Here is a 54,103-nt window from a genome sequence, read left to right on the forward strand (position 1 = left end):
GACGAAGACATCGTCGAAGAGCTGCGCGCTCGTGCCCGCGATGCGCTGCTCAATGAGGCCCTGGCAGTCGAGGAAGGCCTTGAAGACGGCCAGCCGGCGCAGGACCTGCTGTCCCTGAAGGGCATGGACGAAGCCACCGCGTATGCGCTGGCCGGCCACGGCGTGCGTACCAGCGAGGACCTGTCCGACCTGGCCGCCGACGAGGTCATGGACTTCGGCATCGAAGGACTGGATCAGGCGCGCGCCGCTGCGCTGATCCTGGCCGCCCGTGCCGAAGAGATCGCCCGACTGGAACGCGGCGAATGAGCCGGCAATGAACAGGGCCCTGAGCCGCTCAGGGCGTAGAATCCGCGCCACCTCCAGATGCGGGGGGGCGCCCACAAGATCATAGGATCCGAATGTCGCAGCAAACCACCATCCGCAAGCTTGCCGAACTGGTCAACACGCCGGTCGAAAAACTGCTGGAACAGCTGGCCGGTGCCGGCATGAAGTTCAGCGGTCCCGACCAGGTCGTGACCAGCTCCGAGAAGGTAAAGCTCCTGGGCTTCCTTCGTCGTTCGCACGGCAAGCCCGAGCAGGCCCCGGAAGAGACCGATCAGTCTGCAAAGAAGATCACGCTCAACCGCCGGAAGCAGCAGGAAGTGACGGTCAATTCCGGTCGCAGCAAGACGACCGTGAATGTCGAGGTGCGCCAGAAGCGTACCTACGTCAAGGATGGTGCTCGCGCCATGACGCCGGACGAAGAGCGCGCCGACATCCTGCGCAAGCTGGAAGAGTCGCGTGCCCGCAACCTTGCCGAACAGCAGGCCCTGGCCGAGAAGGATCGTCTGCGCGACGAAGCCATCGTCCGTGCCCGTGAAGAAGAGGTTGCGGCCAAGGAACGCGCAGAGGCCGAGAAGAAGGCCGCCGAGGAAGCTGCGGCTGCCGCCAAGGCTGCCGAGGCGCTGGCTGCCAGCAAGCCCAAGCGCGCTCCGATCGATGAAACCGCGCCGCGCCCGCCGCGTGCTCCGGCCGCCGCTCCGGCTGCGCCGCGCAGTGCACCGCCGCCGCCGCGCAACGACGACCGCAACAACCGCAGCGCACCGCGCAACGAGCGTGGCCCGGGCGACCGTTTCGCCGGCCAGATGCACCTGTCGGCTGCCGACCGCGCGCGTCGTGGCAACAGCAACAACAGCAACACCCGTGGTCGTCCGGGCGGGCGTAACCAAGCCGGTGGCCGTCGCGACATGTCGCGCGGTGGCAACAATGCCGGTCCGCACGCCTTCGAGCGGCCGACCGCGCCGGTGGTGCGTGAAGTGGCGATCGGCGACACGATCACCGTGGCCGACCTGGCGCAGAAGCTCGCGCTGAAGGGTGGCGAGGTGGTCAAGGCGCTGTTCAAGATGGGCGTGATGGCCACCATCACCCAGTCCATCGACCATGACACCGCCGCGCTGGTGACCGAAGAACTCGGCCACAAGGCGATCCGTGCCAACGACAACGACGCCGAAGACGCACTGCTGGCCTCGACCGGTGAAAACCAGGGCGAAGCCACCCAGCGCCCGCCGGTGGTCACCATCATGGGCCACGTCGACCACGGCAAGACCTCGCTGCTGGATTACATCCGCCGCACCAAGGTCGCCACCGGCGAAGCCGGCGGCATCACCCAGCACATCGGTGCCTACCACGTGGATACGCCGAAGGGCGTGATCAGCTTCCTGGATACCCCGGGCCATGCTGCCTTCACCTCGATGCGTGCCCGCGGTGCCAAGCTGACCGATATCGTGGTGCTGGTCGTGGCCGCCGATGACGGCGTCATGCCGCAGACCAAGGAAGCGATCCAGCACGCCCGTTCGGCGGGTGTGCCGCTGATCGTGGCGATCAACAAGATCGACAAGTCCGACGCCGACCCGATGCGGGTCAAGAACGAACTGCTGTCCGAGCAGGTCGTGGCCGAAGATTTCGGTGGTGATACCCAGATGGTGGAGATCTCGGCCAAGACCGGCCTGGGCATCGACGACCTGCTGGACGCCATCTCGATCCAGGCCGAACTGCTGGAACTGAAGGCCGTCGACGAAGGCCGCGCCTCGGGCGTGGTGATCGAATCGTCGCTGGACAAGGGCCGCGGCCCGGTCGCCACCGTGCTGGTGCAGCAGGGCCGCCTGAAGAAGGGAGACTACCTGGTGTGCGGCATCCAGTACGGCCGCGTGCGTGCGCTGTTCGACGAAACCGGCAAGCAGCCGGAGTTCGCCGGCCCGTCCATCCCGGTGCAGGTCCTGGGCCTGTCCGGCGTGCCGGAAGCCGGTGACGACTTCGTGGTCGTCGAGGACGAGCGCCTGGCCAAGGACGTTGCCCAGCAGCGTGAGACCAAGCGCCGTGAATCGCGCCTGGTCGCCACCGCCGGCAGCCGCATGGAAGACATCATGGCGACCCTGGGCAAGGGCGAGGGCCAGCAGGTCCTCAACCTGGTCATCAAGGCCGACGTGCAGGGTTCGGTGCAGGCCCTCAGCCAGGCACTGGTCGCGCTGTCCAACGAAGACATCCGCATCAACGTTATCCACTCCGGCGTGGGCGGCATCACTGAATCGGACGCCAACTCGGCGGCCGCTTCGAAGGCCACCGTCATCGGCTTCAACGTGCGTGCGGATGCTTCGGCCCGTCGCATCATCGAATCCAATGGCGTGGACCTGCGTTACTTCTCGATCATCTATGACGTGATCGATCAGGTGAAGCAGGTGGCTTCCGGTCTGCTGGGCGTGGAGATCCGTGAAGAGATCATCGGTATCGCCGAGGTCCGCGACGTCTTCCGCAGTTCCAAGCTGGGCGCCGTCGCCGGTTCGATGGTCATCGAGGGCGTGGTCAAGCGCAACAAGCCGATCCGCGTACTGCGCGACAGCGTGGTGATCTTCGAAGGCGAGCTGGAATCGCTGCGCCGCTTCAAGGAAAACGTCGAGGAAGTCCGCAACGGTACCGAATGCGGTATCGCGGTGAAGGCCTACAACGACGTCAAGCCGGGTGACCAGATCGAGTGCTTCGAGCGTATCGAAGTGCCGCGCACCCTGTAATGCTGCAAGGGGCCGGTCCTCGCGGACCGGTCCGCCACCCTGGTGGGGCCCGACCTCGGTCGGGCCGCCTTCCCTGGTAGGGCCCGACCTTGGTCGGGTCACATTCAAATCAAGAGCCTGACCGCGTGCCCAAGACTTTCCATCGAACCGACCGTGTCTCCGCCCAGCTGCGCCGTGAACTCGGCACCCTGGTGCACAACGCCGTGCGCGAGCACGGGTTGCCCTCGGTGAGCGTGTCCGACGTGGAAATCACCCGCGACATGGCCCATGCCAAGGTGTTCGTCACCGCGCTGATGCCGGAGCGTTCGGCTGAAGCCGTGGCCGGCCTGAAGGAGCTGGGCTACCGCCTGCGCATGGACCTGGCCCGTGCGATGAAGCTGCGCCACGTGCCGGAGCTGCATTTCCACTACGACGACTCGGTCGACCGTGGTGAGCACATCGACAACATCCTGCGCGACCTGCCCGATACGCTGGCCGCGGAGAAGCGTCGCGAGAGCGACGAAGAATAAGCCAGCGCCGGGCCCATGCCCGGCGTCTTTCCATTCCGGCAACGCGATGCCTGTGCCGGCCGCGCTGCGGCAGCCGGGTATGGCTCGGCTCTACAACATCCTGTCATGACCCGAATTCAGTTCCGCCGCCTGGATGGCATCCTGCTGCTCGACAAGTCGACCGGCATGAGCTCCAATGCCGCCCTGCAGGTGGCCCGCCGCCTGTTCCGCGCCGAGAAGGGTGGCCACACCGGCAGCCTCGACCCGCTGGCCACCGGCCTGCTGCCACTGTGCTTCGGCGAGGCGACCAAGATCGCCGGCCTGCTGCTCGGCTCGGCCAAGGCCTACGACGCCGAGATCGTGCTCGGCCAGACCACCGATACCGATGACGCCGAAGGCCAGGTGCTGCTGCAGCGCCCGGTGCCGGTGATCAGTGCCGAAGCGCTGCAGGCCGCACTGGCGCCGCTGCGCGGCAGCATCCGCCAGCGTGCCCCGATCTATTCGGCGTTGAAGCAGGGCGGTGAGCCGCTGTATGTGAAGGCCCGCCGTGGCGATGTCATCGAAGCGCCAGAGCGCGAGGTCCAGGTGCATGCCATCGAGGTGCTGGAGCAGCAGCCGGAACGGCTGCGCCTGCGCGTGACCTGCGGATCGGGCACCTATATCCGCAGCCTGGCCCGCGACCTGGGCGAGGCGCTGGGTTGTGGCGCCCATATCAGCGCGTTGCGCCGGCTCTGGGTGGAGCCGTTCCGCGAACCGGCCATGGTCACCCTGGACCAGCTGCGGGCGATGGTCGAGGCCGGCGACGAGGCGGGCATGGACGCGCTGCTGCTGCCTCTGGCGGCGGGGCTGGCGGAATACCCGCGGGTCGACCTCGATGCCGGACAGGCCCACCGCTTCTGCGTCGGCCAGCGCCAGCGCGACCCGTCCTGGCCGCATGGCCTGGTCGCCGTGTTCGGTCCGGACGATGCTGTCCAGGGGCTCGGGCAGGTCGACGACAGCGGGCTGCTGGCCCCGCAGCGCCGCTTCAACCTCTGAACGGGGCAGGGTGGTTCAGCCCCGGACCTTGTTCCCGGCCCCCCCGACCGTTACAATTTCGCGGCCGTTTTCCGGCAGCCTGCCTCGCGCAGGTTTCATCCTCGTAGTCCACGGCGAGCCTGGCGGTGCGCGAAGCGCGTTCCTGCCGGCCACGCATCACAGAGAAAAAAGAAATGTCGATCGACACCCAGAAGGTCATTGAAGACAACAAGCGCAGCTCGGCTGACACCGGCTCCCCGGAAGTCCAGGTGGCCCTGCTGACCGCCCGCATCGAGCTGCTGACCGGCCACTTCAAGACCCACAAGAAGGACCACCACAGCCGCCGCGGCCTGCTGCAGATGGTCAACCGCCGTCGCAGCCTGCTCGACTACCTGAAGAAGAAGGACGTCGAGCGTTACAAGGCCCTGATTGAAAAGCTTGGCCTGCGTCGCTAAGCAACGAATCCCCCGCGGCGCAGCGATGCGCCGCGGTTTTGTTTTGTAGCACCGCAATCCCCGATTCAGGCCGGAACGATCCGGCCACCCGCTGGCGGCAAGGGTCGCCGACGGTCCAAATTCGCAGACAGCATCCCCAAGGACACCCTCCGTGGCAAAAATCACCAAAACCTTCCAGTACGGCAAGCACACCGTCACGCTCGAGACCGGCGAAGTCGCCCGTCAGGCCAGCGGTGCCGTCATCGTCAAGATGGACGACACCGTACTGCTGGTCACCGCCGTCGCCGCCAAGAGCGCGCGCGAAGGCCAGGACTTCTTCCCGCTGACCGTCGATTATCAGGAAAAGTTCTACGCCGGCGGCCGTATCCCGGGTGGTTTCTTCAAGCGTGAAGGCCGTGCGACCGAGAAGGAAACCCTGATCTCGCGTCTGATCGACCGTCCGATCCGCCCGCTGTTCCCGGAAGACTACAAGAACGAAGTGCAGATCATCGCCACGGTCATGTCGCTGAACCCGGACGTGGACGGCGACATCCCGGCCCTGATCGGCGCCTCGGCTGCCCTGGCCCTGGCCGGCACCCCGTTCATGGGTCCGATCGGCGCTGCCAAGGTCGGTTACAAGAACGGCGAGTACATCCTGAACCCGACCGTCAGCGAACTGGCTGACTCGCAGCTGGAACTGGTCGTTGCCGGTACCTCCAACGCCGTGCTGATGGTTGAATCCGAAGCCGCGCTGCTGTCCGAAGAAGTGATGCTGGGCGCCGTGACCTTCGGTCACCGCGAAATGCAGAAGGTCATCAACGCGATCAACGAGCTGACCGTCGAAGCCGGCACCAAGCCGTCGACCTGGGAAGCCCCGGCCAAGAACGACGCGCTGATTTCCGCCCTGAAGGAAGCCATCGGCCCGCGCCTGGGCGAAGCCTTCCAGGTGCGCGACAAGCTGCAGCGCCGCGACGCCATCTCGGCGATCAAGAAGGACGTGTTCGAAGCCCTGGCTGGCCGCGTGGCTGCCGAGGGCTGGAACCCGGCCGAGCTGTCGAAGGAATTCGGCGAGCTGGAATACCGCACCATGCGTGACTCGGTGCTGGACACCAAGGTCCGCATCGACGGTCGTGCGCTGGACACCGTCCGCCCGATCGCCGTGAAGACCGGCGTGCTGCCGCGTACCCACGGTTCCTCGCTGTTCACCCGCGGCGAAACCCAGGCCATCGTGACCATCACCCTGGGCACCGCCCGTGACGGCCAGGTCATCGACGCCGTTGCCGGTGAGTACAAGGAAAACTTCCTGTTCCACTACAACTTCCCTCCGTTCTCGGTGGGCGAGTGCGGCCGCATGATGGGCCCGAAGCGCCGCGAAATCGGCCACGGTCGCCTGGCCAAGCGCGGCGTGCTGGCTGTCATGCCGTCGCTGGAAGCCTTCCCGTACACCATCCGCGTCGTCTCGGAAATCACCGAGTCGAACGGTTCCTCGTCGATGGCCTCGGTCTGCGGCTCGTCGCTGGCCCTGATGGACGCGGGCGTGCCGGTGAAGGCGCCGGTTGCCGGTATCGCCATGGGCCTGGTCAAGGAAGGCGAGCGCTTCGTCGTCCTGTCCGACATCCTGGGTGACGAAGATCACCTGGGCGACATGGACTTCAAGGTGGCCGGTACCGCTGAGGGCATTTCCGCCCTGCAGATGGACATCAAGATCGAAGGCATCACCGAAGAGATCATGAAGCAGGCCCTGCAGCAGGCCAAGGCTGGCCGTCTGCACATCCTGGGCGAAATGGCCCACGGCCTGACCGCTCCGCGCGAAGAGCTGTCGGACTACGCGCCGCGCCTGCTGACCATCAAGATCCACCCGGACAAGATCCGCGAAGTGATCGGCAAGGGTGGTTCGACCATCCAGGCCATCACCAAGGAAACCGGCACCCAGATCGACATCCAGGACGACGGCACCATCGTCATCGCGTCGGTCAATGCCATCGCTGCCCAGGCCGCCAAGGCCCGCATCGAGCAGATCACCTCGGACGTCGAGCCGGGCCGCATCTACGAAGGCAAGGTCGCCAAGATCATGGACTTCGGTGCGTTCGTCACGATCCTGCCGGGCAAGGACGGCCTGGTCCACGTGTCGCAGATCTCCAGCGATCGCGTCGAGAAGGTCGGCGACGTGCTGAAGGAAGGCGATGTGGTCAAGGTCAAGGTGCTGGAAGTCGACAAGCAGGGCCGTATCCGCCTGTCGATGAAGGCCGTGGAAGAAGGCGACGCCGTCAGCGCCGAGTAATCGACCGAGCTGGTTCCCGGTAGGTGTCAACCTTGGTTGACACACTTCTGGAATCGCCAAAATGAAAAAGCGGGCTTCGGCCCGCTTTTTCTTCGCCTGTCTCCCAGCGCAGCCGCAACGCTATGCTTCGCCCATGGACACCCTGCGCCTGCTCGACCTGGATATCGATCGCTCGGCGCAACGCGTCAGTCGCAACGGCGAGATCCTGCCCGTCAGCGGCCTCAGCTGGACCCTGCTCGACGTACTCCTCCAGCACGGCAACGACGTCGTGGATTTCGACACCCTGGCCGCCCAGGTCTGGGCACCGGCGGTGGTCGGCGAGGATGCGGTCAGCCAGCGGGTGAAGCTGCTGCGGCAGGCCTTGGGCGATGACAGCCGGCGCCCGCGCTACATCCGTTCGGTACGTGGTCGTGGCTACCAGCTGTGTGCGTCGCCGTTGCCGGCCAGCGTGCCGCCTGCGCCATCCTCGCGCGCCCGCAGGCTCGGCTGGGGCGTGGCGGCTGTCGCGGTGCTGGGCGTGGTGGCCACGCTGCTGCTGTGGCCCCGGTCGACGCCACAGGGGGCAGGGCAGTCGCTGCTGCAGCGCGCCGAGTACTACGCGGGGATCGGCCAGGCCAGCAACAACCGCGTGGCCATCACCCTGTACCGGCAGGCGCTGCAGGCAGATCCCGAATCCACGCCGGCACGGCGCGGCCTGTCCCGTGCGCTGGCGGCGCAGGGCTGCCTGTTCAACGGCACGCCCGAGCAGCTGCGCGAGGCGCTGGCATTGGCCGAGCAGGAGCTCCAGCGCACACCCGGCGATGCCGCCGCGCACGCTCTGTGGGGGTATGCGCAGGACTGCATTGGCGACATGCGCCAGGCGATCACCGGCTACAGCCGCGCGATCGAACTCGAGCCGGGCGACGAGCGTAGCCGCGCATCGCTGGCCTACCTGCAGCAGGAACGCGGCCAGCTCGCCACGGCGCTGCAGGCCAACCTGTCCCTGAAGGCGCCCGAGCGCATCCGCTTCCGTGACGTGCAGGTCGCGCGCGAGCTCGAACTGCTCGGCTTCACCCAGGCGGCCGCGGATCGCCACGCGCGCAATTTCCAGCTGTATCCCGACAACGTGTTCTCCAACATCGCCTGGCCGCAGCCTGTACCTGGCCGGCGCGCCACAGCGGGCCCGGCAGGCGCTGGATGAAGCGCTCGCGCGTGGCACGCCGCATCCGCAGCTGCTGCGCCTGCAGGGCGAACTGGCGTTGCTGGCCGGCGACGCTGCAGGCGCCGCCGACGCGTTCGAGCGTGGCCGCCAGCTGCGGCCGCAGCAATCGCTGGGCCAGACCCTGGCGGCGTTGCATGGCGCGCAGGCTGCGGACGCCACCTGGATCGACCAGCGCCTGCAGCAGCTCGCTACCAGCGCGGGAGCGGGCGACGGCTGGCCCGATGCGGCGCTGGAGCGGGCGCTGCTGCTGCAGGCCCAGGGCCATGCAGGCGACGCGGTGACGGCACTGCAGCAGGCGGTCGATGACGGCTTCCGCGACGTGGCGTGGCTGCGTGCCACGCCGCTGTTCGTCCGCCTGCGCAGCGCGCCCGGCTGGCCGGCCCTGCTGCAGCGCCTGGACGCCGACATTGCCCGGCAACGTGCGCAGGTGCTGGCCGCCAGCTGGCGACCCGACGACCTGGCCGCGCTCAGCGCAGCGCCGGCAGCAGAAACTCGGTGAGGATGCGCCGCGACTGCGGATGGGCGAAGTTGCGGTTGAACGCCTGGCTGGTGACCACCGCCACCACGCGCTGCTCGGGCAGCACGAACACGTAGTTGCCGCCATTGCCGGACATCGCCCACACCGTGCGCGGTGAACCCTGCACGTCCAGCTTCAGGCCCCACCACTGGTAGCCGTAGTCGCTGCCGTCGGAGGTGCTCGTCTGCGGTCGCACCATCGCCTCGATGTAATCCTTCGGTACCAGTTGGCGGCCCTGCCAGCGGCCGCCATCGAGCACCAGCTGGCCGAAGCGGGCGAGGTCCTGCGTGCGGTAGCGGGTGCCGCCGCCGCCCATGCCGATGCCCTCCGGCGAGCGGTTCCACTGGCTGCGGGTGATGCCCATCGGTCGCTCCAGGACGCGCGCGGCGTAGTCGGCCAGCGGTTGGCCGCTGGCTTTCTCCAGTACCGCGCCCAGAACGAACGGATTGGCGGTGCAGTAGGCGAACGCGCGCCCATGCGGGCTGTCCTCCGGCCGCTGCATCCACGGCGCGAAGCCCTTCACCGGCAGGCCCAGGGTGAAGTCCAGCCACTTCTCGGACACGTACATGCGTTCCTCGTGGCCGGCCGAGAACGGGTTTTCGTCATCGCACTCCCAGAGGCTGCTCATGGTCAGCAGGTCCTGCACGGTGGTGGCACGCAGGCGCGGGTCGACCGCGTGCTGGGCAGTGAACGTCGGGAAGTAGTCATACACCCGGGCCTGCACGCCGGGCAGGGTGCCTTCGCCAATGGCTGCACCGACCAGCAGCGCGGTCACGCCTTTGCTGGCCGATCGCACGTCGTGCAGGGTCTGCGCGTCGGCACCGTTGAAGTAGCCCTCGTAGACGACCTTGCCATCGACCTGCAGCAGCACGCTGCGGATCTGTTTCAGTTCATCGCTGGCGATGGCCTGCTGCAGGGCCTGCAGACGGGGCTGGTCCGGTGGGGTGGCGCGGGCAGCGAAGGGCTGGCTGCAGATGGCGCAGAGCAGGGTGAGGGCAGGCAGGATCGAACGCATCGTCGGACTCCATCAAAGGGAGCCCGATTGAGCCTGCGCTGCGTCTGAAGTGCTGGAAACCGGCCTGAAGAATTCTGAAGGCCCTGTGCCACAAGGCTCGCAGGTGTCAACCCGGGTTGACGCGCTCTTCCTCTTCTTCCTCGCCCAGCCACCACACCTGGCCCGGCTCGGGGTCACTCAGCGCATGCTCTCGCTGTTCGATGGCCTCCAGCACGCGTCCTGGGGCCGCGGCGGTCCACGTCGCCAGCAGCTTCTCCACCGCAGCCCGGCCCTGCGCGGCAATGCCCAGATCGCGCTCGCGCGCCCAGGTACCTTCTTCGACGGCCTCTGCATCGTCGTCATGTTGATGCGGGGTGCCATAGCTGCAGCGGCGGCACAGCCGGCGCACGGTCGCGGTCCAGTCCTCGACCATGCCGATGCCGGGCAGGTCCATGGCCCCCAGGGCAGCGATGTCATCGGCAGAATCGCACTGCACGAACACGGTGAAGGTCGCCATGTCCGATCGCTGCAGGCGCTGCATTGCGTTGAACACCGGTACCTCGTGTTCGCCGTACGTACGTCGGCCGGTCGACGCACCGTCATGCAGCACGATGTCGCCGAAGCGGAAGCCGCTTTCGGGTAGCGGTACGTTGTCGATGCGTGCACGCACCGGATCAATGCGGCTCATGTACACCACCTCGGCATCGGACCACGGCGCCAGGCGCATGCAGGCCACGCCGAAGCTGCCCTCGATCGGGCCTTCGCCCTCGGGCAGGGTGATGCCACAGCGGATCCACTGGCGTCGTGCTTCGGCCCAGTCCGCCATGCCGGTGGCCGCGATCCCGGCATTCCAGGCGGTGGCGACATCGAATTCCCCGCGCAGCTGCTCCGATCGCAGGTTGTCCTGCAGCGAGGCCGCCCAGTCGCGCAGGTACTTGTGCGCCAGCCCGCGCATGTAGTGCAGGTAGGGCACCTCGGGAGCGATGGCGATCAGTTCGCCGAACAGCGCCACCGCCTGCGGCAGGTCGCCTTCGTGGAACGCGTCGTAGGCGCGCGCTTCCAGTATCTGGTGTTCGTCGAGGGATGCGCCGTCCAGCAGGTCGCCGTCGGGAGTGGTGTCGTGATCGGTGCTCATGTCCATGTGCGGTTGAAGATCCGCGGCCACCTTAGCCGATGCAGGGGGCCGGGTGCGCTGCGTCGGTGCGTGTCCTGCTGCAATGCATGATGGCAGTGGCATGACTGCCACGTTGTCGCCCTCTGGCTGATCGTTGCTGTCCACTGGACGACATGCCACGACATCGGTCCCATGGCCTCATCGGTTTGCTAACGTGGCGGCGCCTTCGAACCGGGAGATTCCATGTTCCGCCAGACCGTGGCCGTCCTTGCCGTGCTGATTGCCGGCGCCCTGCCCATTGCCGCGCACGCCGCGCCCGCACAGCCGCCGATCTTCGGTGCCTACTACCCCGGCGGTTCCGCCGAGCGCTATCCGGTGTCGAGCATTCCGGCCGAGCGCCTGACCCACCTGTTCTACGCGTTCTCGACCATCGAGGATGGGCGCTGCACGATCGGTGCGGAAGCACCGAAGAACTTCGCCGCGCTGGCCGAGCTGAAGAAGGCACACCCGCACCTGCGCACGCTTATTTCGATTGGCGGCTGGGGCGCGGGCGGGTTCTCCGATGCGGCGCTGACCGAGGCCAGCCGCAAGCGGTTGGTGGATTCGTGCATGGTGCTGTTCTTCGATCGCCACGCCGGCAGCTTTGATGGGGTGGATATCGACTGGGAGTTCCCGGTCAGTGGTGGCCCGAAGGAGCTGGCGCACCGTCCGCAGGACCGCGCCAACCTGACCCGGCTCGCGCAGGCGTTCCGCGTGGCACTCGATGCGCGCGGTCGCAAGATGGGACAGCCGATGCTGCTGACCGCCGCGCTGGCCGCCGGTCGCCTGCAGACCGATGGCCCCTACGATCCGGCGGCGAGCTACGACCTGCCGGCGCTGGCCAAGGTGTTCGATTTCATCAACCTGATGAGCTACGACATGGGCACCGGCTTCTCGGCGGTGTCGACCTTCAACGCACCGCTGCATGAGGTGGCGGCCGATCCACTGGCGCCGGAACTGCGGCGCTGGAACAACGTGGCCGGTGCCGTGCAGTTCTACCGCGAGCACGGCGTACCGGCCGGCAAGCTGGTGCTGGGCGTGCCGTTCTACGGGCGCGGCTTCAAGGTGACCGGTGATGCCCCGGATGGGTTGTACCAGCCCTACAGTGCACCGGCCGATGCCGGCGACTGGCGGGTGATCAAGGCGCGCTATCTCGACCAGCCGGGCTGGACGAAGCATTGGCAGCCGCAGGCGCAGAGCCCGTGGCTGTACAACGCCGAACAGAAGGTCTTCATCAGCTATGAGGACCCGCGCTCGATCGGCCTGCGTGCGCAGTTCGCCCGCGAGCAGGGCCTGGCCGGCGTGTTCATGTGGGAGCTGACCGGCGACGACGAACAGGCCAGCCTGCTCAACGCCATGCTCGGCCCGTGGCAGAAAGCCCGCATCGGCGATTGAGCCACCCGCTGGCGGCGGATGCGGCAACGCCATCGGCCCAACCCCGCACATCGTGGCAATGCCCGCAGCGTTACGCTGCGGGCATGATCCATCTCGAACGCCTGGACCATCTGGTCCTCACCGTGGCCGACATCGAACGCAGCTGTGATTTCTACCAGCGCGTGCTCGGCATGCAGGTCGTGCGCTTCGGCGCCGGCCGCACCGCGCTGCAGTTCGGCCGGCAGAAGATCAACCTGCATCCGGCCAGCGCCCCGCTGCAGCCGCATGCGCTGCAACCCACGCCGGGCAGCGCCGATCTCTGCCTGATCACGCGTACCGCCATGGCCGATGTGCTGGCCCACCTGCAGGCGCAGTCCGTTGCGGTGGAGGAGGGGCCGGTTGCACGCACCGGCGCGCTGGGTCCGATCGAATCGGTGTACTTCCGCGACCCGGATGGCAACCTGATCGAAGTCAGCCATTACCCCGACGAAGCACAACTGCTCCGGTAGCGCCGGACCATGCGGGGCGACGCGTCAGTTCGCCCAGACGCTGTTCGGATCGCCGTTGCGGGCGCGACGCTGGCTGGCGACTGCCAGGCGGGCGAAGCCGAAGGCCATGGCCAACGCGATGGCATCGATCCAGAACAACGGCCACTGGCCCTGCGAGGCAGCGCGCCACAGCCAGTCACCATTGAGTGCGCCGTGCAGCACCGGCACCAGCGCGGTACTGATCGCCGCCGCCCACAGCAGCTCGCGTGCGGCCTGCGCCGGGCGTCGCAGCGCGGCCCACAGCGCACAGGCCGCCCAGCTGCCAAAGCAGGCCCAGCGGATGCCATGGTCTACCGCCGCCGGCGCCAGCCGTTCCAGCACCAGCGCGGTGAGGAACGCGACCGAGATCGCCACGCACAGGCCGATGCACACGCCGACCGTGGCCCGTGCCATGTTTACTCCGGCGCGCGGCTGCTGCGGCTGGCGACGCTTGCGCCGCGACTCGATCCACAGCAGGTTGCCCGAGTAGAACAGGAACGCACCGCCGAGGCCGAGCAGGAAGTACAGCCAGACCACCACGCCGTTGCCGAACTCGCCGAAGTGCAGCGCATAGGCGGCGCTGAGCGTGGCGTGGTTGGCGTCGCGCTGGCCCGGCAGCTGGGTCGCCAGTACATTGCCGGTGGCAACGTCCAGCGCCACAGCGCCGAGGGGGCCGAGCGTGCCGGTGGATTCACCGGTGATCTCGATGGTGGCGTTGGCGTCGCCGGCGTTGGCCAGCTTCAGGTAGGCCGGCTCGAAGCTGGTCACGCCCTGTGCGCGCGCCACTTCCAGCGCCCGCGCATGCAGCACGCGCAGGCTGCCCGGCGGCGAGGGGATGCCGGTCGCTTCACGCACCGGTGCGGTGTCCATCGCTGTTGGCACGGCCTGCAGGGCCTTGCCGTCGAAGATCAGCGGGTTGAGCAGGGCCATCTGCACGAACACCAGGCAGAGCAGGGCCCCGGTCACCGCGAACATCAGGTGGAAGGGCAGGCTCAGCACGCCGATCACGTTGTGCGCGTCCTGCCACAGCTGTTTCAGGTTGCGCCCCGGACGCAGCGCGAACAGGTCGCCGAGCAGCTTCGGCAGATGGATCACCAGGCCGCTCAGCAGGGCCATGCCGTACAGCAGGCTGACGATGCCCATCACGTAGATGCCGGCCACGGGCAGGCCGAGGCTGTAGTGCAGCTCGTTGACCAGTTCCGCCAGCCCGGTCTGCGGCGGCGTCGGGCTGCCGGCGATCTGACCCGGCCAGGCGTAGCGCCAGCTGCCGTCATCGGCCTGCCAGTACGCGAGTGGCTGCGGGTGGTCGGCGCCGGGGAAGGTCATGCCGACGTGGCGGCGGGCTTCCGGATGCGTGGCCAGTACGTCCTCCAGCAGGTACTGCGCATCATCCAGTCCTGCCGGCAGCGCAGTGGCTGCGCCCGGCGTCTGCCACAGCGGCAGATCGTGGTGGAACAGGGTCAACGCACCGGCGTAGAAGGCCACGAACAGGCCGAAGCCAGCCACCAGGCCGACCCAGGTATGCAGGGTGGTGAACGTGCGCAGGGTCTGCGAGCTGAACTTCATGGGGCAGGTCTCATTGCACCGCGCCGAACAGGCGCAGCAGCCCAAGCACGGCGAAGCCGGCGGCGGCGCTGCCACCCAGCACCAGCCAGGCACGCAGCGCGCTGCGGAAACTGAACGCCCACAGGGCGGCCAGCATCCACAGCGGGATGAAAGCGATCAGGGACGGCACCAGCGCCCGCTGCCAGGGGCCGGGCGGCAGCCATGCCAGCAGGCCGGTCGCGGCGGCGGCCAGGAAGAAACCGGCGACGATGCCAGCGAAGGCGCGCGGCCACATCAGGGCGACTCCGGGCCGGGACGGTGCCAGGCGGCCAGGGCCGGCAACAGCATCGCCGCCAGCATCCAGGTGCACAGCATCGCCACCAGGCCGGCAGCGAAGCCGAGTTCTGCCATCCACAGCCACAGCGCAGCGGCGGCCGCGACCAGGCCGATCTGGCGGCCCAGGCGACCGGCGCGGCGCAGGCGCGGCCAGCGGCAGTGCGGCGAGGCGGCATAGAAGGCCAGCGCCGAGAACATCGCCGCCAGCATGCCCAGGCTGCAGAAGCCGAGCGTGGAAAGGCCGACGGTGATCATTGCGGACGGCTGCCGCGGCAGCGGGCCGGCGAACGCGGGGCACGGGCGGGGCCGGCGGGAGCCGGTCGGAGCGGGTGGCGCATCACGAGGTCCTGGGGGAAAGCGGGCAGGCTGGCACGGGGCGGGCTGCGTGCACATGGTAGTCATTGCGTTTTCACGCCGCCAGCGGCGGCCATTCAGCGGACCGTACGGTAGCCCTTGGGCTTTCCGGTGCGCTGGTTTAAGATCATCACACTCCCCGACTGGAACAAGGTGGCCCGCGCCCAGCGCCGGCCGAGCGTGCGACATGAGCACTACCACCGCCCACTGTTGACCTGCCCCCGAAGGCCCTGTGTTCCAGGCGCCCTCGTGGCGCTTTTTTATTGCCCGGGCGCCGCCCCGGGACCGCTTTCCAGCCCGCCCCGCGGGCCCCGCACGAAGCCACTGCGATGATCAACATTACCCTTCCCGACGGCAGCCGCCGCGAGTTTGAAACCCCCGTCAGCGTCATGGACGTCGCCCAGTCGATCGGTGCCGGCCTGGCCAAGGCCACCATCGCCGGTGCCGTGGATGGCGTGCTGGTCGATGCCAGCGACGTCATCGACCACGATGCCAGCCTGCGCATCATCACCGCCAAGGACGAGGAGGGCGTGGAGATCATCCGCCACTCCTGCGCCCACCTGGTCGGCCACGCCGTCAAGCAGCTGTACCCGGACGTGAAGATGGTGATCGGCCCGGTGATCGCCGAAGGCTTCTATTACGACATCTACTCCGAGCGCCCGTTCACCCCGGACGACATGGCCGCGATCGAGAAGCGCATGGGTGAGCTGATCGCCCAGGACTACGACGTCATCAAGAAGATGACGCCGCGCGCGGAAGTGATCGAGATCTTCAAGGCCCGTGGCGAGGACTACAAGCTGCGCCTGATCGAGGACATGTCCGACGATATCCAGGCGATGGGCATGTACTACCACCAGGAATACGTGGACATGTGCCGCGGCCCGCACGTGCCGAACACGCGCTTCCTGAAGGCCTTCAAGCTGACCCGCATCTCCGGCGCCTACTGGCGTGGCGACGCGCAGAACGAACAGCTGCAGCGCATCTACGGCACCGCCTGGGCCGACAAGAAGCAGCTCGAGGCGTACATCAAGCGCATCGAGGAAGCCGAGATGCGCGACCACCGCCGCATCGGCAAGCAGCAGGACCTGTTCCACCTGCAGGAAGAAGCGCCGGGCCTGGTGTTCTGGCACCCCAAGGGCTGGGCGCTGTGGCAGGTGGTCGAGCAGTACATGCGCAAGGTCTACCGCAACAGCGGCTACGGCGAAGTGCGCTGCCCGCAGATCCTGGACGTGAGCCTGTGGAAGAAGTCCGGCCACTGGGACAACTACCAGGACAACATGTTCTTCACCGAATCGGAGAAGCGCACGTACGCGGTCAAGCCGATGAACTGCCCGGGCCACATCCAGGTGTTCAACCAGGGCCTGCACAGCTACCGCGACCTGCCGATCCGCTATGGTGAGTTTGGTTCCTGCCACCGCAACGAGCCGTCCGGCGCGCTGCACGGCATCCTGCGCGTGCGTGGCTTCACCCAGGACGACGGCCACGTGTTCTGCACGGAAAACCAGATCGAGTCGGAAGTGACGGCCTTCCACCAGCAGGCGCTGGCGGTTTACCAGCACTTCGGCTTCGACGAGATCCAGATCAAGATCGCCCTGCGCCCGGAATCGCGGCTGGGTGACGACGCCACCTGGGACAAGGCCGAAGGCGCGCTGCGCTCGGCACTGACCGCCTGTGGCGTGGAATGGCAGGAGCTGCCGGGCGAGGGTGCCTTCTATGGCCCGAAGATCGAGTACCACCTGAAGGACGCCATCGGCCGTACCTGGCAGCTGGGCACCATGCAGGTCGACTTCATGATGCCGGGCCGCCTGGGCGCCGAGTACGTGGACGAGAACAGCCAGAAGAAGCACCCGGTCATGCTGCACCGCGCCATCGTCGGCTCGATGGAGCGCTTCCTGGGCATCCTGATCGAGCACCATGCCGGCCAGTTCCCGGCCTGGCTGGCCCCGACCCAGGTGGTGGTGGCCAACATCACCGATGCCCAGGCCGACTACGTCTCGGGTGTGACCAAAACCCTTGCGGAGCAAGGCTTCCGCGTCAGCTCGGATTTGCGTAACGAGAAGATCGGCTATAAAATCCGCGAGCATACGTTGCAGCGCGTGCCCTACCTGCTGGTCATCGGTGACCGCGAGAAGGAAAATGGGGCTGTGGCGGTGCGTACGCGTTCTGGCGAAGATCTGGGCAGCATGAGCCTGCAGGCCTTCATCGAGCGGCTCCACGCCGAGGGCGCGTAAGCAAAGGTCCGGTCCGGGCGCACAGGCACCCGGACCGGTTCGATACCCTTGGGAGAACGTAATATCAGCACCCCTGACAACAAACAGAACCGCAAGAATCAGGAAATCCGTGTGCCGCGCGTCCGCGTGATCGGCAGTGACGGAGAAATGATCGGCGTGTTGTCGCGCGACGAAGCGCTGTCCATGGCCGAAGATGAAGGCCTGGACCTGGTCGAGATCCAGCCGCAGGCCGATCCGCCGGTCTGCAAGATCATGGACTTCGGCAAGTTCAAGTTCGAAGCGCAGAAGAAGGCCAGCGAGGCCAAGAAGAAGACCAAGCAGGTCGAGATCAAGGAAGTGAAGTTCCGTCCGGTCACGGACGAGGGCGACTACCAGATCAAGCTGCGCAAGATGCGCGGGTTCCTCGAGGATGGTGACAAGATCAAGGTCAACATCCGCTTCCGTGGCCGTGAAATGAGCCACCAGGAACTGGGTCGCGAAATGGCCAACCGGATCGAGGCCGATCTGGGCGAGGACATCGTCATTGAATCCCGTCCGCGCCTGGAAGGGCGTCAGATGGTCATGATGATCGCGCCGAAGAAGAAGACCTGAGGCCTGACGGGCCGCCTTCCGGGGCGCCTGGCTGAATGGTTCAGGGTAAGGGGGCGCCGCTGGCGTCCCTTTGCTTTTGCAGGAGGCCGGTGAATTGCCGGTAAAGGGTTGCAGGGGCTGGTGGCAGGGCGGTTTTGCCTGTATCATGCCCGGCTCGACCCACCCAGGACGGGTCGTACGCCGATCATGGCAGGACGGAAAGAGCGGCCCAGGCCGCCGCCAGATCAGTCAGAAACCAGGGTCATATCCCATCAAGGACATTGCAATGCCCAAGATCAAGACCAACCGGGCAGCGGCCAAGCGTTTCCGCAAGACCGCCTCGGGCAAGTACAAGTGCGGCCACGCCAACCGTAGCCACATCCTCACGAAGAAAGCGACCAAGCGTAAGCGTAATCTGCGTCAGACGGGCCATGTCCGTGCAGAAGACGCAGGCCGTCTGGACCGCATGCTCCCTTACCTCTGAGGAACTGAAAAATGGCACGAGTTAAGCGTGGCGTACAGGCGCGTCGCCGCCACAAGAAGATTCTGGATCTCGCCAAGGGCTATTACAACGCCCGTCGCAAGGTCTTCCGCGTCGCCAAGCAGGCGGTCATCAAGGCACAGCAGTACGCCTACATCGGCCGTAAGCAGAAGAAGCGCAACTTCCGTTCGCTGTGGATCACCCGTATCAATGCGGCTGCCCGCATCAACGGCCTGAGCTACAGCCGCTTCATGAACGGTCTGCTGAAGGCCGGCATCACCCTGGATCGCAAGGTCCTGGCTGACATCGCCGTGCACGACGCAGCCGGTTTTGCTGCGCTGGCCGAAAAGGCCAAGGGCGCGCTGGCGGCATAAGTCCTTCCCGATGCCGTAACCGTTCACTCGGAACGGTGTCAGGTCAAGGCAATGCATGGGGAAGGGCGCAAGTCCTTCCCCATTCTTTTTTGGGTCCCGGCGAGGCCACGACGGCAGCGCGGGGACGGCGGTGGCGACAGGGGTCGGCCCTTCGCGCATCGCGATGGCAGATCGACTGGAGTTCCGGCCCCCCATGAGCGACATCCAATCCCTCACCACCCAGGCGCTGGCCGATGTGGCCGCCGCACAGAGCCCCGACGTGCTGGAACAGCTGCGCGTGGCCCTGCTTGGCAAGAGTGGCAGCATCACTTCGCAGCTCAAGCAGCTCGGCGCCCTGCCGGCCGACGAGCGCAAGGCCGCCGGTGAAGCGATCAACCAGGCCCGTGACGCGCTGACCCGCGCGCTGGGCGAGCGCAAGGCGCTGCTGGAAGACGCGGCACTGGATGCGCGCCTGGCCGCCGAAGCCATCGACATCACCCTGCCGGGCCGCAATGGCGACCGTGCCGGCCTGCACCCGATCACCCGCACCCTGGAACGCATCACCGGCATCTTCGGCCGGCTGGGCTACGAGCTGTCGGAAGGGCCGGAGATCGAGGACGACTGGCACAACTTCGAGGCGCTGAACTTCCCGCCGCACCACCCGGCGCGCGCCATGCACGACACCTTCTACTTCGGCGACGGTCGCCTGCTGCGTACGCATACCTCTGGTGTGCAGGTGCGCTACATGGGCGACCACGCGCCGCCGCTGCGCATGATCGCCGCCGGCAAGGTGTACCGCAGCGACAGCGACCAGACCCACTCGCCGATGTTCCACCAGGTCGAAGGCCTGCTGGTGGACGAGCATTCGACCTTCGCCGACCTGAAGGGCACGCTGGCCGAGTTCGTGCGCGCATTCTTCGAGCGCGACTTCGAGATGCGTTTCCGTCCCAGCTACTTCCCGTTCGTTGAACCGGGCGCGGAAGTGGACATCGCCTGGCAGCAGCCCGATGGCAGCACCCGCTGGCTGGAAGTGCTCGGCTGCGGCATGGTGCATCCGAACGTGCTGCGCAACGTCGGCATCGATCCGGAGCGCTACACCGGCTTTGCCTTCGGCATGGGCGTGGAGCGTTTCGCGATGCTGCGCTACGGCGTCAATGACCTGCGCGCGTTCTTCGAGAACGATGTGCGGTTCCTGAAACAGTTCGCGTAAGCCGCAACCATGTAGAGCCGAGCCATGCTCGGCTGCTCCTAAATTCGCAGGCCCAGGCGCATGCGCCGGGCCCACCAGGGTGACACCATGAAATTCTCCGAAAACTGGCTGCGCAGCCACGTCCCGACCTCCGCCTCGCGCGATGAACTGAGCGCGGTGCTGACCGCCATCGGCCTGGAAGTGGAAGAGGTGACCGCGCTTGGCGAAGGCCTCGACCACGTGGTCGTGGCTCGCATCGTCGAAGCCGTGCGCCATCCCGAAGCCGATCGCCTGCAGGTGTGCAAGGTCGATGCCGGGCAGGGCGAGCTGCTGCAGATCGTGTGCGGCGCACCGAACGCGCGCCCGGGCCTGGTCGCGCCGCTGGCGATGGTCGGTGCGCAGATCGGCGAGCTGAAGATCAAGCCGGCCAAGCTGCGTGGCGTCGAATCCAACGGCATGCTGTGCTCGGCCAAGGAGCTGGGCCTGGACAATGATGCATCCGGCCTGCTGGAGCTGCCGGACGATGCACCCGTCGGCCAGTCCCTGGTCGAGTATCTGGGGCTGCCGGACGCCAGCATCGAGATCAAGCTGACCCCGAACCGCGCCGACTGCTTCAGCCTGCGCGGCATCGCCTACGACGTCGCCGCGGCCACCCGCAGCGAAGTGCTGGATTTCGCCGCCGATGCCATTGCGCCGGTCGGCAGCCGTGAACTGTCGATCCAGCTCGATGCCGGCGCCGAAGCGCCGCGTTACCTGGGCCGCGTCATCGAAGGCGTCAACGCCGCCGCCAGGACCCCGCTGTGGATGGCCGAGCGCCTGCGCCGCAGCGGCGTGCGTCCGGTCTCGCTGCTGGTCGACATCACCCAGTACGTGATGCTCGAGCTGGGCCAGCCGATGCATGCCTACGACCTCGGCACCCTGCAGGGCAGCATCGCCGTGCGCCGTTCGCGCGCGGGCGAGAGCCTGAAGCTGCTGGACGGCCGTGACGCCGCGCTGGACGACAGCTTCCTGGTGGTCACCGATGCCGACCGTGCGGTCGGCCTGGCCGGCCTGATGGGGGGCTTCGACACCCGCGTCACCGATGACACCGCCGCGGTGTTCCTGGAGGCCGCGCACTTCGCGCCGGCCGCGATCATGGGCCGTGGCCGCAAGCTGGGCCTGCACACCGATGCCGGTCATCGCTTCGAGCGTGGCGTCGATCCGGCACTGCCGCGCACCGCCATCGAATACGCCACCCGCCTGGTGCTGGACCTGGCCGGCGGTACCCCGGCGCCGGTCACCGAGGCCGTGCGTGAAGCCGATCTCCCGCAGCCGGCAACCATCGTGCTGCGCCGCGCCCGCATCACCCGCGTGCTCGGCATCACCATCGACGACGCCGAAGTCGAGCGCATCCTGCGCGCGCTGGGCATGGACGTGGCTGCCACGGCCGAGGGCTGGCAGGTCGCCGCGCCGAGCCGTCGCTTCGACATTGCCATCGAAGAAGACCTGATCGAAGAACTGGCCCGCATCCACGGTTACGAGCAGATCCCGACCACGCTGCCGGGCGGTGCCTCGCGCGTGGCGATGCCGAGCGAGACCCAGCTGGACGCGCTGAGCGTGCGTCGCCAGCTGGTCGCCCGCGACCAGCAGGAAACCGTCAACTTTGCCTTCGTCGACGACGCGCTGCTGACCCAGTGGCAGTTGCGCGACGGCCTGGTGCCGCTGGCCAACCCGCTGTCGGCGGAACTGGCGGTGATGCGCCCGTCGCTGCTGCCGGGCCTGGTCGCCACCCTCGGCCGCAATGCCGCGCGCCAGCTCGGCCGCGTGCGCCTGTTCGAGATCGGGCGCGTGTTTGTCCAGCAGGCCGGGGACGGCCAACCGGCACCGCTGGAAACCCCGCGCGTGGCCGCTGCGGTCTGTGGCGATGCGCAGGCGGTGCAGTGGGGCCTGCCGACCCGCAAGGTCGACTTCCACGACCTGAAGGGCGACCTGGAATCGCTGGCCGCGGCCAGTGGTGCGCAGCTGGAGTTCCGCCCGTCGGCCCGTCCCTATGGCCACCCGGCGCGTTCGGCCGAGGTGTTCCGCGATGGCGTGGCGATCGGCTGGATCGGCCAGATCCACCCGCGCCTGGCCAGGGCGATGGACATCGAAGCCGACGTCTATGCCTTCGAACTGGACCTGGAACCGCTGGCCGCCCGTCGCCTGCCGCGTGCGGGCGAGCTGTCGCGCTTCCCGGCAGTGCGCCGTGACCTGGCGTTCCTGGTGCCTGAACAGGTGGCCTGGGCCGACCTGGCGGCGACCGTCCGCCAGGCCGCCGGCCCACTGCTGCGCGACCTGAACCTGTTCGACCGCTATGTCGGCCAGGGCGTCGAGCCGGGATTCAAGAGTCTCGCTATGGGCTTGATTTTGCAGGACAAGTCGCGCACTCTGACGGACCGCGACGTGGATGCGGTGGTGGCCGAGGCGGTCACTGCCATCGAGCGTGAACACCACGCCCGGATCCGCGGCTGAGCGGGCAGCACTCGGGGGTAGCAGGCAATGGCATTGACCAAGGCGGAGATGGCGGAAAAGCTGTTCGACGAAGTCGGTCTGAACAAGCGGGAAGCCAAGGAATTCGTCGACGCGTTTTTCGATGTGCTGCGTGAAGCATTGGAACAGGGACGTCAGGTGAAGCTGTCGGGCTTCGGTAATTTCGATCTGCGGCGCAAGAACCAGCGCCCGGGTCGCAACCCCAAGACCGGCGAGGAAATTCCGATTTCCGCCCGTACGGTGGTCACCTTCCGTCCGGGCCAGAAGCTCAAGGAGAGGGTGGAAGCTTATGCTGGATCCGGGCAGTAACCGCGAACTACCGCCGATCCCGGCCAAGCGCTACTTCACCATTGGTGAAGTCAGCGAGCTGTGCGACGTCAAGCCGCACGTCCTGCGCTACTGGGAAACCGAGTTTCCCAGCCTTGAGCCGGCCAAGCGCCGAGGCAACCGCCGCTACTACCAGCGCCACGACGTGCTGATGGTGCGGCAGATCCGCAGCCTGCTGTACGAACAGGGCTACACCATCGGTGGTGCACGCCTGCGCCTGGATGGCCCCGATGCCCGCGAGGAATCGGCGTTGAGCAACCAGATCATCAAGCAGGTGCGCATGGAGCTGGAAGAAGTGCTGCAGTTGCTGCGCCGCTGATCCCATTTCCATCGTAATCCGCTATACTTCACGGCCCGCCGCACTGGCGGGCACATCGCAGCATCAGTCGGGGCGTAGCGCAGCCTGGTAGCGCATCTGCCTGGGGGGCAGAGGGTCGTCGGTTCGAATCCGGCCGTCCCGACCACTGTGATGAATCAAGAAGCCTGCGCAGCGATGCGTGGGCTTTTTTGTGAGCGCGGTGTATGCTGCGCGCCACTCGTACTACCGCGGCTGCTGAACCCGGTACTCACGAGAACACATCATGGAATCTGCAAGAAACCGTGCCTGGCGTCGCAGCCAGGCTCGCAACCGCGGTGGCGACCGCGCTACGACCGCCTACAGCTACAAGCCCGAGAAGAACTGGAAGCTGCTGTATACGCGCGATGCCAAGCTCGCGCGTGCACGCCAGCTGGGCTTCACCTATCCGGTCCTCAGCGCCCGCCAACTGCAGGAACAGGAATGATCAACCTGCTGTTCGTCTGCAGCCGCAACCAGCTGCGCAGCCCGACCGCCGAAGCCATGTGGCGACGGCGGCCCGGCTTCGCAGCGCTGTCGGCCGGCACCAGCCCACATGCACGACGCCCCATCGGCCCGGCGGATATCCGCTGGGCCGATGTCATCTTCGTGATGGAGGCCAAGCACCAGCATCGCCTGCAGGCCACGTACGCACGCCTGCTGGAACACAAGCGCCTGCATTGCCTGGACATCCCCGACGACTATCGCTGCATGGATCCGGTGTTGATGGACCTGCTGGACGCCAAGGTGGCCGTGTATCTCGATCAGCTGCCGGCAAAGCGGTAGATCAACTCCGGATCGCCTTTGTCCAGTCCATGCACGATGCCGTGGTCGATGAAACCGGGCGTGGCGAGCAAGCGTTGCATGCTGGTGCTGGTGCTGGTGCTGGATGCATGGGGCGAAGTGAAGCGCTTGCCATGGCCCTGCAGCGCGATGGCGTGCGCGTGAGCAATCGCTGCAGCCAGCGCGCGGCCGGCAGTCAATACACCCGGAACTCGGCCCTGCAGCCATCGCTGACCCAGATGCCGCGGCGGTCCCAGCCCCAGTTGTGGTCTTCGATGCAGGTCGTCACCGATTTCTGCTTGACCATGCGCACCTCATGACGCACGCGGATGCGGCATTCCTTGTCCTTCTTTTCGTAGGACTCACAGACCAGGCGTTCACCCTCATCGTCGCGATCACGGCCCCTGCCGCGTCCCGGCCAGCGGCCATGTTCATCGGCGACAAACTCGGCACGGCAGCCATCGGTCACCCACAGCATGCGACGGCTCTGGCCCCAGTTCTGGTTTTCCACGCAGCGGGTGACCGATAGTTGCCTGGCCAGGCGCATCGGGCCCTCGATCGGGCATTGCTCGGTCTTGTTGAACTGGGATTCGCAGCGAAGTGCGGGAATGTGCGCTGCGTCGTAATCCTGGGCAGCCACGGTGGTGGCTGCAAGCAGCATGGCCAGGGAGATGCCGCCAATCGGCAGCAGCAGGCGATGGGTCATGGGGGCCTCGTTGAGGGAGCGGGCGGCAAGAATGACCCAGCCCGGGTCCATTGGAACGCTTCGTTCCCGACGTGGCTCAGTGGGGATTTAGTAGTGCGCGCGGGTCCATGCAGAGGCTTACATCCCGTATCATCGCTGCACATCCGATCGCATCGGGTTACACCTTCTTACATGTCTTCCACGCCTGTCGGCGCGGCCTGTGGCGGCCGTCACTGGCGCGCGGCCGGCCTGTGGAGGACGATGCGCGGACCACGACGACCACAGGGGGTTGCGTTGATCAGCAGTATCGTCATTCATCGCTCGGTAGGCGCAGGCGCCGCCGAGGTGCAGGTCCTGGACACCACGTTCAAGGGCAAGCATGTGTTCGTTGCCTGGGGGCTGCGCGGGCCGGAACTGACCCGCAGCGCGGACCCGGCTGCCACTGTGGCTGCGCGCAAGGCGCTGCAGTCCGTGGCAGGGCACAGCGAAGGGCCGCGCAGCCCGGAAGTGTTCATTGCCAACCAGTCTGCGGTGGCGATCACCGTCTATCGCCTGCTCACCGATGCGCGCTCGGGAGATGGCGTCTTCTTCCTGTGCGATTCGCAGGCCGTGGTCGACTGGTTGATCACCGCGCTGGAAGTCCGCGACGCGGGCTGATTCCGCGTCGCGCATTGCGGCGTCTCAGCCGAGTGCTGCATCCACCGCAGCCAGCGCATGCAGGGTGGTGGTGTCGAACAGCGGTACTGCGCTGTCTTCCGGCCGTACCAGCAGCATGATCTCGGTACAGCCCAGGATGATCGCTTCAGCGCCGCGCTCGACCAGGCGCGCGATCACGCCGGCGTAGAGCTGCCGCGAGCGCTCGCTGACCACGCCGGCAATCAGCTCCTGGTAGATGATGTCGTGCACGTTGCGGCGGTCATCGGCGTCAGGCACCACTACCTCCAGGCCGAAGCGTTCCTGCAGGCGGCCTCGATAGAAGTCCTGCTCCATGGTGAAGGCCGTACCGAGCAGGCCCACTTTGCGCGCGCCTGCCTGCAGGATCGCAGTCGCGGTCGGATCGGCGATGTGCAGCAGCGGCAGCGTGCAGGCCGCCTCGATGCGATCGGTCAGCTTGTGCATGGTGTTGGTGCAGATCAGCAGCAGGTCGGCGCCGCCCGCCTGCAGGCGCCGCGCGCCATCGACCATGTGATCACCCAGGGCGTCCCAGTCGCCGTCGTGCTGCAGCTGCTTGATGCCGGCGAAATCCACCGACCACAGCAGCAGCTGCGCGGAGTGCGCGCCTCCGAGCCGCCGCCGGACCTGCTCATTGATGAGGCGGTAGTACTGGGCCGAACTTTCCCAACTCATGCCGCCGATCAGGCCGAGGGTCTTCATGCGCTGCTCCAGGGAAGAGGCGGCCATTGCAGCACAATGAGGAAGGGCATTGCACAACGCATGGGCGTTGGGCAGGCCACGCGGGTGGGGTCTGATCGACCCCGGTGCTGCTGCGGCGCGATAATGTTGCTACCAATGGGAGGGCAGGGCGATGGGCGAGTGTTGCGGCTGTGGCAAGACCCTGGACGTGGCGGCGATGCAGGCGCGGCACCGGCGCGTGCTGTGGATCGTGCTGCTGGTCAATCTGGCCACCTTTGCGTTGATGGTCGCTGCCGCCGGGTACAGCCATTCGTCCTCGTTGCTGTCCGGCGCCCTGGACAACCTGGGTGACGCGGCGACCTATGCGTTGAGCCTGGCGGTGGTCGGCGCAGGCCTCGTGGCCAAAGCGCGGGTTGCCCTGTTCAAGGGATTGCTGATCCTGGCGGCGGCCCTCGTGGTGGCTGCGCAGATCGGATGGCGGTTGCTGCACCCGGAGGTGCCCCTGTTTGCCAGCATGGGCCTGGCGGCGCTGCTCAACCTGGCCGCCAACGCGGCGTGCCTGTGGTTGCTGACCCCTTATCGCAACGACGACATCAACCTGGCGTCCGCCTGGGAATGCTCGCGCAATGACCTGTATGAGGGCGCATCGGTGTTGCTGGCCGCGGGCCTGGTAGCGCTGTTCGGTGCGGGCTGGCCGGATCTGCTGGTAGCGGTCGCACTGCTGGTGCTGTTCCTGCGCTCGGCGTTGCGGGTCCTGCGCTCGGCCTGGGAGGAACTGCGCAGCGCGCGCCTGCTGGCGTCGTGAGTGCGCGTCTGTAACCGTCGCATCCGCGCCAGGCTGTATGTGACGCAGGCCATGGCCACGCTCTAAGCTTGCTGGGTTTTCCTGCGTGGATGTTGAAATGGCCCTGCATACCTGGTGGTGGTTCCTGGCCACGGTCTTTGTCCTGTGCGGCACGCCTGGGCCGAACATGCTGCATATCCTCGGCCGCAGCGTCGGACTCGGCTTCCGCGGCAGTGTGCCGGCGATGGCAGGTTGCCTGCTGGCGATGCTGCTGGTGCTGGCGGCCTCCGCAGCGGGCCTGAGTGCGCTGCTGCATTCCTCGCCGATGCTGTTCGAGGTGCTGCGCTATCTGGGCGTGGCCTATCTGGCCTGGCTGGGCCTGAAGGCATGGCGCGACAGCTGCCGTCCCGCGCCTCCGGTGACGGTGGATGCCGCACTGCCGATGACGCCGACGCTTGGTGCCTGGACCGTGTTCCGTGGTGGCCTTCTGGTGGGTCTGAGCAATCCCAAGCTGCTGCTGTTCGCGGCAGCGTTCCTGCCGCAGTTCGTCGATCCGTCGCGCAGCCAGGCGGTGCAGTACAGCGTGCTGGTGGCCACCTTCGCCGCCTGCGAACTGTTCTGGTACGTGATGTACGCGGCCGGCGGTCACGGCCTGCGGCGTTGGCTCGCAAAGCCATTCGCGCGGCGCTGGTTCGAGCGCCTGGTGGGAAGTGTGTTCCTGGCGTTCGCGGTGGCGCTGCTGCGTTTCCGCCCGCGCTGATTCACGCCGTGCACGCGGCCTGTTCACGACTGCGGCATCGGCCGCAGCCTAAGTTGATCCTCCAGTTTGGAATCCCTGCGGGGAAAGGATCGACATGATCAAGTGGGCCATCATTTTCGCCGTCATCGGCATCATCGCGGGCGTGCTCGGCTTCGGTGGCATTGCCGGTGCCGCGGTCGGCATCGCCAAGTTCCTGTTCTGGGCCGGCATCATCATTGCCGTGGTGTTGTTCCTGCTCGGCATGAGCGTGGCCAAGAAGGTCAGCTAGCGCCGTGGTCGCGCGGCAGTGTGCTCAGTGCGCGCTGCTGCGCGAGAACAGGTTGATCACCAGCACGCCGGCGCAGATCAACCCGATGCCGATCAGGGCCGGTGCATCCAGGCGCTGCTTGAACACCACCAGCCCGATCAGCGAGATCAGCACGATGCCGACACCGGACCAGATCGCATAGGCGATGCCGGTCGGCACCGACTTCATGGTCATCGACAGCAGGTAGAAGCACAGCCCGTAGCCGACCAGTGCGCCCAGCGTCGGCGCCAGCCGGCTCATGCCATCGGAAGCCTTCAGCAGCGAGGTGGCGATCACCTCCAGCACGATGGCGGCAGCGAGATAGGCGTAGGGGTTCATCATCGGCTCCGGTTCACTGCGGGTCGCACAGCTTCAGCGCCTGCTCGGCCATCGCCACTGCGTTGATGCGCTCGTCTTCGTCCAGCGGGCGCCCGTAGGCGGTCGCCCAGTAGCCATCGGCGGCGCAGCGCGCGGCATACAGCCGTGGGTCGCCGGCTTCGTCAGGGAACTCGGCCAGCATCGCGCGCTTCCAGTCGCGCCAGTGCGCAAGCAGGCCCGGTTCCATCAGGTTGCCCAGGGTCAGGCCGATGTCGTTCTCCTGTTCCTGCTGCAGCAGATGTTCGAAGTTGGCCTGCACATAGGCACGGCTGAAACAGCCATGGCCCTTCGGGTTTTCCTGCAGCAGGGCACGCACGCGCGCTTCGAATTCGCCAATCAGTGCCCCGATGGCTTCGTCGACCAGGGCCTGCTTGTTGCTGAAATGATGGAACAGCGCGCCCTTGCTGACCCCGGCTGCCTGCGCGACGTCCTGGACGGTCAAGGCCGCCAGGCCCTGTTGGCCGATCACTGCGATGGTGGCCTGCAGCAGCGACTGGCGCACGCTGTCGGGCGCCTTGCGGCGCGAGCGGGAAGGGGATGCGGACATGGCAGGAAGAAACCGACTGGACGGTACGATTGTAGCGCAGGCTTTGCTTTGCGCTGCGCTGCCACCGCCGGCAAGAGGCCGGCAGCCTGGACTCAATCGCCGATACGTGCGAAGCGCGGTTGCGGTCCGTGTTCGCCAGGAACCTGTTCAATGAACATGGGATACGGACGGACCCAGAGGCCGCCTTCGCCATAGAGGGCGCGATACAGCACCATGGGCTGCAGGGTTTCACTGCTGCGCACGATGTCGATCACTTCGTACTCGCCGCCCTTGAAGTGGCGGTAGCGGCCCGGGGGGAGGGAGGGCAGCGGGCTCAATTCAGCCATGGCGGGCACTGCTCACTTGCGGGCCGGGCTGGCCGGCTTCGCGCAATAACTGTCGATGGCCTCGGCGGTATTGGCCAGGCCCTGGGCCTGCGCCAGTTCCCACGGGCGTTCGCATCGCTGGCTGTGCTCGCACCACTGGTAGCCGGCCGAACCGATGCAGCCGTGGGCATCTCGATCACCGCCGACAACCGGCGTGGCAGGCGAAGCAGCTGCGGCATCGGCGCGGGCGGCTGCCTGATCCTGGCTCGCGCAGGCGGCCAGGAGCAGCAGGGCTGGAATCAGAAAAAGCGCTTTCATCGGGCGGGCTCCGTGCCTAAAGCAACAGTGTCCGCCGTGCTCAATCCGGCATCAAGCACTCAATGCACGGCAGCGCGGATCAGCTCCTCGATCAGCACGACGTAGCTGGCTACGAAATAGAACTTCAGCAGCGTGCCGCGCTGCTGTGAGAAGAAGGTGCGCATGTGGAAGGGGCCCCTGTTGATGACGATAGTGTGAAGCTCCGCTGACTCCGTGACAAGGATCACGAAAATGAACTCGTTAAACCGGCTCAGGGTTGTGAGGGCGCGGGAATCCGACCCAATGGCGCGGCATTTTCGTACATGTCTGATAGGCCGCAGCGCAGGCGCTCGCTAGCCTGATGGTGTACCGGCTGCAGGAGGGGGCCGCTGCCGGTACATCTTTCCGTCCTGCAGGAGTTTTCCATGGTCATCACTGTCCAATGCAATGCACGGCACTGGTCCGTGCTGGATCCACGCGCCGGTGAGGCCAGCAGCTACGCGCGGGGTGCCGATGCGTTCGATGCCGCCGCAGCACTTGCCCTGGAGCATCACCGTCGCACCGGCCAGCGCAGCACGGTGCGGGTCGAGGCGCTGGGCAGCGCGGTGGATGCGTTGCACGTCGGCGGCTGAAGCCTCTCGGCGGCGCAGTCAGCCGCGGTTGAGTTGTTTGAATGGGGAAAAACCGTGGTGGTGTGCCCCCCTGTGCGCCGCGCCACGAATCCCGGATGCTTGCGCCATCGTATTCATCTGGAGATATCGATGGGCAAGGCACTCACCTGGCGCACTGCGGCCTGCGCCCTGCTGCCAATGCTGGCCGCCGCCGCCGGCGGCGCTCAGGCACAGAGCTACGGTTACGGCTATGACGATGACCGCTATGGCGGCCGTGAAGGCAGCGGCATCGTACGCTGCGAGTCGATCAAGAATCGTAGCAACGAGTGCCGCCTGGAGGGGCGGGCGCGGATGATCCGCCAGCTGTCCGGTTCGCCCTGCGTGGAAGGTGAGACCTGGGGCCAGTCACGCTACGGCGTCTGGGTAACCCAGGGCTGCCGCGCCGAATTCGTCGGTGAGTACCGTCGTGGTGGCGGCTGGGGCAATGGTGGAGGCTGGGGTAACGGCAATGGCAACGGTTGGGGCGGCGGTGAGGTGATCACCTGCCATTCCAATGGCCACCGCCAGGAGTACTGCGACGCCCGCATCCGCCGCGGCGTGCGCCTGGTTCGCCAGGATTCGCGCAGTGCCTGCATCGAGGGCCAGACCTGGGGCTGGGATCGCCGGGGTATCTGGGTCAGCGACGGCTGCCGGGCCCAGTTCCAGGTGAATTGAGCGTGGCCCTCTAAAATCAGAAAAATCTGATACAGCTCACATTTTGAACTGTCGTATCTTCTGCGATCAGGGCACCTCTGTGTGTCCCTGATCTGTTGCGATGATGCCTGCCGTGATCGGCAGGAATGTTCCGCTACCGTCGATACGCTGCCTCAAGGAGTGAGCCGCATGTTGATCCGCCTGCAATGCGAACAGCGCCAATGGCGCGTGCTGCATCCGGAACGGCCGGAGCCGATCGATTTCCGCGACGGTGCCCGGGCCTTCGACTTCGCTGAAACCCTGGCGCGCCTGCACTTTGTCGATACCGGGCAGCGCGCTGCCGTGCGCGTGGAAGCCAGCGGCGCCTTCGTGGAAGCGGTCAGCTACGGCTGAGCGCGGGGGCGCAGGTGGCGGCAACCGGGGGCTTTGTCCATGCCATCCACGCATGGCGTGGATCTACCGGGTGTGGCATCCACGCGTAGCGTGGATGCACCCTTTCGGGGAATGGATGCGTGTCTCCGGTAGATCCACGCCATGCGTGGATCCGCCGTCTGCTGAGCTGCTTCAGCCCGCCGCGCTCAGCGGTGGGGTACCCGCGGCCAGCTGAGGCCAACGCTTGAGTATCGCTGCACGGATGCCCGCAGCGTCGATGCCGGCTTCGGCCAGCAGGTCCTCGCGGCTGGCGTGGTGCTGGTAGCTGTCGGGCAGACCCAGGTGCAGGATCGGGCGCAGCACGCCTTCGGCATTGAGCAGCTCACCGACGCCGGAGCCGGCGCCACCGGCCACCACGTTGTCTTCGATCGTCACCAGCCCCTCGTGCTGGGCGGCGACAGCCAGCACCAGCTCGCGGTCCAGCGGCTTGATGAAACGCATGTTGACCACGCTCAGGCCCAGTTCGCGGCCAACCTGTTCGGCGGCGGCCACGGTGCTGCCGAAGGCGAGCAGGGCGATGCGGCTGCCCTGCAGGCGCAGCTCGCCCTTGCCGATCGGCAGGGTGGACAGGTCGGTGCCGGCGGCGACGCCGGTGCCAGTGCCGCGTGGATAGCGCACGGCGGCCGGGCCCGGGTGCTGCAGGCCGGTGCTGAGCATCTGCCGGCACTCCGCTTCATTGGATGGCGCCATCACCACCATGTTCGGCACGCAGCGCAGGAAGCTCAGGTCGAGGTTGCCGGCGTGGGTCGCACCGTCCGGGCCGACCACGCCGGCGCGGTCGATCGCGAACAGTACATCCAGGTCCTGGATGGCCACGTCGTGCACCAATTGGTCGTACGCGCGCTGCAGGAAGGTCGAATAGATCGCCACCACCGGCTTGCCCCCCTGGGTCGCCATGCCGGCGGCCAGCGTGACCGCGTGCTGTTCGGCAATCGCCACGTCGAAGTAGCGCTGCGGGTATTCCTTGCTGAAACGCACCAGGCCAGAGCCTTCGCGCATCGCCGGGGTGATGCCGTAGAGGCGTGGCTCGGCGGCGGCTGCATCGCACAGCCAGTCGCTGAACACGTCGGTGTAAGTGGGCTTCCTGGCGCCGGCCTTGGCCACCAGGCCCTTGTCCGGATCGAACGGACCCACCGCGTGATAGCCGATCTGATCGCCTTCGGCCGGCTCGTAGCCCTTGCCCTTTGTCGTCATCACGTGCAGCAGCTTCGGGCCCTTGGAGGCGCGCAGCGTCTTCAGCGTGGACAGCAGGGCGGGCATGTCGTGGCCGTCGATCGGGCCGGTGTAGTGGAAGCCCATTTCCTCGAACATCGTGGACGGCACGAACATGCCCTTCCAGTGTTCTTCCCAGCGCTTCACGAAGCGCGCCGGGTTGTTCTTCTTGTCGCCGAGGATCTTCTTGCCGCCTTCGCGCAGTGCATTGAGCGTGCGGCTGCCGGTGGCGCGGCCGAGCATCTTGGTCAGGCCGCCGACCGCCTCGGAGATCGACATGTTGTTGTCGTTGAGGATCACCAGCAGGTTCGGCTCCGGCTCCATGCCGCCGGCGTGCATCAGCGCTTCGAAGGCCATGCCGGCGGTCATTGCACCGTCACCGATCACCGCAACGACCTGGCGGTTGTCGCCTTCGGACTGGCGAGCGATGGCCATGCCAAGCGCGGCGGAGATCGAGGTCGACGAATGGCCGACGCCGAAGGTGTCGTACTCGCTCTCTTCACGTTTCGGGAACGGCGCCACGCCGTCCTTCTGCTTGACGGTGTGGATCTCGTCGCGGCGCCCAGTCAGGATCTTGTGCGGGTAGGTCTGGTGACCGACGTCCCAGACCAGCTGGTCCTGCGGGGTCTGGTACAGGTAGTGCAGGGCCACGGTGAGTTCGATCACGCCCAGGCCGGCGGCGAAGTGGCCGCCGCTCTTGCCCACCGATTCGATGAGGTAGGCGCGCAGTTCGTCGGCGACCGCCCTCAATTCGGATTCGTCGAACGTGCGCAGGTCATCCGGTGTCTGGATGCGCGCGAGGCGGGGATAGCGGGCAGAGTCGATCATCATGTTCGCACTTGTTCTGAATGCCCATTTTCGCCCTCAAACGGGGGTGGGGCAAGCAAACGCCGCCGCCCGTGACAGGACGGTGAGGGTTGCATTTTCGGCGATTCAAGTGCTCAGTTTTGAACGCTTCGGCAATTGCGCCTTCAGGAAGGCCATCTGGTCGGCCAGGATGTTGCGGTTGGACAGGATCAGATGCTCGATCCAGCTGGGCCGGTAGGGCACCGCCAGCAGGGGCATTCCGGCCTGCTGCGGGGTGCGGTCGCTCTTGCGCGAGTTGCAGTGGAAGCAGGCGGTGACCACGTTTTCCCAGCAGTCCAGGCCGCCTTTGGACAGCGGCATGACGTGGTCGCGGGTGAGTGTGGGGCGGTTGAACTGCTGGCCGCAGTACATGCACAGGTGGGCGTCGCGGGCGAACAGGGCCGGGTTGGTCAGGTTCGGCGTCGGGTCGATCGCGCGGGAGCGGGCGTGGCCGCGCGCGGCGATGATCGGGTGCAGGTCCATCCCGCTCTGCAGGCCGCTGAAGCGGTTGGTGCCGCCATGGATGTGCAGGCAGGGATCGCCGAGTGTCCAGGCGACGGCTTCGCGGGCGTAGAGGCACGCCGCGTCCTGCCAGGTGATCCAGTCCAGTACGCGTCCGTGGGCATCAAGCGAGAGCAGCCGGACGGAACCGGGTCGATGCAGCGTCGTGGCGTTGGGCGATGCTTCGGCGCCCGGAGCAGAAAACGGAGCTCCGGCTTCGATCAGACCCAAGCGTGTAGTGTCTGTCTCCATCGGGAGAACAGCTTATACCTGAATGTTGACGATTTGTGTATCGCCTGTGGGCGATACGCAAATCGCAACGATTCAGGTCCGCGCATTCTTCCTATTCCCCGCGCCTTCGGCGCGCCCCCTTTAACAAAAGGGGGCTTTTCTCCAGAGAGAGACTGGGGGCTGCCAAGCCGGGGTCGGATCCTTTTCCCGCAGGGAAAAGGCTCTGACCCCAATCCGGGCAGATCCACGCCATGTGTGGATGCGAGGGTCAGAGCCCTTTTCTGCGGAAAGGGATCCGACCCTGCGGGCTCAGGCGCCGAAGCGCTCGTCGTCCATCGCCATCAGCGGGGCGGCGCCGGCCTGGATGGCGGCGGCGTGGCTGAGGGTGCGCGGCAGCACGCGGGCGAAGTAGAACCGCGCGGTCTCGCGCTTGCCCTGGGCGAAGGCGGCGCCGTGCGCGCTGGCATCGGCGGCGGCCACGCTGCGGGCCCACCAGTAGGCCAGCACCACATAACCCGAATAGAACAGGTAGTCGTAGCTGGCTGCGCCCAGTTCGTCCGGGTTGGCGGCCGCGCGCTGCAGCACGTCCAGGGTCAGCTTGCCCCATTCGGCCGCCTTGGCGCGCAGCGGGCCGATGAACTCGGCCAGCGCTTTGTTGCCCTCGTGTTCCTTGGCGAAGGCTTCGATCTCGGCCAGCATCAGCTTCAGGCCGGCGCCCTGGCTGGACGCGGTCTTGCGGCCGATCAGGTCCAGTGCCTGGATGCCGGTGGTGCCTTCATACAGCGTGGTGATGCGGGCGTCGCGCGCCAGCTGCTCCATGCCGTGCTCGCGGATGTAGCCGTGGCCACCGAAGCACTGCAGGGCGTTGTAGGTGTTCTCGATACCCCACTCGGTCTGGCAGGCCTTGGAGATCGGGGTGAGGAAGCTCACCAGGGTGTCGGCGCGCTCGCGCTCGGCGGCGTCCTCGGCGTGGTGGGCGACATCGATCAGGGTGGCGGCGTGCAGGGCCAGCAGGCGGCTGCCCTCGACCAGTGACTTCACCGTCAGCAGCATGCGGCGCACATCCGGGTGGACCAGGATCGGGTCGGCCGGCTTGTCCGGGAACTTGGCGCCGCTGAGGGCGCGCGACTGCAGGCGCTCACGGCTGTACTTCAGCGCGTTCTGGTAGGCGCGTTCGGACAGGCCGATGCCCTGCAGGCCGACGCCCAAGCGTGCGGTGTTCATCATGGTGAACATTGCCTGCAGGCCCTTGTGCGGCTGGCCCACCAGGTAGCCCTGCGCACCATCGAAGTTCATCACGCAGGTGACCGAGCCCTTGATGCCCATCTTGTGCTCGATCGAACCGCAGCGCAGCGCGTTGCGCTCGCCGACGTTGCCGTCGCGGTCGACCTTGAACTTGGGAGTGACGAACAGCGAGATGCCCTTGGCGCCCGGAGGGGCGTCGGGCAGCTTGGCCAGCACCAGGTGCACGATGTTGCCGGTCAGGTCGTGCTCGCCGGCGGTGATGAAGATCTTGGTGCCGGTGATCGAATAGCTGCCGTCGGCGTTCGGCTCGGCCTTGGTCTTGAGCAGGCCCAGGTCGGTGCCGCAGTGCGGCTCGGTCAGGCACATGGTGCCGGTCCAGCGGCCCTCGATCAGCGGCTTGAGGAAGGCCTCGTGCTGCCAGGCCTCGCCGTGCTGCTTCAGCGCTTCGATGGCGCCGTGCGAGAGCAGCGGGAAGTTGCCCCACGCCAGGTTGGCGGCGTTGATCATTTCGTTGAGCGGCACGCCCAGGGTGTGCGGCAGGCCCTGGCCACCCAGTTCCGGCGAGGCGGTCAGGCCGGTCCAGCCACCATCGACGAACTGGTCGTAGGCCTGCTTGAAGCCGGGCGGGGTGGTCACTTCACCGGTGGCCTGGTCGAGCACGCAGCCGATCTCATCGCCAACGCTGTTGAGCGGGGCCAGCACGGTGGCGCTGAAACGGCCAGCTTCTTCCAGCACGGCATCGACCACGTCGGCGGTGGCGTCGGTGAAGCCCAGGCGGGCGAACAGGGATTCGACCTTGAGCACGTCGTGCAGGGCGAAACGGAGGTCGGAAAGCGGGGCGGTGTAGCTGCTCATCGGTACGTCTCGATTTGATCAGGGCAGGGGAGAGCGGCACCAGGCGCCGCGACGGAAGGTGGGAATCAGCGCAGCACGCCCGGCAGGCCCGGGGCCTGGTTGAGGGTGCTGCGGCTGCTGATATCGAAGCTGCGCTGCTTCTTTTCCTGCGGCGTAGCCGCGACTGTTCCCTTCAGGCCATAGGCCAGGGTGCGGTTGCCGGCCAGTGCATCGGCCACCACCAGGCGTGCGGCCGAACTGGGTACCAGGTCGACGTTGATGACGTCGGCCGAGGTGCCGCCGATGGAAATGCCCGGCTTGGCCTGCAGGGTGCCGGCGTCGCTGTCGCCAACGGTCAGCGCCAGCGAGACATCGTCGAAGGTCATCGGCATCGAGCTGAAGTTCTGCAGGCGCAGGGCCACGGTCCAGTTGCCGTCGGCGCGCACGGTCAGCTGCTGGAGGCTGGCCGCCGGTTCCGAAACACGCTTGACGATGCCGTTGCCACAGGCGGCAAGGGCGAGGGTGCTCAGGACGATCAAGGCGATACGGAAACGGTGGAGCATGGGCGCAGGTCCTCTGGAGGCGGTGCGTTGGAATAAGCATACTACGGCGTATGGTCGTTTGGATCGCCTGTGGCGACCCGTCGCAGAGGGTAGCGCGTGAAGATGGCGGCCGGGCGTGCGCGGCGCCGGATCGGGCGCGTGCTGCGCGCGGATCGCGTTGCGGTTCAATCGGCGGGGGTATCGCGCAGTGGCGCCATCACCCGCAGCGGACCGAGGTCGTAGCCCATCGCTTCAGCCTTGTCCTTGAGCTGCTCGAATCGGGCGCGATCCATTTCCGGCAGGCGCGAGAGAATCCACAGGTATTTCCGGTCCGGTTCACCAACCAGCGCCCACTGGTAGTCCGGGTCCAGCGCCAGCACCCAGTAGTCCGCCCAGACCAGTGGCACCCAGCTCAGCCAGTCCGGAACGAAGCGCACCTGCAGCTGGCCTGGATGGCCGGCTACCAGGCGTGCCACGCCTTCAGCGACCACGCGTTCGCCGTCGGCGCTGCGGCAGGCGTTGGTGACACTGATGCGGCCATCGCGGCGCAGCCCGTAGTTGGCGGTGATCTCGCCGACGCATTGCTTCTGGAACGACACCGGCAGGTGCGCGATCTCGTGCCATTGGCCTGCGTAGCGATCGATGTCCAGACTGTCGACCGCCCGCAATGGCTCGGCGGCGATCACCGGGGCGGCGGCCAGCAGCAGGCAGGCGAGCAGGGTGGGGCGCAGTTGCATCGGCAGGCTCCGGCAGGAATCTGCAGCGTAGGTGCCGCGCCGGGTAGCGGTGTAAATGTTTCGTCAACCGGCCGCAGGCAAAAAAAAAAGACCTGCATTTCTGCAGGTCTCTGAAGATGGTGGCCGAAGACGGAATCGAACCGCCGACACGGGGATTTTCAATCCCCTGCTCTACCAACTGAGCTACTCGGCCAAATTGTGTGGCGACCGCGGTGAATGCGGTTTCCGGAAAAAAAAGACCCGCATTTCTGCAGGCCTTCGAAAGTGGTGGCCGAAGACGGAATCGAACCGCCGACACGGGGATTTTCAATCCCCTGCTCTACCAACTGAGCTACTCGGCCACATGTTTCGTAGCAGCGAGGTCGCTGCCAAGGAGGCGTATATTACGGAGGTCGGCAGTCTTCGGCAAGCGTTTTGCCAAGAATTCTTCACATTGCCGTCTGCGCGCCTGCAAGTACTTGATCCGCCGTCGCGGTGCAGGGCGGGAAGGGCCTGGAATCGATCCGGACGCCCCGGCGCGATCCTGATCATCCCCTGTGGCGGAAATCAGCAGGCCGCGGTGATCGGCAATGCCGCAACGGCAAGGCCTGTGTCGGTGCCGCGTCTGGGCGGGCGATGGAACGCTGTTTTCGTGGCCGTTTCCGGCGATCGTTGCGGCGTAGTGTCGGTATTCCTTTCCTGATGCTGGCAACAGCAGAGCCGGTCACCATGTCCGATTCCCTCGTTACCTCCCGCATCGTGCTGGCCTCGCGCCCGCAGGGCGCGCCCACGGCAGCCAACTTCCGCCTTGAACAGGCGACACTGCCGGCCTTGGCGAAGGGTGAGGTGCTGCTGCGCAACCGCTACCTGTCGCTGGACCCGTACATGCGTGGACGCATGGACGAGGGCCCCTCGTATGCCGCACCGGTGGCCATCGATGCGGTGATGGAAGGCCAGACCGTGGCCGAGGTGCTGCAGTCCAACGCCGAGGGAGTGGCCGCAGGTGAGCTGGTACTGGCGCCAGGCGGATGGCAGACCCATGCGGTACTGCCGGGCAAGGCACTGGGGCGTCGCCTCGATCCGGCCGGGCTGCCACTGAGCACGGCGCTGGGCGTGTATGGCATGCCCGGATTCACTGCGTATTCCAGCCTGCATGAGATCGCCCGCCTGAAGCCGGGCGAGACGCTGGTGGTCGCGGCCGCGACCGGTCCGGTGGGCGCAACGGTTGCGCAGCTGGCGAAACTGCAGGGCGCGCGCGTGGTCGCCATCGCCGGTGGTGAAGCCAAGCGTGCCTACCTGCAGACGCTGGGCGTGGACGTGGCGCTGGATCATCGTGCGGCCGACTTTGCCGAACAGCTGCGCGCGGCGGTGCCCGCGGGCATCGACGTGTATTTCGAGAACGTGGGCGGGCACGTGCTGGATGCGGTGCTGCCGCTGCTCAACGACTTCGCCCGCATTCCGGTGTGCGGCACCATCGCCACCTACAACGAACGCGGCGTTGAACAGCCCGGGCCGGACCGGTTGCCAGCGCTGTTCAGCCAGATCCTGCGCCAGCGCCTGACCGTGCGCGGTTTCATCGTGCACGACTTCAACCATCTGTGGCCGGACTTCGAGCGCGAGATGCCGCAGTGGCTGCGTGAGGGCCGCATCCAGTACCGCGAGGATGTGGTGGAAGGGCTGGAGAATGCGCCGGAGGCGTTCTTCGGGCTGCTGAAGGGGCAGAACTTCGGCAAGCTGGTGGTGAAGCTGGATTGAGTGTTCGCCGGGCATGGCCCGGCGCTACCTCCGGGCGTGCCGACGAAGGTCGGCACCCACTTCAGGCAGTCGAGGCCTTTTCCCGGCGCAGCAGTTCGCGCTTGCGCGCCACGCCCCAGGCGTAGCCGGACAGGTCGCCGTCGCGGCGTACGACGCGGTGGCAAGGGACGGCCACCGCCAGTGGATTGCTGGCGCAGGCGCGAGCCACCGCACGGCTTGATCGCGGGGCGCCGATGCGCGTGGCGATGTCGGCATACGAGGCGGTCTGGCCACGTGGGATCTGCTGCAACGCCTGCCACACGCGCTGCTGGAAGGCGGTGCCGCGGATATCCAGCGGCAACGTGGCGCCCCGTGTCGGGTCCTCGACCAGACCTACCACCTGTGCCACCAGTTGTTCATAACCGCTGTCGGCACCGACCAGCTTGGCCTGGCGGAAGCGGTGCTGCAGCGATTGCAGCAGCGCTTCCGGATCGTCGCCGAGCAGGATCGCGACCACGCCGGTGGCACTGCTGGCCACCAGCACGCTGCCCAGTGAACTTTCGGCAAGCGCGAAGTGGATGACTTCGCCACGACCACCTGCGCGCCATTGCTTGGGAGTCATGCCCAGCAACTTCGGTGCGTTCTCGTAGAAGCGTCCGCTGGAGCCGAAGCCGGCATCGTGGAAGGCGTCGGTGATGCGTTCCTGCTGTTGCAGCCCGGTGCGCAGGCGGTCGGCGCGCAGTGCCGCAGCGTACTGCTTCGGCGTCAGCCCGGTTGCCTCCTTGAACAGGCGATGCAGGCGGGTCGGGCTGCAGCCTGCGATGTCGGCCAGTTCCTGCAGCGAGGGTTCGTCGAGGCTGGCCTGAAGGTGGCGGCAGACCCGTTCGACGCGGGCGTCGGTGGTGGGGGAGGCGGTGCTGTCCATGGGCGGATTCTGGCATGTGCCGCAGCCACGAAAACTCCGTTTCCTGCACTTGCCAGCGAGGCCCGGAAACGGAGTGTTGGCAGTCCAGAGGCAGGGCATCGTTGCGGCTACTTCACAACGGATGCCACGACCATGCGCTTGAACAACAAGATCGCACTCATCACCGGAGCCAGCGCCGGCATCGGCCGCGCCAGCGCGCTGCGCTTTGCTGCCGAAGGGGCAAAGCTGGTGCTGAATGCACGGCGGCCGGAGCCGCTGCAGGCGCTGGCCGAGCAGATTCGCGCCGCCGGTGGCGACGCCGTGGTGCATGCCGCCGACGTCGCCGACCCGGGCACGGCGCAGGCGCTGGTCGATCTGGCCCAGCAGTCATTCGGCGGCCTGGACATCGCCATCAACAATGCCGGCATGCTTGGCCCGGGCGTGCCGGCGGCGGAGTTCCCCGTGGACGCCTGGCGCGAGGTGATGGCGACCAATCTGGATGCCGCCTTCCATGCTGCACGCGCGCAGTTGCCGGCACTGCTGGCGCGCGGCGGCGGCTCGCTGGTGTTCGTCGGCACGTTCGTCGGCCATACCGTGGGCTTCCCGGGCATGGCGGCCTATGCGTCGAGCAAGGCAGGGCTGATCGGCCTGAGCCAGGTGATCGCGGCGGAGTATGGCGCGCGCGGTGTGCGCAGCAATGTACTGCTGCCAGGTGGCACCGATACCGAGATGGGGCGGGAGGCCGCGCCTACCGGGGATGCGCGTGATTTCGTGCGTTCGCTGCACGCGCTGAAGCGGATGGCCGAGCCGGAGGAGATCGCCAACGCGGCGCTGTTCCTGGCCAGCGATGAGAGCAGTTTCGTTACCGGTACCGCGATGCGCGTGGAGGGTGGGGTGTCGATCATCCGTACCTGAGTAGGGTCATGAGCGCGGAACGTAGCGGATACCGCTGCTGGCCATGAACCCCTTCGGATCGAAGCGGGCCCAGGCTTCGCCCCAGTCGAACCGGGCGTGGCCACCCGCCAGCTTGCGACCCAGCGCCGCGCCCAGCGTACGCTTCATGAACGCTACTTCGGCATCGATCGCCGCCTGGGTCGGCCAGCCGTTTTCCAGTGCTGCACCGGGCAGATCGACACCCATCGTCACCATGTCGAGCTGTTGCCCATGGAAGCACAGGCTGATCCCAGCGGGTGCACCGGCCAGGCCTAGCCGGTGCAGGCTGAGCCAGTGATAGCCGGTGCCGACATCGCGCTCGCCATGCATCAGCGTGGCGAAGGCGATGCGCGCCTCATCCAGCGAGAGGGTGGGGCCGATCAGCGTCGGCAGGTTGCCGAGACGGATGCTGCCGTCGGTCGCATCGAAGAGCATCGGCAGTGCTTGCGAGGCGTGCAGGACAGAAAGGGGCATGGCGCACCGCAGAAACGGGTGTATCGGATTCTGGAGGCGTGGGGACAGTACCGGCAAGCCGAGGCTGCACGCCCTGTTCGCGCCAGGCTGACCGGCAGATCACTCTGCAGCGTCTAGCGTGATGGCAGGTTGGATCTTCGCCGATGAGGGAGATGTCGATGAGTGAGCGCGACAACAGCCAGGGCGACCCGAAGCAGGGCGTTCAGGAAAGCCGTCAGGACCGGAAGCAGGAGGACGTGGCAAAGCGCCGGCCGGCGCAGCGTGATGAACAGGTGCGTGATGCGCATTCGCGTAGTCCGCGGCGCAAGGACGGCGGCGAGGAGCCGGCCTGAGCCGCGGGCGCTGGGAAGAAAAAACCCGCAGATCACGGGGATCTACGGGTTCTTCTGAATAGTGGTGGAGCCAAGGAGGATCGAACTCCTGACCTCGTCATTGCGAACGACGCGCTCTCCCAGCTGAGCTATGGCCCCACGGCAGGGTTTCAGTGTAGCGCTGCCTGCCGGGCTTGCCAAGCGCCGGGCCGGGACGATGGTCGCGCCGCGTCGGCTACCGCCCCTGACCGGTTCAGGACAGGGCCCGGCGCAGCAGCGCGCCGGCACGACGTGCTGCCACGTCGGTGCTGGCACTGACCGCGTGCAGGTGGATGCAGGCGTGGATCATCCCCGGCAGCCGCTCGAGCGTGCAGTCGACACCTGCCGCCTGCAGCCGCCGTGCGTACTGTTCGGCCTCATCACGCAGCGGGTCGTGCTCGCAGCTGAGTACCGAGGCTGGTGCCAGTCCATGCAGATCAGTTGAATGGGCAGGCGAGGCCAATGTCGGCGGTGTGGCCGGATCACTGAGATAGGCCTGCCAGCAACGCTGCATCAGTTCGGCGCTGAGGTAGAAGCCACTGGCGTACTCGCGGTAGGAATCGCTGCCCATCCCTGCATCGAGTGCCGGGTACAGCAGCAACTGGTGGCGCGGTTGCGGCAGGCCAAGATCGCGCAGCTGCAGGCAGCACGCGGCGGCCAGATTGCCACCGGCGCTGTCGCCGCCGATCGCCAATCGCTGCGGGTCCACCCCGAGGAGCTCGGCGTTGTCCTGCAGCCACGACCAGGCATCGGCAAGGTCGTGCAGCGGCACCGGGAACGGGTGTTCCGGCGCCAGCCGGTAGCCCACGGCGACAATCACGCAGCCGCTGGCATTGGCCAGCGCGCGGCAGGGGCCGTCATAGACCGCCAGCGAACACTGGAACCATCCGCCGCCATGCGCGAACAACAACGCCGGTGCCGGTCCATCGGGCAGCCCTTCCGGTGTGTAAAGGCGCACTTCCAACGCGTGGCCGTCGCGTGCGATCACCGCATGCTCGATCACATGCGCAACCGGCTGCGGCGCGCCCTGCAGCTGAGGCAGCGCGCTCTCGCTGATCGCACGCAGCTCGCGCAGGTCGTCCGGCAGTGGATGGGCCGCGACGGCATCGACGAACTGCTGCAGCGCGGGTTCAAGCCGCATGACGTGCCTCCTGCAGGAACGGCAGAAGCTGCGCCAGGAACGCCTGCGGCGCTTCTTCCATGATGAAGTGGCCGCAGCCCGGCACGATGCTGCCGCGCACGTTGTCGGCATGCGGTTGCAGGGTCAGCATCGGCGCATCGGCGGTGGCGTGCTCGGCGCCGATGGCCAGCACCGGCATCGCCAGCCGGCGCTGTGCACGCTGCTTGTTCTGGCGGATGGTTTCCGGAATCGCGCGGTACCAGGCGAAGCCGGCCCGCAGTGCGCCGGGGCGGCTGTAGGCGGCGATGTAGGTATCGGCAGCCACCGCGTCGCGGCGATATGACCAGCGGTCGAACATGAATTCCAGGTAGGCGCGCTCGCGACCGCTGATGAGTGCCTCGGGCAGGTCGGCCACCTGGTTGAACATGAAATGCCAGAGGAAGATGTTGTCGGCCGGTGCGGCGAAGATGCCCGGTTCCGGCGCCAGGCCGGGAATCACCGCTTCGGTGACCGCCAGTTGGCGCACCGCCTGCGGCTGGTCGCTGGCCAGTGCATAGGCAATCCACATGCCGATGTCATGCCCGACCACCTGGTAGCGCTCGTGGCCCAGTGCCTGCATGGTCTGGTGCAGGACGGCGGCGGCGCTGCCGGTGTCGTAACCGTGGCTGGGGCGATCGGATTCGCCGATGCCCGGCGGGTCCACGGCAATCGCTTCGAAGCCGGCGTCGGCCAGGGCGTGCAGCACATGGCGCCAGGCATACCAGGTCTGCGGCCAGCCGGGAATCAGCAGCACCGGTTCGCCGTGGCCGGCGGAGACGCAATGCACGCGCTGGCCATCGATGCGCAGGTAGTGGTGGTGCAGGGTGTCGTCGCCGGCAGCGCCAGCGGGAAGGGAAGTCGTCATGGGGGAGTGCTCCGTGGGGGCTCAGGCGATGCCGAGCATGTGCTGCATCTGCGCGGTGCTGATCGGTGCACCGGCGAAGTCGTCGAAGATCTTGTCGGTGACCGGAATGATGTGGTCGCGGATGAATGCAGCGCCTTCGCGTGCACCGGCTTCCTGGTCCTTCAGGCAGCACTCCCACTCCAGCGTCGCCCACCCCTGGTAGTCGTACTGGGCCAGCTTGGAGAAGATCGACTTGAAGTCGACCTGGCCATCGCCCAGCGAGCGGAAGCGACCGGCCCGTTCGGTCCAGTCGGCGTAGCCACCATAGATGCCCTGGCGGCCGCTGGGACGGAACTCCGCATCCTTGACATGGAACATGCGGATCAGCGGGTGATAGATGTCCAGGTACTCCAGGTAGTCCAGCTGCTGCAGCACGAAGTGGCTGGGATCGAACAGGATGCGGCAGCGCTGGTGCTGGCCGACGCGTTCGAAGAAGCGCTCGAAGCTGGTGCCGTCATGCAGGTCTTCGCTGGGATGGATCTCGTAACAGAGGTTGATGCCGTTGTCCTCGCAGGTATCGAGGATCGGCCGCCAGCGGCGCGCCAGTTCGTCGAAGGCGGCATCGATCAGGCCCGGCGGGCGCTGCGGGAACGGGAACAGGTAGGGCCAGGCGAAGGAGCCGGAGAAGGTGCCCATGTCCTGCAGGCCCAGCCGGCGGGAGGCACGGGCGGCCAGGTGCAGTTGCTGCTGCGCCCATTCGCTGCGCGCCTTCGGGTTGCCGCGCAGTGCTTCCGGCGCGAAGCCATCGCAGAGTTCATCGTAGGCCGGATGCACGGCCACCAGCTGGCCAAGGATGTGGGTGGTGAGCTCGCTGACCTGCAGGCCGTGCTCGGCCAGGGTGCCGCGGATGTCGTCGCAGTAGTCCTGGCTGTCGGCGGCGGTGGCCAGGTCGAACAGGCGTGCATCCCAGGCCGGGATCTGCAGTGCCTTGAAACCGTGGCCAGCGGCCCACTCGGCAATGCTGGCAAGTGAGTTGAACGGTGCCTGGTCGCCGGCGAACTGCGCCAGGTGCAGGCTGGGGCCCTTGAGGGTCTGCATGTGTTGCTCCAATTGTTTGTCAGTCGACAAAGAATAGGCGCGACTCTCGCGATGGTCAACACCCGCGTTACACTGCGCGCCTCACTGGAGCAGGCAGGCAGATGGCAGGGCGACCGCGCGAATTCGACAGGGACCAGGCGTTGCGCAAGGCGATGCTGCTGTTCTGGCAGCACGGCTACGAAGGCACGTCGATGTCGGCACTGGTCGAAACGCTGGGCATTGCTTCTGCACGCATCTACGCCGCGTTCGGCAGCAAGGAGCAGTTGTTCCGCGAAGCCGTGGCGCTGTACGAAGAGGGCGAGGGTGGTTTCGCGCCGCGCGCGCTGGAGCAGGCCACGCTGCGTGAGGCGATCGGGTCCATGCTGCGCGAGGCGGTGCTGACCTACACCCGTCGTGGGCGTCCGCATGGCTGCCTGGTGGTATCTTCGGCCAGCAGCGTGTCGCCCGATGGCGAAGGCGTGCGGGACTGGTTGGCCAGCCATCGTCGCCAGCGCACGGCGGCGATCATCGCGCGGCTGCAGCAGGCGCAGGCCGAGGGTGAGCTGGCCGACGGCGCGGCGGTGCAGGCGCTGGGCGACCACTTCGCCACGGTGCTGCATGGCATCTCGGTGCAGGCGCGTGACGGCATCAGCCGCGAGCGCCTGCTGGCGATGGTCGATGTCGCGTTGACCCCGTTGCTCTGAGATCCGGGGTCAGATCCGTTCTCCCTTGGGAAACGGATCTGACCCCAGGCGGTGCTGGCTGACTGTGCCGAAACCGCTTGTTTCGCCGGGTTTGGGTGCCGCGCAACGAAATCGTAACAATTTGGGGGATAATGGCCGCTTGCGCAGTTTTCCTCCTTTTTGCCGCCCGGCCCGCGCAGGCCGCACGGACGCCTCCTCAGAGCATTGCATGCCCTCCCATACCGATTCCTGCCGCCTGTCGGGTCTGTCGTCTTCCCTTGTTTCCTTCCGCCGCCACCCGCTGGCACTGGCCTGTGCCGGTCTGGCCCTGGTCGGCAGCTTCGGTGCCGCCGCGCAGGACAGTGCGCCGACCCCGACCGGCCTGGACACGATCACCGTGACCGCCGAACACCGCGAGCAGAACCTGCAGGAAGTGCCGGTCTCGGTCGGTGTGGTGCAAGGCGAGCGCATGCGCGACTTCACCGCCGGCGGCGACGACACCCTGCTGGCGCTGTCCGGCCGCGTGCCGAGCCTGTATGCGGAAACCACCACCGGCCGCATCTTCCCGCGCTTCTACATCCGCGGCCTGGGCAACATCGACTTCTACCTGGGTGCCTCGCAGCCGGTCTCGATCATCCAGGACGACGTGGTGCTGGAGCACGTGGTGCTGAAGTCCAACCCGGTCTATGACGTGGACCAGGTGGAAGTGCTGCGCGGTCCGCAGGGCTCGCTGTTCGGCCGCAACACCACCGCCGGCATCGTCAAGTTCGACACCCTGAAGCCGACCCAGGACTACACCGGTCGCGTCAGCGCCAGCTACGCCACCTACAACAGCGTGTCGATCGACGGCGGCTTCGGCGGCCCGATCAACGACATCGCCTCGTTCCGCGTGTCGGCCCTGTACCAGCACCGCGACGACTACGTCGACAACACCTACAAGGGCCCGAGCGCCGATGGCACGGTCAGCCCGAAGAAGAACGCCATGGGCGGCTTCGATGACCGCAACGTGCGCGCCCAGCTGCTGCTGACCCCGAGCGACCAGTTCTCGATCCTGGCCTCGGCCCACGCCCGCGATTACGAAGGCACCTCGACCCTGTTCCTGCGCGGCGCGCTGACCAAGGGCTCGAACAAGACCGACGTGCCGCGCGACAAGGTCGCCTATGACGAAGCCGACAACAATCCGCAGGCGTACAAGACCTACGGCGGCTCGGTGAAGGCACGCTACGACTTCGGTGCGATCGACTTCACCTCGATCACCGCCTACGAGACCACCTCCGGTTACAGCCGTGGCGACACCGACGGTGGCGCAGCGGCGAACTTCCCGGTGAACGGCGGGCCGAACGGCTACGGCCAGTCGATGGGCCGCATCCGCGACCTGGACCAGTGGACCCAGGAATTCCGCCTGGCCAGCCATGACGACAGCGCGCTGCAGTGGCAGGCCGGTGCGTTCTACTTCAACGGCAGCGACACCACCGACTTCTACCAGCGCGCGTGGTTCCTGCAGGGCGCGGCACGTAACCCGAACAACTGGGTGCGCCTGCGCAACAAGAACACCTCGTGGGCCGGTTTCGGCCAGATCAGCTACGCCTTCACCGACAAGTTCACCGTCACCGCTGGCCTGCGCCAGACCAAGGACGAGAAGCACACGCGCCTGCTGAAGACCGCTGATACCGCTGCCGGCGTGGTCACCTACAAGGGCCGCACCGACGTGAAGATGTCCGATACCACGCCGAGCTGGGATCTGAGCGCGATGTATCAGTTCACCCCGAACGTGAGCGTCTACGCCAAGGTCGCGCGCGGCTTCCGCGGCCCGACCATCCAGGGCCGTTCGGCGGTGTTCAATGCCGATTTCACCACCGCCGATTCCGAGACGATCCTGTCCTGGGAAGCGGGCGTGAAGAGCAGCCTGTGGGACAACCGCCTGCGCCTGAACGCCACCGCGTTCACCTACACCGTCAACGACATCCAGCTCAACGGCAACGATTCGGACGGCAACGGCGTGCTGTTCAACGCCGACAAGGCCAAGGCCTACGGCTTCGAAGCGGACATGGAACTGCGCCCGATCCCGAACCTGACCCTGAGTGCCGGCCTGAGCCTGCTGCACAGCGAGATCAAGGACAAGCGCGTGTACGCGCAGGTCTGCGGCCTCAACGGCCAGGTGGTCTGCACGGTGAATGACCCGACCATCAAGGTCGGCGCCAACACCTTCGCGCAGATCGACGGCAACCCGCTGCCGAACGCGCCGAAGTACAACGTGAACCTGGCCGCCCGTTACGACTTCCCGGTCAGCGACGCCGGCACCATGTTCGTCTCCACCGACTGGAACAAGCAGGGTTACACCAGCTTCGTGCTGTACGACAGCAAGGAGTTCAACTCCAAGGGTGACTTCGAAGGCGGCCTGAAGATCGGCTACTCGGGCAACTACGGTGCCTACGAAGTGGCGCTGTTCGCGCGCAACATCACCAACGAGAAGAACCTCAAGGGCGTGATCGAGAATTACATGGCCGCGGTCTACAACGAACCGCGCACCGTGGGTGTCTCGCTGAACATGAACTGGTAAGGCTCTGGCGCGGTGGTGGGTTCTCCCGTCATCGCACCGCTGGAATGCAAAGGGCGGCCCGGAGTTCCGGGCCGCCCTTTTCGTTGTTTCAGACTGCGGTAAGGTCGCTGTCCTGGCTGCGCTGGCCGAAGGTCAGGGCCCAGGTGGCGCTGTCCACCTGCTGGCGGTCCTGCGCCTGCTGTTTGCGCGCGCGGCTGGCGCCGAACCAGCGGCCTTCGCCGTTGATCAGCGGCGCCATGCGCACCACATCCACGTACTCCGTATCGATCTCGCTGGCGCGCTGCAGCCAGGTCAGGGCCAGGAAGGCGTTGGCCGGCACGCCGTTGCCGAAGTGGTAGATGTCGGCCAGGTAGCCGGCGGCCCACAGCTTGTCGTTGTCCTCACCGCGCCACCACAGCGGAATCAAGGCGCGTTCGACCGCTTCGCGCTTGTGCGCGTCGTTCTGGCCATCGAAGGCCAGGCAGGCGAGGTTGCGGCAGGTCGGGCCCCACACGCGCTCACCGGCGTCGGCTTCGCGCAGGCAGCGCAGGTACAGCTCGCGCGCACGCGCTTCGTTGTCAGCGCCACCGGCGGCAACCAGGCGCACGCCAAGGTTGTAGGTGGCGATCAGGTCGCCGCCTTCGACGGCACGCTCCTGCCAGTACAGGGCCTTCTGGGCATCAACGAAGTCCGGCTGGTCGCGGCCGCCCAGCCGGCCCTTGTACAGGTCGCACAGCGCGGCCATCGCACCGGCGTCGCCGTCGTCGGCCATGCGCTGCAACAACGACAGGCCCGCGTCCTGCGAGACATCGCAGAACAGGTTGGACGCAAAGGTGACCGTGGACGTCTTCTGCTGCGCCGCCAGTTTCAGGGCGCGCTGCAGCATGGGCTGCGCACGTGCCGGATCGGCGGTCTGGCCGAGCATCCCATGCTCGATTGCGGTAGCCGCCCAGAGCAGGCCGAGCGCCGAATCGCCTTCGCGCGCAGCGTAGTCCACGACCTGTGCGAACAGCGCTTCGGCGCCGTCAACATGGGCGAACCAGGTGCAAGCCTCCAGGCTGCTGAAACCACCGTGCAGGACCATGTCACGATCCAGTGCCCACGCATGCTGCAGGTCCTCAAGCGCGGCCTGCATGCATACGGCATCCCATTGCACCTGGTCTTCGATCTCCTCGATGCGCCCGAGATGAAAGCGGAGTGCGGCGCGCTGGATCAGGACTTCAGCGCGCACGTAGCCCTCCAGGTGCCAGTCCAGGATCTGCGCATACGCGCGCTCATGCGCGGCCACCGCTTCGGCATCGCCGCGGCGCGGCAGCTCGCCCATCCAGTCCTGTTCCTTGCACCAGCGCAATGCGTTGCGCTGTGCCAGCTCCAGGCCGCGGCACCAGCTGCCTTCGATGAAATCCTCCATCGCCTCGTGGCTGCCGCCCCAGCGCGGGTACAGGTAGTAGAGGGTGTCTTCCAGCGTCCCCAGGTCGTCCGGACGCTGTTCCAGCACCAGGCGCATCCAGTACGCGAGGGGGGCATCGAATTCGTCCTCGCTGCGATCGCGCAACAGCGGCGGCAGGCATTCCGGCAGGTGCTGCAGGGGCGCACCGAAGCGCGACAGCAACTGCAATGCCTGCGGCCACGCCTGCGGATAGTGCTCGGCCAGGGCGGCTTCATCGGACTCCGGCGATTGCCCTGCCTGGAGCGCGCGCAACCAGTTTGGTTCGCGCAGGTAGCTGGTGATGCGCTTGATGCCATCCAGCGCCAGCGCCGGTCGCTGCGACAGCGCGATCGCCTGCAGATAGGCATGCACGGCGTGGTCGCGCGCCTGCTGTGCGGCCAGCCACTGGCTGTCTTCCACCAGTGCGGCCACGTCGGCGCTGCGCAGGGCGCCAGCGGCCGATTCCCAGCAGGCACCCAGGCGCAGGCGTGCGTAATAGCTGTGCGGATCGGCGGCAACCCACCGTTGCGCCTGCTGCAGGCGCTCATCCAGGGGCAGCGCCGTGTCCTGCAGGTTGCGCAGGCGCCAGCGGATGCCGGGCAGTGGCCGAGCGCCGTTCAGCCAGGCCTGTTCGTGTGGTGCCAGCAGTGCATCCAGCGCTGCGTAGTCCTGTTCCTGCAGTGCGCTGCGCGCCTGCGCGCGCCAGGCCAGGTCGTCCATGGAAAGGCCGTCTTTCGCAAGTCCATTTGTCATCTGATGCAATCCAACAATAGCGGGGACGCTATTGGACAGGTCCACGCGCGCGCCGGCAAGCGTGGCAGATGCTCATGTCTGCGGTGCCGGCGCCGGTTTGCCCGGCGCCGGTTGGTCTCAGTGCGCGGGCAACAGTGCCTGCAGCCGCGACTCCAGTTCCTGCTGGCGCCAGCCGGCAAGTGCGGCCGGCCACTGGCGACGTTCCAGATAGCTTTCCAGATGCTTGCGCGAGGCGAGAATGCCATCCGGCAGCCCCAGCTCACGGCTGCGCTCGGCCACCGCATCCTGCAGCTTCTTCAGGGCCTGCTTGTTGCTGTCGTTGGCCGGCAGCGCCAGCGGCGCGTCGGCTTCATCGGCCAGCGGCGTGGACAGCGCCTGCCAGACAGCGCCGGCCAGCTTGCGCGGTGCCTTCGGGAACTGCTCGAACAGCTTGCCCAGCGCAGCCTCGTCGGCCGGTGGCGTGCGCGCTAGGGTGGCGGCCAGTTCGTTGTCCAGGATCCAGCTTCGCGGGCGGTCGCTGTTGCGTGCCTGCACGTCGCGCCAGCGCAGCAGGCGCAGCAGGCGGTGCTGGGCGGCAGCATCAAGGAACTGTGCCGAGCGCATCGCCAGGTGCGGCCAGCGGTCTTCATCGTTGGCGACGCTGGCCAGCAGCCGCTCGCCATCGTCGTGCAGCCACTGCTGGCGGCCGAGCGCCTGCAGCCTGGCATTGATGGCGTCGTGCAGTGCGAACAGATGCTCGACGTCATCGGCGGCGTACTGCAGCTGCGACTCGGACAGCGGGCGGCGCATCCAGTCCGAGCGGGTCTCGCCCTTGGCCAGCGCTACGCCAGTGATCTCCGCCACCAGCTTCTGGTAGCCCATGCCGCCGCCGATGCCGGCCAGCGAGGCACCGATCTGGGTGTCGAACAGCGGTCGCGGCAGGACGCCGCAGGCCCACTTGAAGGCAACCAGGTCTTCGCTGGCGCTGTGCATCACCTTGGTGATGGATTCATCGGCCAGCCACGGCGCCAGCGCCTCGGTCATGCCGGGAATCAGCGGGTCGATCAGCAGGATGTCCTGCCCAACGGCCATCTGCACCAGCGCCAGTTGCGGCCAGAACGTGCGTTCACGGATGAATTCGGTGTCCAGGCCGATGCGGGTCGGGCGCTGCTGGAAGTACGCATCCAGCTCGGCGGGGGTGGTGATCCAGGTTGCCACGGGTCAGGGCCTACTACTCGGGTTTGCTCAGGCAGGGGAGAATAGCCTAACGTCGGTCCGCGTCCGTGCCGAAGGAGGCTCTGCTTGCGTTTTCCGTTGTCGCCCGTGCTGTGCACCGCCCTGGCCGTGGCCCTGGCCGGCTGCACGCCGTCGCCGTCCGCGCCGGCGGACAGGGCCGCCAGCGGAGAGGCGCCCGGGGCCGAGGGGGCCGACACCGGCACCGATGCCAGTCCGCAGGCCGGGCAGGGCAGCGTGACCATCGCCGGTGAAGATGCCGCCGAGGACGTACAGCAGTGGACGCCGCCACGGGTGGACCGCCAGGGCCGCAGCCTGGCCCAGTTGCGCCGCGGCGCCGAGCAGGCGTTCGCCGAAGGGCGGCTCTATGAAGATGCGGACGCTGCCATTCCGCTGTGGCTGGCGGTGCAGGAAGAAGACCCGGATGATCGCCAGGCCCGGCTGGGCCTGCAGCGTGCCCGGCAGCGACTGCAGCAGCTGGCCGATGCCCTGCTGGTGCGGCCGCTGAAGCAGCGCGAGGCACTGGCCGAGGCCAGCCGCCAGGCACTGGTGCTGCTGACCCTGGCGCCGAAGGATGAGAAGGTGCGTGCGCTGCAGGCGCGGGTGGAGCTGGCGCAGCGCGTGGTGGCCTACAACCGTGCCGGCGAGGAGGACCTGCGCTCGGATCGGATCGGCGAGGATGGCGACGGTGCCATCGGCAATTTCCGTGAGGCGCTGGCGCTGGATGAAGACAACAGCCGCGCACGGCAGGGCTTGGCAGCAGCCGAGAGCGGCTTGATCCGCCGTGCCGAAGACGCCGCGCGGGCGCGCGATTTCGCCAGCGCGGGTACCTGGCTGGCCGAAGCCAGCAAAGTGCGCGATTCGTCGCCGACGATTGCCGACGCGTTCGAGCGCATCGAGCAGATCCGCGCCGCCACGCTGCTGCAGCTGCGTGATGACGGCCTGCGCGACCTCGCTACGCCGCAGGGCCTGAAACCGGCGCGCGAGAAACTGGCCGAAGCGCTGCGCATCGCCCTGCCGGGTGACGCCGTGGTGGGGCAGTTGCGCGAGCGCATCGACCTGGCTACCCATTACGGCAGCTTCCGGCCAGGACAGGTGTTCAGCGACGCCATGCGCGATGGCGGGCGCGGGCCGCAGATGGTGGTGGTGCCTCACGGTGGTTTCCAGATGGGCGCGGGCGATGCCGAGCCGGGCTCGAGTGATGCCGAGCGTCCGTCGCACTACGTGCGCTTCGATCGTGGCTTTGCAATGGCGATCACCGAGATCACCGTCAGCGATTTCGAGCGCTACGTGAAAGCATCCAATGCGCGTCCACGCGCGACCCGGCGCGGCCATTCGGTGGTCTACGACGAACGCAGCGGCAATTTCATCCGCCGCAGTGGCGTGGACTGGCGCTCGGACTATGACGGCGGCCGCGCGCTGGGCAACTCGCCGGTGATGCACGTCAGTGTGCGTGATGCCGAGAACTATGCGGCGTGGCTGTCCGAGCAGACCGGCCGCAGCTACCGGCTGCCCAGCGAAGCCGAGTTCGAGTACGCGCTGCGCGCTGGCAGCAGTGGCCGCTATCCGTGGGGCGATGCAGGCGTGCCGCCGCCAGGCAGCGGCAACTTTACCGGCAGCAAGGACGTTTCGCCTTCGGGCCGGCACTGGCACAACGCGTTCATCGGGTATGGCGATGGCTGGTGGGGACCGGCGCCGGTGGCCAGCTTCCAGGCCAATGCCTTCGGCCTGCACGACATGGGCGGCAACCTCAGTGAATGGGTGGCCGACTGCTGGCATGCCAGCTACCGCCGCGCACCGTCCGATGGCGTCGCCTGGTTCAACCCGGGCTGCCGGTCGCGCGTGATCCGCGGTGGCAACTGGGCCAATGCCCCCGAGCAGACCCGTGCGGCCTGGCGGCAGTCCCAGGATTCGGATACCACCAACGCCCGCATCGGCTTCCGCCTGGTACGCGGCATCTGAGCGGCACCCGGCTTCACCCGCTGCGGGCAGTGGCGCACTAAGATTGCGCCGTGCCCGCCGGCCGGCGGGGCCAGCAGGAAGTCCCCCGATGCGCAACGATCCCTTCTCCCGCTCGTCGCAAGGTCCGCAGCGGCGTGGCCTGTTCGGCAACATCCGCTGGTGGGTGCTGCTGCTTGCCGCCGGCTATGCGCTGTTCTACTGGTTCTCCAACCGCACGGTCGATCCGTACACCGGCGAGAAGGTGATGATCGACAGCAGCCTGGACGCGCGCCAGGAAACCGCGCTGGGACTGCAGGCCTACCAGCAGATCCTGTCGCAGGAACGGCCGATGGACCCCAATGCACCGATCGCGCGCGATGTGCGCGACATCGCCCAGCGGTTGATCGCCAAGGTGGACGTGGTGGAGACGGCGCTGGCGCAGGAGCATGGTGTGCAGCCGGCACATTTCGCGCGGGATTTCCAGTGGGAAGTGAACGTGATCCCGTCCGAGCAGGCCAATGCGTTCTGCCTGCCGGGCGGCAAGATGGCGGTCTACACCGGGCTGGTGCCGGTAGCGCGCACCCGCGATGCGATGGCGGTGGTGATGGGCCATGAGATCGCCCACGCGCTCCTGCGCCATGGTGCACAGCGCATGGCACAGCAGAAGCTGACCCAGATCGGGCAGGTGGCCGGCGCCGCCAGTGGCATGGATGCGCAGCAGCAACAGATGATGATGTCGGCGATGGGCTATGGGTATCTGCTGCCCTATGCGCGC

Annotated in this window: 58 protein-coding genes and 4 tRNA genes (2 of these 62 only partly in view); 35 read left to right on the forward strand and 27 right to left on the reverse strand. The window is 66.9% G+C overall.

Annotated features, from left to right (window positions below; genetic code table 11):
* The 8 genes from nusA to ACZK0Z_RS07050 form a co-directional block, all read left to right on the forward strand.
* On the forward strand, positions 1-306 hold the 3' portion of the coding sequence (nusA, locus tag ACZK0Z_RS07015) for a transcription termination factor NusA (protein WP_006458580.1). 1,206 nt of this gene lie to the left of the window's left edge; only the last 306 of its 1,512 coding nucleotides appear in the window; its start codon lies beyond the left edge, outside the window; its stop codon occupies positions 304-306.
* Between the two features lie 92 nt (positions 307-398).
* Complete coding sequence (infB, locus tag ACZK0Z_RS07020; RefSeq protein WP_049427045.1) at positions 399-3,044, forward strand: translation initiation factor IF-2; 2,646 nt, start codon at positions 399-401, stop codon at positions 3,042-3,044.
* A gap of 125 nt (positions 3,045-3,169) precedes the next feature.
* Entirely contained in the window at positions 3,170-3,553 is a 384-nt protein-coding gene (gene rbfA / locus ACZK0Z_RS07025; protein WP_005410447.1) for a 30S ribosome-binding factor RbfA, read from the forward strand.
* 105 nt (positions 3,554-3,658) lie between these two features.
* Positions 3,659-4,567 (forward strand): tRNA pseudouridine(55) synthase TruB, encoded by a 909-nt coding sequence (gene truB, locus ACZK0Z_RS07030; RefSeq protein ID WP_336339706.1) that lies wholly within the window; start codon positions 3,659-3,661, stop codon positions 4,565-4,567.
* Positions 4,568-4,740: 173 nt separating this feature from the next.
* Positions 4,741-5,001: a 30S ribosomal protein S15 gene (gene rpsO, locus ACZK0Z_RS07035; RefSeq protein ID WP_005410445.1), complete on the forward strand. Its 261-nt coding sequence runs from the start codon at positions 4,741-4,743 to the stop codon at positions 4,999-5,001.
* A gap of 151 nt (positions 5,002-5,152) precedes the next feature.
* Positions 5,153-7,261 carry a polyribonucleotide nucleotidyltransferase gene (gene pnp, locus ACZK0Z_RS07040; protein WP_049427272.1) on the forward strand — a complete coding sequence of 703 codons (2,109 nt, stop codon included), beginning with the start codon at positions 5,153-5,155 and terminating at the stop codon, positions 7,259-7,261.
* Positions 7,262-7,394: 133 nt separating this feature from the next.
* Positions 7,395-8,441 (forward strand): winged helix-turn-helix domain-containing protein, encoded by a 1,047-nt coding sequence (locus ACZK0Z_RS07045; protein ID WP_336339707.1) that lies wholly within the window; start codon positions 7,395-7,397, stop codon positions 8,439-8,441.
* 58 nt (positions 8,442-8,499) lie between these two features.
* On the forward strand, positions 8,500-8,961 hold the full coding sequence (locus ACZK0Z_RS07050) for a hypothetical protein (protein WP_336339708.1): 462 nt from the start codon (positions 8,500-8,502) through the stop codon (positions 8,959-8,961).
* Here the strand turns inward: ACZK0Z_RS07050 and ACZK0Z_RS07055 are convergent.
* Both ACZK0Z_RS07055 and ACZK0Z_RS07060 read right to left on the reverse strand, forming a co-directional pair.
* Positions 8,930-9,994, reverse strand: coding sequence for a serine hydrolase domain-containing protein (locus tag ACZK0Z_RS07055; RefSeq protein WP_080354967.1), 1,065 nt, complete (start codon positions 9,992-9,994; stop codon positions 8,930-8,932). The genes ACZK0Z_RS07050 and ACZK0Z_RS07055 overlap by 32 nt on opposite strands.
* Before the next feature lie 106 nt (positions 9,995-10,100).
* Complete coding sequence (locus ACZK0Z_RS07060; protein ID WP_285310378.1) at positions 10,101-11,108, reverse strand: tetratricopeptide repeat protein; 1,008 nt, start codon at positions 11,106-11,108, stop codon at positions 10,101-10,103.
* Between the two features lie 222 nt (positions 11,109-11,330).
* Between ACZK0Z_RS07060 and ACZK0Z_RS07065 the strand changes: the two genes are divergently transcribed.
* On the forward strand, positions 11,331-12,521 hold the full coding sequence (locus tag ACZK0Z_RS07065) for a glycoside hydrolase family 18 protein (RefSeq protein ID WP_197632661.1): 1,191 nt from the start codon (positions 11,331-11,333) through the stop codon (positions 12,519-12,521).
* A gap of 83 nt (positions 12,522-12,604) precedes the next feature.
* Positions 12,605-13,009: a VOC family protein gene (locus ACZK0Z_RS07070; protein ID WP_197620254.1), complete on the forward strand. Its 405-nt coding sequence runs from the start codon at positions 12,605-12,607 to the stop codon at positions 13,007-13,009.
* Positions 13,010-13,033: 24 nt separating this feature from the next.
* Here the strand turns inward: ACZK0Z_RS07070 and ACZK0Z_RS07075 are convergent, their stop codons facing one another.
* The 3 genes from ACZK0Z_RS07075 to ACZK0Z_RS07085 are packed head-to-tail and all read right to left on the reverse strand — an operon-like array spanning position 13,034 to position 15,163.
* Positions 13,034-14,593, reverse strand: a complete 1,560-nt coding sequence (locus tag ACZK0Z_RS07075; RefSeq protein WP_049427282.1) for a PepSY-associated TM helix domain-containing protein — start codon at positions 14,591-14,593, stop codon at positions 13,034-13,036.
* Between the two features lie 10 nt (positions 14,594-14,603).
* Positions 14,604-14,867 carry a hypothetical protein gene (locus tag ACZK0Z_RS07080; protein ID WP_049427283.1) on the reverse strand — a complete coding sequence of 88 codons (264 nt, stop codon included), beginning with the start codon at positions 14,865-14,867 and terminating at the stop codon, positions 14,604-14,606.
* Complete coding sequence (locus tag ACZK0Z_RS07085; protein WP_049434122.1) at positions 14,867-15,163, reverse strand: hypothetical protein; 297 nt, start codon at positions 15,161-15,163, stop codon at positions 14,867-14,869. Before ACZK0Z_RS07085 ends, ACZK0Z_RS07080 begins: the two co-directional genes overlap by 1 nt.
* Before the next feature lie 428 nt (positions 15,164-15,591).
* On the opposite strand from ACZK0Z_RS07085, the gene thrS reads away from it, so the two are divergent.
* From thrS to ACZK0Z_RS07140, 11 genes are all read left to right on the forward strand, one after another.
* A complete protein-coding gene (gene thrS, locus ACZK0Z_RS07090; protein ID WP_049430379.1) occupies positions 15,592-17,493 on the forward strand; it encodes a threonine--tRNA ligase in 1,902 nt (633 codons plus the stop codon).
* Between the two features lie 48 nt (positions 17,494-17,541).
* Positions 17,542-18,084: a translation initiation factor IF-3 gene (gene infC, locus ACZK0Z_RS07095; RefSeq protein WP_019660568.1), complete on the forward strand. Its 543-nt coding sequence runs from the start codon at positions 17,542-17,544 to the stop codon at positions 18,082-18,084.
* Positions 18,085-18,349: 265 nt separating this feature from the next.
* Positions 18,350-18,547, forward strand: a complete 198-nt coding sequence (rpmI, locus tag ACZK0Z_RS07100; RefSeq protein ID WP_005410436.1) for a 50S ribosomal protein L35 — start codon at positions 18,350-18,352, stop codon at positions 18,545-18,547.
* Positions 18,548-18,558: 11 nt separating this feature from the next.
* Entirely contained in the window at positions 18,559-18,918 is a 360-nt protein-coding gene (gene rplT / locus ACZK0Z_RS07105; protein ID WP_005410435.1) for a 50S ribosomal protein L20, read from the forward strand.
* 193 nt (positions 18,919-19,111) lie between these two features.
* Positions 19,112-20,107 carry a phenylalanine--tRNA ligase subunit alpha gene (locus ACZK0Z_RS07110; RefSeq protein ID WP_005417865.1) on the forward strand — a complete coding sequence of 332 codons (996 nt, stop codon included), beginning with the start codon at positions 19,112-19,114 and terminating at the stop codon, positions 20,105-20,107.
* Between the two features lie 87 nt (positions 20,108-20,194).
* Positions 20,195-22,576, forward strand: coding sequence for a phenylalanine--tRNA ligase subunit beta (pheT, locus tag ACZK0Z_RS07115; protein ID WP_197620252.1), 2,382 nt, complete (start codon positions 20,195-20,197; stop codon positions 22,574-22,576).
* Positions 22,577-22,603: 27 nt separating this feature from the next.
* A complete protein-coding gene (locus ACZK0Z_RS07120; protein ID WP_005410432.1) occupies positions 22,604-22,903 on the forward strand; it encodes an integration host factor subunit alpha in 300 nt (99 codons plus the stop codon).
* Positions 22,884-23,240, forward strand: a complete 357-nt coding sequence (locus ACZK0Z_RS07125; protein WP_005410431.1) for a MerR family transcriptional regulator — start codon at positions 22,884-22,886, stop codon at positions 23,238-23,240. Before ACZK0Z_RS07120 ends, ACZK0Z_RS07125 begins: the two co-directional genes overlap by 20 nt.
* Positions 23,241-23,308: 68 nt before the next feature.
* A tRNA-Pro gene (locus ACZK0Z_RS07130) sits at positions 23,309-23,385 on the forward strand.
* Positions 23,386-23,502: 117 nt separating this feature from the next.
* A complete protein-coding gene (locus ACZK0Z_RS07135; RefSeq protein WP_014037933.1) occupies positions 23,503-23,703 on the forward strand; it encodes a hypothetical protein in 201 nt (66 codons plus the stop codon).
* Complete coding sequence (locus tag ACZK0Z_RS07140) at positions 23,700-24,041, forward strand: low molecular weight protein tyrosine phosphatase family protein (protein ID WP_049430374.1); 342 nt, start codon at positions 23,700-23,702, stop codon at positions 24,039-24,041. The genes ACZK0Z_RS07135 and ACZK0Z_RS07140 overlap by 4 nt, the downstream gene beginning before the upstream one ends.
* Here ACZK0Z_RS07140 and ACZK0Z_RS07145 read toward each other — a convergent pair.
* Both ACZK0Z_RS07145 and ACZK0Z_RS07150 read right to left on the reverse strand, forming a co-directional pair.
* Positions 24,020-24,238, reverse strand: coding sequence for a hypothetical protein (locus ACZK0Z_RS07145; RefSeq protein ID WP_370671861.1), 219 nt, complete (start codon positions 24,236-24,238; stop codon positions 24,020-24,022). The genes ACZK0Z_RS07140 and ACZK0Z_RS07145 overlap by 22 nt on opposite strands.
* Entirely contained in the window at positions 24,235-24,744 is a 510-nt protein-coding gene (locus ACZK0Z_RS07150) for a DUF3011 domain-containing protein (protein ID WP_099551918.1), read from the reverse strand. The genes ACZK0Z_RS07145 and ACZK0Z_RS07150 overlap by 4 nt, the downstream gene beginning before the upstream one ends.
* 240 nt (positions 24,745-24,984) lie before the next feature.
* Here ACZK0Z_RS07150 and ACZK0Z_RS07155 point away from each other — a divergent pair, with 240 nt between their 5' ends.
* Positions 24,985-25,380, forward strand: a complete 396-nt coding sequence (locus ACZK0Z_RS07155) for a hypothetical protein (protein WP_197620259.1) — start codon at positions 24,985-24,987, stop codon at positions 25,378-25,380.
* A 24-nt stretch (positions 25,381-25,404) separates the two neighbouring features.
* On the opposite strand, the gene ACZK0Z_RS07160 is transcribed toward ACZK0Z_RS07155, so the two are convergent.
* Positions 25,405-26,097: an aspartate/glutamate racemase family protein gene (locus ACZK0Z_RS07160; RefSeq protein ID WP_106548812.1), complete on the reverse strand. Its 693-nt coding sequence runs from the start codon at positions 26,095-26,097 to the stop codon at positions 25,405-25,407.
* 151 nt (positions 26,098-26,248) lie between these two features.
* Here ACZK0Z_RS07160 and ACZK0Z_RS07165 point away from each other — a divergent pair, with 151 nt between their 5' ends.
* From ACZK0Z_RS07165 to ACZK0Z_RS07175, 3 genes are all read left to right on the forward strand, one after another.
* Positions 26,249-26,881, forward strand: a complete 633-nt coding sequence (locus ACZK0Z_RS07165) for a cation transporter (RefSeq protein ID WP_197620249.1) — start codon at positions 26,249-26,251, stop codon at positions 26,879-26,881.
* A gap of 97 nt (positions 26,882-26,978) precedes the next feature.
* On the forward strand, positions 26,979-27,620 hold the full coding sequence (locus tag ACZK0Z_RS07170; protein WP_164146825.1) for a LysE family translocator: 642 nt from the start codon (positions 26,979-26,981) through the stop codon (positions 27,618-27,620).
* Between the two features lie 94 nt (positions 27,621-27,714).
* Positions 27,715-27,888, forward strand: a complete 174-nt coding sequence (locus tag ACZK0Z_RS07175) for a DUF1328 domain-containing protein (RefSeq protein WP_049430366.1) — start codon at positions 27,715-27,717, stop codon at positions 27,886-27,888.
* Positions 27,889-27,912: 24 nt separating this feature from the next.
* On the opposite strand, the gene ACZK0Z_RS07180 is transcribed toward ACZK0Z_RS07175, so the two are convergent.
* The 4 genes from ACZK0Z_RS07180 to ACZK0Z_RS07195 all read right to left on the reverse strand — a co-directional run bounded on the left by ACZK0Z_RS07180 (position 27,913) and on the right by ACZK0Z_RS07195 (position 29,454).
* A complete protein-coding gene (locus tag ACZK0Z_RS07180; protein WP_049430384.1) occupies positions 27,913-28,245 on the reverse strand; it encodes an SMR family transporter in 333 nt (110 codons plus the stop codon).
* 13 nt (positions 28,246-28,258) lie between these two features.
* On the reverse strand, positions 28,259-28,831 hold the full coding sequence (locus tag ACZK0Z_RS07185; protein WP_111113478.1) for a TetR/AcrR family transcriptional regulator: 573 nt from the start codon (positions 28,829-28,831) through the stop codon (positions 28,259-28,261).
* A gap of 92 nt (positions 28,832-28,923) precedes the next feature.
* The gene (locus ACZK0Z_RS07190; RefSeq protein ID WP_049430363.1) at positions 28,924-29,157 is read right to left on the reverse strand and encodes a DUF1653 domain-containing protein; all 234 of its coding nucleotides are present in this window, start codon (positions 29,155-29,157) and stop codon (positions 28,924-28,926) included.
* A 12-nt stretch (positions 29,158-29,169) separates the two neighbouring features.
* Positions 29,170-29,454: a hypothetical protein gene (locus ACZK0Z_RS07195; protein WP_197632662.1), complete on the reverse strand. Its 285-nt coding sequence runs from the start codon at positions 29,452-29,454 to the stop codon at positions 29,170-29,172.
* Positions 29,455-29,858: 404 nt separating this feature from the next.
* Between ACZK0Z_RS07195 and ACZK0Z_RS07200 the strand changes: the two genes are divergently transcribed.
* The 3 genes from ACZK0Z_RS07200 (at position 29,859) to ACZK0Z_RS07210 (ending at position 31,130) form a co-directional block, all read left to right on the forward strand.
* Positions 29,859-30,065 (forward strand): hypothetical protein, encoded by a 207-nt coding sequence (locus tag ACZK0Z_RS07200; RefSeq protein WP_049430358.1) that lies wholly within the window; start codon positions 29,859-29,861, stop codon positions 30,063-30,065.
* A 129-nt stretch (positions 30,066-30,194) separates the two neighbouring features.
* The gene (locus tag ACZK0Z_RS07205; protein WP_197632663.1) at positions 30,195-30,758 is read left to right on the forward strand and encodes a DUF3011 domain-containing protein; all 564 of its coding nucleotides are present in this window, start codon (positions 30,195-30,197) and stop codon (positions 30,756-30,758) included.
* Between the two features lie 168 nt (positions 30,759-30,926).
* Positions 30,927-31,130, forward strand: a complete 204-nt coding sequence (locus ACZK0Z_RS07210; RefSeq protein ID WP_049430354.1) for a hypothetical protein — start codon at positions 30,927-30,929, stop codon at positions 31,128-31,130.
* A gap of 171 nt (positions 31,131-31,301) precedes the next feature.
* On the opposite strand, the gene dxs is transcribed toward ACZK0Z_RS07210, so the two are convergent.
* From dxs to ACZK0Z_RS07245, 7 genes are all read right to left on the reverse strand, one after another.
* Positions 31,302-33,209, reverse strand: a complete 1,908-nt coding sequence (dxs, locus tag ACZK0Z_RS07215) for a 1-deoxy-D-xylulose-5-phosphate synthase (RefSeq protein WP_049430382.1) — start codon at positions 33,207-33,209, stop codon at positions 31,302-31,304.
* Between the two features lie 105 nt (positions 33,210-33,314).
* Positions 33,315-33,980 (reverse strand): HNH endonuclease, encoded by a 666-nt coding sequence (locus ACZK0Z_RS07220; RefSeq protein ID WP_019336875.1) that lies wholly within the window; start codon positions 33,978-33,980, stop codon positions 33,315-33,317.
* A gap of 288 nt (positions 33,981-34,268) precedes the next feature.
* Positions 34,269-36,059, reverse strand: a complete 1,791-nt coding sequence (locus tag ACZK0Z_RS07225) for an acyl-CoA dehydrogenase C-terminal domain-containing protein (RefSeq protein WP_197632664.1) — start codon at positions 36,057-36,059, stop codon at positions 34,269-34,271.
* A 65-nt stretch (positions 36,060-36,124) separates the two neighbouring features.
* Positions 36,125-36,601, reverse strand: coding sequence for an LEA/WHy family protein (locus tag ACZK0Z_RS07230; RefSeq protein ID WP_049430351.1), 477 nt, complete (start codon positions 36,599-36,601; stop codon positions 36,125-36,127).
* Positions 36,602-36,765: 164 nt separating this feature from the next.
* The gene (locus ACZK0Z_RS07235; protein ID WP_049430349.1) at positions 36,766-37,317 is read right to left on the reverse strand and encodes a lipocalin family protein; all 552 of its coding nucleotides are present in this window, start codon (positions 37,315-37,317) and stop codon (positions 36,766-36,768) included.
* A gap of 117 nt (positions 37,318-37,434) precedes the next feature.
* Positions 37,435-37,510: transfer RNA gene (locus tag ACZK0Z_RS07240), tRNA-Phe, on the reverse strand.
* Positions 37,511-37,582: 72 nt separating this feature from the next.
* Positions 37,583-37,658, reverse strand: a tRNA-Phe gene (locus ACZK0Z_RS07245).
* A 367-nt stretch (positions 37,659-38,025) separates the two neighbouring features.
* On the opposite strand from ACZK0Z_RS07245, the gene ACZK0Z_RS07250 reads away from it, so the two are divergent.
* Positions 38,026-39,051, forward strand: coding sequence for an NADP-dependent oxidoreductase (locus ACZK0Z_RS07250; protein WP_049429318.1), 1,026 nt, complete (start codon positions 38,026-38,028; stop codon positions 39,049-39,051).
* Positions 39,052-39,112: 61 nt separating this feature from the next.
* Here ACZK0Z_RS07250 and ACZK0Z_RS07255 read toward each other — a convergent pair whose 3' ends face one another.
* Positions 39,113-39,955, reverse strand: a complete 843-nt coding sequence (locus ACZK0Z_RS07255; protein WP_049429319.1) for a bifunctional transcriptional activator/DNA repair enzyme AdaA — start codon at positions 39,953-39,955, stop codon at positions 39,113-39,115.
* A 132-nt stretch (positions 39,956-40,087) separates the two neighbouring features.
* On the opposite strand from ACZK0Z_RS07255, the gene ACZK0Z_RS07260 reads away from it, so the two are divergent.
* Entirely contained in the window at positions 40,088-40,849 is a 762-nt protein-coding gene (locus ACZK0Z_RS07260; RefSeq protein ID WP_197632665.1) for an SDR family oxidoreductase, read from the forward strand.
* A gap of 6 nt (positions 40,850-40,855) precedes the next feature.
* Here ACZK0Z_RS07260 and ACZK0Z_RS07265 read toward each other — a convergent pair whose 3' ends face one another.
* Positions 40,856-41,341, reverse strand: coding sequence for a hypothetical protein (locus ACZK0Z_RS07265; RefSeq protein WP_197632666.1), 486 nt, complete (start codon positions 41,339-41,341; stop codon positions 40,856-40,858).
* A gap of 158 nt (positions 41,342-41,499) precedes the next feature.
* Between ACZK0Z_RS07265 and ACZK0Z_RS07270 the strand changes: the two genes are divergently transcribed.
* Entirely contained in the window at positions 41,500-41,673 is a 174-nt protein-coding gene (locus tag ACZK0Z_RS07270) for a hypothetical protein (RefSeq protein ID WP_197632667.1), read from the forward strand.
* Between the two features lie 62 nt (positions 41,674-41,735).
* Here ACZK0Z_RS07270 and ACZK0Z_RS07275 read toward each other — a convergent pair.
* The 4 genes from ACZK0Z_RS07275 to ACZK0Z_RS07290 all read right to left on the reverse strand — a co-directional run bounded on the left by ACZK0Z_RS07275 (position 41,736) and on the right by ACZK0Z_RS07290 (position 44,792).
* Positions 41,736-41,811 (reverse strand) — tRNA-Ala (locus tag ACZK0Z_RS07275).
* Positions 41,812-41,905: 94 nt separating this feature from the next.
* On the reverse strand, positions 41,906-42,832 hold the full coding sequence (locus tag ACZK0Z_RS07280) for an alpha/beta hydrolase (RefSeq protein ID WP_197632668.1): 927 nt from the start codon (positions 42,830-42,832) through the stop codon (positions 41,906-41,908).
* Entirely contained in the window at positions 42,822-43,715 is an 894-nt protein-coding gene (locus ACZK0Z_RS07285; protein WP_197632669.1) for an alpha/beta fold hydrolase, read from the reverse strand. The genes ACZK0Z_RS07280 and ACZK0Z_RS07285 overlap by 11 nt, the downstream gene beginning before the upstream one ends.
* Before the next feature lie 21 nt (positions 43,716-43,736).
* Entirely contained in the window at positions 43,737-44,792 is a 1,056-nt protein-coding gene (locus tag ACZK0Z_RS07290) for a sugar phosphate isomerase/epimerase family protein (RefSeq protein WP_049429325.1), read from the reverse strand.
* 101 nt (positions 44,793-44,893) lie between these two features.
* On the opposite strand from ACZK0Z_RS07290, the gene ACZK0Z_RS07295 reads away from it, so the two are divergent.
* Positions 44,894-45,475, forward strand: a complete 582-nt coding sequence (locus tag ACZK0Z_RS07295) for a TetR family transcriptional regulator (protein ID WP_197632670.1) — start codon at positions 44,894-44,896, stop codon at positions 45,473-45,475.
* A gap of 208 nt (positions 45,476-45,683) precedes the next feature.
* Positions 45,684-48,014, forward strand: coding sequence for a TonB-dependent receptor domain-containing protein (locus tag ACZK0Z_RS07300; protein ID WP_197632671.1), 2,331 nt, complete (start codon positions 45,684-45,686; stop codon positions 48,012-48,014).
* A gap of 88 nt (positions 48,015-48,102) precedes the next feature.
* Here the strand turns inward: ACZK0Z_RS07300 and ACZK0Z_RS07305 are convergent, their stop codons facing one another.
* Both ACZK0Z_RS07305 and rnd read right to left on the reverse strand, forming a co-directional pair.
* On the reverse strand, positions 48,103-50,142 hold the full coding sequence (locus ACZK0Z_RS07305; protein ID WP_336339710.1) for a DUF4034 domain-containing protein: 2,040 nt from the start codon (positions 50,140-50,142) through the stop codon (positions 48,103-48,105).
* Positions 50,143-50,292: 150 nt separating this feature from the next.
* Positions 50,293-51,372, reverse strand: a complete 1,080-nt coding sequence (gene rnd / locus ACZK0Z_RS07310; RefSeq protein ID WP_049429329.1) for a ribonuclease D — start codon at positions 51,370-51,372, stop codon at positions 50,293-50,295.
* A gap of 84 nt (positions 51,373-51,456) precedes the next feature.
* On the opposite strand from rnd, the gene ACZK0Z_RS07315 reads away from it, so the two are divergent.
* Together ACZK0Z_RS07315 and ACZK0Z_RS07320 are read left to right on the forward strand one after the other, a co-directional pair.
* The gene (locus ACZK0Z_RS07315) at positions 51,457-53,349 is read left to right on the forward strand and encodes a formylglycine-generating enzyme family protein (RefSeq protein WP_049429330.1); all 1,893 of its coding nucleotides are present in this window, start codon (positions 51,457-51,459) and stop codon (positions 53,347-53,349) included.
* 88 nt (positions 53,350-53,437) lie between these two features.
* On the forward strand, positions 53,438-54,103 hold the 5' portion of the coding sequence (locus ACZK0Z_RS07320) for a M48 family metallopeptidase (RefSeq protein WP_100443791.1). It continues 231 nt past the right edge of the window; the window shows 666 of its 897 coding nt (coding positions 1-666); it begins with the start codon at positions 53,438-53,440; its stop codon lies off the right edge, out of view.

The organism is Stenotrophomonas sp. 116085_Sma (genome assembly GCF_056479585.1).

Coding starts and splice junctions, on each gene's coding strand:
- ACZK0Z_RS07135 (WP_014037933.1), top strand. CDS start 23,503: ATGGAATCTGCAAGAAACCGTGCCTGGCGTCGCAGCCAGGCTCGCAAC.
- ACZK0Z_RS07080 (WP_049427283.1), bottom strand. CDS start 14,867: ATGTGGCCGCGCGCCTTCGCTGGCATCGTCGCCGGTTTCTTCCTGGCC.
- ACZK0Z_RS07225 (WP_197632664.1), bottom strand. CDS start 36,059: ATGAGCAGCTACACCGCCCCGCTTTCCGACCTCCGTTTCGCCCTGCAC.
- ACZK0Z_RS07210 (WP_049430354.1), top strand. CDS start 30,927: ATGTTGATCCGCCTGCAATGCGAACAGCGCCAATGGCGCGTGCTGCAT.
- ACZK0Z_RS07250 (WP_049429318.1), top strand. CDS start 38,026: ATGTCCGATTCCCTCGTTACCTCCCGCATCGTGCTGGCCTCGCGCCCG.
- ACZK0Z_RS07290 (WP_049429325.1), bottom strand. CDS start 44,792: ATGCAGACCCTCAAGGGCCCCAGCCTGCACCTGGCGCAGTTCGCCGGC.
- ACZK0Z_RS07200 (WP_049430358.1), top strand. CDS start 29,859: ATGGTCATCACTGTCCAATGCAATGCACGGCACTGGTCCGTGCTGGAT.
- ACZK0Z_RS07070 (WP_197620254.1), top strand. CDS start 12,605: ATGATCCATCTCGAACGCCTGGACCATCTGGTCCTCACCGTGGCCGAC.
- rpsO (WP_005410445.1), top strand. CDS start 4,741: ATGTCGATCGACACCCAGAAGGTCATTGAAGACAACAAGCGCAGCTCG.
- ACZK0Z_RS07285 (WP_197632669.1), bottom strand. CDS start 43,715: ATGACGACTTCCCTTCCCGCTGGCGCTGCCGGCGACGACACCCTGCAC.
- ACZK0Z_RS07140 (WP_049430374.1), top strand. CDS start 23,700: ATGATCAACCTGCTGTTCGTCTGCAGCCGCAACCAGCTGCGCAGCCCG.
- ACZK0Z_RS07075 (WP_049427282.1), bottom strand. CDS start 14,593: ATGAAGTTCAGCTCGCAGACCCTGCGCACGTTCACCACCCTGCATACC.
- ACZK0Z_RS07045 (WP_336339707.1), top strand. CDS start 7,395: ATGGACACCCTGCGCCTGCTCGACCTGGATATCGATCGCTCGGCGCAA.
- ACZK0Z_RS07195 (WP_197632662.1), bottom strand. CDS start 29,454: ATGAAAGCGCTTTTTCTGATTCCAGCCCTGCTGCTCCTGGCCGCCTGC.
- infB (WP_049427045.1), top strand. CDS start 399: ATGTCGCAGCAAACCACCATCCGCAAGCTTGCCGAACTGGTCAACACG.
- rpmI (WP_005410436.1), top strand. CDS start 18,350: ATGCCCAAGATCAAGACCAACCGGGCAGCGGCCAAGCGTTTCCGCAAG.
- ACZK0Z_RS07125 (WP_005410431.1), top strand. CDS start 22,884: ATGCTGGATCCGGGCAGTAACCGCGAACTACCGCCGATCCCGGCCAAG.
- ACZK0Z_RS07190 (WP_049430363.1), bottom strand. CDS start 29,157: ATGGCTGAATTGAGCCCGCTGCCCTCCCTCCCCCCGGGCCGCTACCGC.
- ACZK0Z_RS07055 (WP_080354967.1), bottom strand. CDS start 9,994: ATGCGTTCGATCCTGCCTGCCCTCACCCTGCTCTGCGCCATCTGCAGC.
- ACZK0Z_RS07065 (WP_197632661.1), top strand. CDS start 11,331: ATGTTCCGCCAGACCGTGGCCGTCCTTGCCGTGCTGATTGCCGGCGCC.
- ACZK0Z_RS07170 (WP_164146825.1), top strand. CDS start 26,979: ATGGCCCTGCATACCTGGTGGTGGTTCCTGGCCACGGTCTTTGTCCTG.
- ACZK0Z_RS07085 (WP_049434122.1), bottom strand. CDS start 15,163: ATGATCACCGTCGGCCTTTCCACGCTCGGCTTCTGCAGCCTGGGCATG.
- truB (WP_336339706.1), top strand. CDS start 3,659: ATGACCCGAATTCAGTTCCGCCGCCTGGATGGCATCCTGCTGCTCGAC.
- ACZK0Z_RS07260 (WP_197632665.1), top strand. CDS start 40,088: ATGCGCTTGAACAACAAGATCGCACTCATCACCGGAGCCAGCGCCGGC.
- ACZK0Z_RS07295 (WP_197632670.1), top strand. CDS start 44,894: ATGGCAGGGCGACCGCGCGAATTCGACAGGGACCAGGCGTTGCGCAAG.
- ACZK0Z_RS07185 (WP_111113478.1), bottom strand. CDS start 28,831: ATGTCCGCATCCCCTTCCCGCTCGCGCCGCAAGGCGCCCGACAGCGTG.
- ACZK0Z_RS07180 (WP_049430384.1), bottom strand. CDS start 28,245: ATGAACCCCTACGCCTATCTCGCTGCCGCCATCGTGCTGGAGGTGATC.
- dxs (WP_049430382.1), bottom strand. CDS start 33,209: ATGATCGACTCTGCCCGCTATCCCCGCCTCGCGCGCATCCAGACACCG.
- ACZK0Z_RS07255 (WP_049429319.1), bottom strand. CDS start 39,955: ATGGACAGCACCGCCTCCCCCACCACCGACGCCCGCGTCGAACGGGTC.
- thrS (WP_049430379.1), top strand. CDS start 15,592: ATGATCAACATTACCCTTCCCGACGGCAGCCGCCGCGAGTTTGAAACC.
- ACZK0Z_RS07270 (WP_197632667.1), top strand. CDS start 41,500: ATGAGTGAGCGCGACAACAGCCAGGGCGACCCGAAGCAGGGCGTTCAG.
- ACZK0Z_RS07060 (WP_285310378.1), bottom strand. CDS start 11,108: ATGAGCACCGATCACGACACCACTCCCGACGGCGACCTGCTGGACGGC.
- ACZK0Z_RS07305 (WP_336339710.1), bottom strand. CDS start 50,142: ATGGACGACCTGGCCTGGCGCGCGCAGGCGCGCAGCGCACTGCAGGAA.
- ACZK0Z_RS07155 (WP_197620259.1), top strand. CDS start 24,985: ATGCGCGGACCACGACGACCACAGGGGGTTGCGTTGATCAGCAGTATC.
- ACZK0Z_RS07175 (WP_049430366.1), top strand. CDS start 27,715: ATGATCAAGTGGGCCATCATTTTCGCCGTCATCGGCATCATCGCGGGC.
- ACZK0Z_RS07110 (WP_005417865.1), top strand. CDS start 19,112: ATGAGCGACATCCAATCCCTCACCACCCAGGCGCTGGCCGATGTGGCC.
- ACZK0Z_RS07230 (WP_049430351.1), bottom strand. CDS start 36,601: ATGCTCCACCGTTTCCGTATCGCCTTGATCGTCCTGAGCACCCTCGCC.
- ACZK0Z_RS07150 (WP_099551918.1), bottom strand. CDS start 24,744: ATGACCCATCGCCTGCTGCTGCCGATTGGCGGCATCTCCCTGGCCATG.
- ACZK0Z_RS07220 (WP_019336875.1), bottom strand. CDS start 33,980: ATGGAGACAGACACTACACGCTTGGGTCTGATCGAAGCCGGAGCTCCG.
- pheT (WP_197620252.1), top strand. CDS start 20,195: ATGAAATTCTCCGAAAACTGGCTGCGCAGCCACGTCCCGACCTCCGCC.
- ACZK0Z_RS07280 (WP_197632668.1), bottom strand. CDS start 42,832: ATGCGGCTTGAACCCGCGCTGCAGCAGTTCGTCGATGCCGTCGCGGCC.
- ACZK0Z_RS07165 (WP_197620249.1), top strand. CDS start 26,249: ATGGGCGAGTGTTGCGGCTGTGGCAAGACCCTGGACGTGGCGGCGATG.
- ACZK0Z_RS07265 (WP_197632666.1), bottom strand. CDS start 41,341: ATGCCCCTTTCTGTCCTGCACGCCTCGCAAGCACTGCCGATGCTCTTC.
- ACZK0Z_RS07120 (WP_005410432.1), top strand. CDS start 22,604: ATGGCATTGACCAAGGCGGAGATGGCGGAAAAGCTGTTCGACGAAGTC.
- ACZK0Z_RS07205 (WP_197632663.1), top strand. CDS start 30,195: ATGGGCAAGGCACTCACCTGGCGCACTGCGGCCTGCGCCCTGCTGCCA.
- ACZK0Z_RS07235 (WP_049430349.1), bottom strand. CDS start 37,317: ATGCAACTGCGCCCCACCCTGCTCGCCTGCCTGCTGCTGGCCGCCGCC.
- ACZK0Z_RS07160 (WP_106548812.1), bottom strand. CDS start 26,097: ATGAAGACCCTCGGCCTGATCGGCGGCATGAGTTGGGAAAGTTCGGCC.
- rplT (WP_005410435.1), top strand. CDS start 18,559: ATGGCACGAGTTAAGCGTGGCGTACAGGCGCGTCGCCGCCACAAGAAG.
- ACZK0Z_RS07300 (WP_197632671.1), top strand. CDS start 45,684: ATGCCCTCCCATACCGATTCCTGCCGCCTGTCGGGTCTGTCGTCTTCC.